Source organism: Faecalicatena orotica, from assembly GCF_905197545.1.
Lineage (GTDB): Bacteria > Bacillota > Clostridia > Lachnospirales > Lachnospiraceae > Faecalicatena_A > Faecalicatena_A orotica.
This window is the reverse complement of the sequence record NZ_CAJJZH010000008.1, coordinates 230,686-277,873: the sequence shown is the minus strand read 5'-3', so window position 1 is coordinate 277,873 and position 47,188 is coordinate 230,686. Positions and strand designations below refer to the sequence as shown.

The window sequence follows — 47,188 nt, the reverse complement described above, 5'->3', positions numbered from 1 at the left end:
CTGTAGACTTTTGTTTCAAGGAACTGATGCAGAACCCCAAAGTCAGGAAGGGCTTTATTTCAGCATTATTGAACCTGTCTCCGGACGAAGTGGAAGACACAGTTCTTCTGCCCACGCTGCTTCCGAGGGACTCAGCCGATGACAAACTGGGAATTATGGATGTACGAGTACTGCTAAAAGACGGGACGCAGATGAATATGGAAATGCAGGTCAAATACTTTGAATACTGGGATGAACGCGCCATGTTCTATCTCAGTAAGATGTTTGACAGCCAGATCCGTAAAGGCGAGTCTTATGAAAGCCTGCAAAAGTGTATTCATGTAAGTATTTTAGACTTCATCCATTTTCCGAATGACAAAGAATGTTACCGCAGGATTCATTTCCGGGATGACAGCAGCTATGATCTATATTCCGATAAAATGGAGCTTCAGATACTGGAGTTAAAAAAACTGCCTCATGAAGTTAAGACCAGTCAGGATGTGCTTACATGGATGAAGTTCTTCAGTGGAAAAAGCAGAAAGGAGTTTCAGAATATGGCTAAGACAAACGAATATCTCGATGAAGCATACAATACACTGCTCAATCTGAGCGCTGATGAGAAGAAGCGGTTGGAATATGAAGCCCGGGAAAAGGCATTAAAAGATTATAATACCCAGATCAGCAGTGCTGAAAAGAGAGGACTTAAGGCCGGAGAAGAAGTTGGCCGTAAGGCTGGGGAAGAAATTGGCCGTAAAGCTGGTGTAGAAATCGGGAAAAAATTAGGAGAGCAGGAAGCTGAACACCGCACCCGTCAGGTCTTCAAACTATTCATGCAGGGTAAATCACCAGAAGAAATTGCGGACCTCTGTGATATCAGTATAGAAAAAGTCAGGCAAATATTAGAGTAGCCTGTACTATTTCAATTGCAAATATCCCCGAAATCGAAAAATACAAAAAAGGGAACAGACATCATCCGTCTGCTCCCTTTCACTTTATTCATATTCTTCCTGATTCCGTCTTAAAAATCCGGCCACGCCATGTAATAGTACTGACAATATAATCAATGATACCGCCGCAATCTTTCCCGGTGCAGATGCAACCGCTGCCAGAATCTGCCCCATAAATGGTACGGACAGTTCTACCTTTCCCAAAAGGTTACTATACTCGGTCGGCATGGCATCTTCCTTCGCATTCGCGTCACCCTTCGTTACGAACTTACCTTCTACAACCTGGTTCTTCACTACACGATGGGTAATAATCGCTCCGTTGTCCGTGGAACTATAAAACGCGATGACGTCGTCTTTCTTCACGTCCTCCGGTGCAATACTCTTCGTATATACAAGGCTTCCCGTAGGTATCGCCGGTTCCATACTTCCGCTGATAACTGTATATACCTCGTAACCGAACAGCCTCGGTACCGTAAGTGGCACACAAAGTACGATCACGATGATCAGTAAAATGGTTCCCGTTACGCTTAATACAGTGGCAAAGGTGCCTTTATGATTTTTACTTTGTCTATGGCGTTTTTTTCTACTCATTATTTAAGGTCTGTCTTTCCGCGCTTTTTTAAATAAATAATTGTTGATGCGATTGCAGCCAGGGCCAGTACTCCTACTACAATACCTACGACAATCGGTGCACGGCTTGTTTTTCTCTCTGCGTCGATGTTGGCTTTTGGAACTTCCTCATCGTCCAGATCCTGTAATGCCTGCGGTGTCTCTTCATCCGGTACTTCTACAGTTTCATCAGCCGGTGGTGTTGTCTCAGCAGTTCCACCTGTTGTACCGCCAGCGGCTCCTGCCGTGCCACCCGCTGCAGCTCCTGCTCCTGCGGCTGCTGTTCCGGCTGCCGGTGTAGCTGGTATCACTGTAACTGTTCCTGCCTGCGTAATTGTCGTTACTGTTCCTGTATCTGCCGGAACATAGATAAATGGAAATACATTCTCGGCTTCATTACTGCTTAGTGTCTTAGTAAGATTATAAGCCTGTGGCTGGTATCCGTCAATAAACTGATAAGCAACTACCGGCTTATCTCCTATATTACCATAAAAAGTACGGCTTGGCAAAAGTTCATTTCCATTTTCATCCTGATAATTTACAGTATAGGCTACCTGATTCCCTTTGATACCATATGCAATAACATAATCTGCATCACCTGTAACATCTACCCATAATGATTGTTCAGAACCGCCGCCATCTGTACCGCTCTGCCTGATTCCTTTTGCATAATATTTATCATCTAAAATCTGGGGCTTCATGTCAGCAAGATTAAGATCAAGATTTACCTGATCCCCATAACTAAGGTCCGATATAACCAGTTTATCCTGCCCGTTACTGAATACCCCGTGGTTACCTGCATACAATGTAATGGTATAAGTATAATCTTCTGCTGCTTTTACCTCTGAACCAAACATTATCTGGAGGGTCACTGCAAATAATATTGCGAGTCCAAGAAGGCCTTTACGTATTTTCTTTCCCGATTTCATACTTATCTGGACCTCCTTTTCTTATATTCAGCTCTTTCCTTATCTCTGTTCTTAATCTTCAGTAATACAATGATCAGAATGATCAGTCCTGCTGCAAATGCCGCTATTGACAGATAAAGGATCATGTTGGAACTGTCACCAGTTTTAATAATTGTGCTGTTCGTTCCCGGTTTTGTTACTGTTGTATCACCAGCCACAACCTCTGCTGCGAACGTCATCCGGAGCTGAGCCAGTGTATTCTGGTAATCATTTCCCTGCGTCTCGCCATCCAGTGTGACCCGAAGTTCGATGCTTCCTGTTTCTCCCGGTGACAGACGGTCCAGATAGAAGTACTCATCCAGTGAATCCGTTGCGCTATGAAGACCATCTGCATCATCTCCACCGACAGTATCACTGTTATAGATCTCTGTCGTCGTCTTTCCGTCCGGATGATTATAGTTTAAAATGTAAGTGTAGGCTCCGCCGTTTGCCGGACTGCCATCTTCCAAACTCTTAATGATTTCGTTGGACATATACCAGTTTGTATCTTTATTTGCCTTATTGACCAGTGAAAGCTGAATCAATGCTGTATCTCCCGGCAAAATCTGGTAAACACTGGCATCCAGATCAGAACTCTTAAAATTACTGCTCAACTTGTTACCGTCAAAACTGACCTGCCAGTCTGAACTTCCCGGAATTACCTCCGCGGCTGCTTCTATCGGGATGGCAGCGATCATGACCATAGCCAGAATAAAACCTAATATTCTTTTTCTCATGTCTCTCTCCTCCCTATTACAGACTCAAAGTTCCATCCGGAGATACCTTAACATCGACTCCCCAGGCACTCTTAATCGCATCCTGCGCGTTATGCGTCTGAACTGCGTCTACCTGTGCCTCAAGATTAAATGTTACCCCGTCATATTTATACGTTGTTGTAATTGTTGTGTATCCATTCTCAGACTTCACAGTCTCTTTCGTTGCCTGCGTTGCCACTGATCCGTCGATGCGGATGGTATCTGCAAAGATCGGCGCCTCTGCCCCGCCTGCAAGAATCCCTGAATAGTATAATACGGTACGCTCCTCAGTTGAAGCATTCTTATCTTCGATCCAGCCGTTGCCTGTAAGATTTAAATCAATCAGGTCCGGTGAAAGAGAAGTAACTTTCTTTCCGTCTTTCATCCAGCTCTTTACGATGCTGACACGGACATACTGGTCAATCTCACCCGTATTTCTTACCGTCAGCTCTTCCGGATATTTCTTTCCGAGCTGAATCTTTTCGTTCTCTCCAACCATATTGGCAAGGAGCTTTTCTGAAGTCTCATTACCATTTTCAACAAGTGCTACGCCAATCTCTGAAACTGCCAGATTCGCCGTATAGTTATCACTGTAATAAGAAAGTGCCGCGCTGGTGCTTCCCAGTGCACTGCCGACTAACAAAATGACTGCAAGCGCCAGTAAAATAATAATTGATTTCTGTCCATTCGTTGTTTTCTTTCTGCTTTTCATTATTTACCAGCCTCCTCTCCGCCAGATCCTGACCCTTGGTCGATCTTCTGTGACCAGTCTGCGTAAGGATTGCCGTCTGCATCGTACAGAACAGCTGCACACTCCTGAATAACTACTACATTAAAATTATCCTTAAACTCTTCCGGTACTGTAATCTTTGCATCAAGTACGGAAGTCTGGCCTCCTGCCGGTACGATATCACTGTAATACCAGTACTCGCCTTCGCCCTGGCTCCATGCAGTGCCATCCGGCTGGGAATAGTCAATAGTAAACTGACTTCCACAATACGCCTTCACACGTACATAGCAATCATTTGTTCCGGTATTTCCAATCACAATATGCTTCGTCCAGTCAGAAAAATCTTCTGTTATCTCTGTCTGTTCCCCGAGAGAAATATCATGACCGCCGGATGCCGACGCATTCGCTGTAAAATATGCCATGGCCCCGTGTATTGTCATACTCCCCGCCAAAATCACAGCTACTGCTGTCAGCCAGACTGTTTTGTTCTTCATCATTGTTTTCATAGCTTCCAGCCTCCTTTACTGCGCCGTCTATTCGACCGGCTTCTGGTTCCACTGCCATTCACCGTCTTCATATGTGAACTGGTTCTCTACTCCATAGCCGCCGTTGTTGCCATCATTATAAGTATTTGCAAATGCTACGCTGGCAATTGTAACATCTACTCCATTTGCTACGATTGTAGCTGTCTGGCTCTGTGCTGTTGTTAATTCATAGCTTGAGCCTGGATACACTTCTGTAACTGTAACTGTCATGCCTGCCGGAATATTCTCGACTATTAATGACTGCCGGCCTGCCTCTGTAAAAGTCATGGATACTACATTGCTGTATGTGTCTGTACCTTTTTCCCCTTCAATCGTAAATACGAAGGTTGCAGGTCCGAGTGAACTGTTGTATTCCGTAAGGTCCTTTATAATCTCCAGATTTCCCAGCCTTGGTTCTGCACCTATCTTGACAAGACTCTCTGCATCATATAACCACTCGTCATCTTCCGGCCTCTGTGATGAATAGTAGAGGTTATTCGGAAGAGAAATTAAATACGGGGTAAAACTGTATTCATACTGGGTACTTGATACGGTATCCATCATAACCAGATACATTCCTGTTTCAAGTCCTGAAGCAACTCCTTCTCCAGTAGTCCGGTCAATTACGGCCTCCTTTGCCGGAATCTTTCCATCTGTATTCGATGCTGCTGTGGCAGCCGCTGCTTCCCAGTCTGCATTATCATCCTGTGAAAGCGCCTCTATGTCTACTCCATAGCTGTTGTCAAGCATTGTAAAATGTCTTGACTCCGATACAGATGCGATTCGGTAAAGCTTAGCCGTAATATCCGGTGCATTGGAATCTGTCCGGTATACACTATCCGACGGTACTGTCAGTGTCAAAGAACACTGCTTTGTGATGTCGATCGCATCTGCCGCATTGATATCTGTCAGTGACAATATCGGTACAACTAAAGCGCAAATGAGAACGAATACCTTACTCTTTTTCATAAATTCTCTTATCTTCACTTCTTACCCTCCTCCAAGTCTTCTTCGGCCAGCTTCCTGCGCGGCCTGAATAAATGTTTCATAAGAACTATTATTAATGCAGTGACTGCCAGACCAAGTAATAAGAACAGCATATAATAATTCTGGATTGCCTGCACCATGGTGTCTACCGGGGTGCTCACCAGCTCTCCCTCATAAGGTACCCGGTGTCCCCGCACCAGAAGGCGGTGCGTATTCACCCCATAAGGTGTACAAGTAAATAATGTGACGTAATCCTGACCATCCTCGATCTGCAGTGCCTTATCGAGTGTTTCATGGTCATCTTTATCAACCATCGGAAGTATCTGGTCTACTTCATATGCCAGGTCTTCATCCAGTATGTGGAGATAAAATCTGTCTCCCTTTTTCATCTGGTCGATATCGGTAAACAACTTAGCTGCCGGAAGTCCCCTGTGTGCCGACAAAACACTGTGTGTGCTCTCCCCGCCAATCGGGAGCTTCGTCCCGTTCATGTGTCCGACCCCGGTCTGTAAAACCTCGTCTGACGTCCCGTGGTAGATGGAAAGCTTTATGTTAATCTTCGGGATGGAGAGATATCCCATAATCCCGTTCCCTTCCACGTTCAGGACTTTCCAGTATTCCGTATCTTTAATATCAGTGAGTTTTGCATCTGTATTAAATATATCACCATAAATATTGTTACTGTCAAATGTGCTGTTGAAACTTCTGGCTGCTTCCCATGCCGCGTCAAAATCCTCCGGTTTCATCTGGCTGATCGCTTTGTCATAGGTCGAAATCAACTTTTGCTGCCTGTAAGTATTCCATTGATTAGATATTGTGGGATATACAAGAACTCCAAATCCAATCAGAAACAGCAATCCAAATAAAAATGTCGTTATCTTACGTTTCATCTTTTTTCCTGCGCTCTCTTACATACATTACTCCAATCAATACCCCTGTAATCAGAAGCCCTACAATTACCCACAGAATATAATTTGTCTCAAGACTGATGGATGACTGGGTCTCGTCTGTATATTTCTCTTCATATGGAACCCTGTGTCCACGGACTAACAGTCTTTCTGTGTTTACACCGTATGGGGTGCATGTGAGAAGAGTCATCAGGTCTTCCCCGTCTTCGACGTTCAAATCGGAAGTATCTTCCGGCTTCACAACACTGATCTTATCAATCTCATAGCAAAGAGTATCATCCAGTACATGAACCATAAAATGATCGCCCTTTTTCAATTTATCTAGGTCTGTAAACAATGTCGCACTCGGCAGTCCTCTGTGGGCTGATATAACACTATGTGTATTCTCTCCGCCTATCGGAAGGGAACTTCCCTCCAAATGTCCTGCTGCATTTCTCAGGACCTCTTCTGATGTGGTATGGTATATTGGAAGTTTTACATCAATTTTCGGTATTTCTACCAGTCCCATTATACCATCATCCGTAATATTCAGACAAGCCTCATAAGCGGCATCCTCTTCGGACTGGGCATCTGCTATTGCAAAAGAGTCCGGAAGTATCATCGGAACAAGCGCTTTATTGTAAGCATCTGCCTTTTTCCACTCCTTCTCATAATCAATCTGTCCGGCCGCCTCCATTTTAGAAACCTTTTCATCATAGCTGCTGATTAATTTTGACTGTCTGTATGAATTCCATTGATTCGCTATAGTCGGATACAGCAGCAAGGACAACCCTATGACAAAGATGGCTACTATTATAATGTTATGATACTTTTTCTTCATATGAGCTCTCCTTAATGCTGTATATAAAATGCAGGGCGGGCGACTCCCCCGCCCTGCAACAAAATTAATTATTTGTTATTTTTGCGGCGTGATGCAAAAAACAGTGCTGCTGCAATTATCATGATCAGGCAGCCGCCAATTGTGAAGATAGTTGTACCGATACCACCTGTTGATGGAAGGGAGGAAAGTTTAGTATTCTTAATAGTAGTCTCGTTTTTATCAATCGTAACCGTTCCATCATTTGCTACATTGAATGTAGATGTAACTTTACCATCAATTGTAATTGTCCAAGATGCTAATTTACCAGAAATAGTATCAAATGTAGCTGCTATTTTAACTACAAATACATGTGTATTAATTGAATATCCATCTGGTGCATTAGTCTCTTTTAAGTAATAAGTTCCTGCTGCTAAGCCTTTCATGTAAATCTGGCCAGCTTTATCTGATAATGCTACACCGTCAAAAAGAACATTTCCGTCTTTATCAAAATTTTGATATACATTTTCGCACTCTGCATCTTTATAAAGTGTAAATTCTGCACCCTCTAAAGCTTTTGAATCAGTATCCTCTCCAATTTTAGTAAGAATCTTATCTGTTCCTGTTGCTGAACCATCAATATCAAATGTGTAAGTATATGTTTTGTCTTCTTTTTTACCAGTATTTCCATCTGTGTTAGAATCTCTTGTAAAGTCAAGTACTACATTGTTATTATTATCTTTTTCATTAAGTGCTGCATTTTCATTCAATATTGCACTATAAGAAATAACAATTTCTTTACCTACATAATCATTCAGTGTGTAACCACCGTTTACAACAAAGTCAACTGTAATTTCCTGCCCTTTTAAGAAGAATGAATAATCTTTTGTATCTTCTAATGTTTTAATTACTTTATTATTTTCTACAACATCAACCTTTAAATTACCAGCATAAGTCAGTCCAGCGGATAATGTATCAACTACATTTAATCTAGGATATAATCCACCATAGTTTGGAACTGGGGAAATTGATACATTATAATTAATAGTATCACCTATGTTAGCACTATTTCCTTTTCCATTCTCGTCATCAGCTATTGTCTTCTCAATTGTAGGTTCATCAGTTTTCTTAACCCATGCATTTCCTTCGGTAATTGTATCAGTTACTTCTACTTTTCCGTCTTTAATAACATTACCATTCTCATTTGCATAGTATACAGACGCAACTACTTCATTATAGACTGTTGCTGTTGATCCCTTGACAATAATAAGATACATACCTACCGGAACTTCAGCAGTATAATCATCTCCTGAAAGTTTCAACTGATAAGAATCAGTTGGTAATGTACCTGCTGCAATAGCTGCTAATTCACTTTGTGTTGGATTAGCAATATCTCCTAAATTATAAGGGTTACTGTAACCAGAGAAATTTTCATTAGTATCATATTGTGCTTTTACAATTGGATACGCTGTTACTGATACAGCCTTTTCATCAATTCCTTTTACAGTAATAATTCCTGTGTCATCAGATGTTCCAACAACACCATCATTACCTTCTGCTGCGAATGTCGTTACACCCATTCCCAATACCATAGCCAATGTCAAAAACACTGCTAGGACTTTCTTAATTTTACTCATACTTTTTTTCTCCTTTTTCTTTTTATTTTGTTGAGTTACTTTCTTTTCTGTGCTGGCAGCGCTTTTACGTGCTGCCAGACGAGACAAGAGTTCTTGTTAAATTATGAATTATTTCGATAATCCAACCCCCCTCTTGCGTTTGTTTTTATATAGGGTCAGTAGTCCTGCTAAGCACATTAGCAGCGTTCCACCAACGGTATACCAGAAGATTCCTGCGCCTCCGGCTGATGGAAGATCATATACAGGAGTATTTTCAAATTTGAAATATACTGTTGTATCATCCTGTACCATATTACCTTCTATCACTTTATCGCCGGATTTAATTGATTTTAAATCACCATTCTTTGTTATTTCAAGTGTCCATTTTTCTGTACTTACTGCATAACCGACCGGAGCTTTTGTTTCAGTAAGTGTATAGATACCTGCGGCCATTTTTCCTTCTAATGCTGTAGTATAATTCTCATCTGTATACCACTTAATAACTCCATTACTATCAGATTTTCCATAATAGGTTTTGGCATCAGATGCTAACTCAAACTCTGCATCTGGAAGTACTAAATTATTGTCGCTTGCACTTACTTTCTGAATATCCCAGTTATTATACACTTCTTCATTTGTATAAGTAACCTGGCCGAGAACTCCATTTTCGTAATCTTTCTGAGCAATAACATCTTCACCGTCTTTGTTGTTTCCAAGTTTAAATGCAACTGATTCAGATTCAGAGTTTGTGCTGCTTTCGCAATTTGTTATATCATCTATTACAAATGCTTTAACTGAATAGCCATTAGATACAGACTCTATAACTTCATATTCACCACGTGGAAGTTTCTTCAGTTCTTCACCTTTATAAGATGCACTTGTTTTACCAGCTGGAATAGTTATTGTAACAGTTTTATAATCAGAACCATCTTTATTTATTTTAAATACAAAGCTCTGATCTTTATTAGATAACTTATCTAATATTTTTGTTATCCTGATCTCACCAGCGATTACATTTACAACATATTCACCGTCTGTAACCAGTTTGTTAGTTTTTGGATTCAGTTCTGTACCACCGTTTGCTGCTGGAGGATTGACTCCGTTAAGCTCACTCATCACCTTTCGTTCAGCTGTTGTGTACGGGATAAACTGAACTTCTAATTCGTATGCCTCAACCCGCTTACCATCTTTATCAACCGCGTGTTCATTCATGTTACCACCCGGATTGTCAGATAACTTGTAGGTATATACGAAATATCCAACTGCATCTTCTGTATTCGGATAAATATATTCTATAGATTTATCCACTCCTAAGGTGATTGTTTGCTTCTCTTGTAATTCCTTCTTTTGGCTTTCAGTTAACTCTGGAAATGATGGTTTGCCTGTATTTGTAGTTGTTCTATTGTCAAGTTCTACAATACTTAATGTATCGGCCAATTCTTTTGCAAAAGCTGCCGGATTGATTATATCGCCCTTATATATAGTGGTTTCTTTATTATCCATATCCAACTTAAGAAGTTTTACATTAACCGATGGCTGCGGAAACGTCTTTGTTGTAGTTTCATCAACATATATTCCTGATGAAGCCCCATTTGTCGGAACCATGTTACCGCCGATAAAGTCATCCTTTGCCTGAATTTTAAAGCTTGCTGACCAACCATTTGATGTAGGGTCTTCTGAATCTTTGTTTCCAATAATTGCAGAATCACCAGTCCACGTTATTGTTGTAGTACCATCCTCATTTTCCTTAATTGTTACATCTTTGTTTTTGCTAAGAGCCTCCTTTGATTCATCAGTAAGTTTAAATCTAGCATCGATTACATCAACAATTTTTTCAGCATTAACTTTGAACAACTCTCCAATATTTCCTGCAATATCATTAAAAATATCATTTAGACCATCTGTATTATCAGTAGTATAGGAATATATCCTACCATCTTTTGGTGGAGTTGCAATATAATCACTTAAGAAATTCTTTGCATACGTCCCATTCCAACTATGGTCTTTATGACCATATTGGAAATCTGACGGGTCTCCTTCGTTCCAGTTAAAATAGGAGTTTCCTAAATTATAACCAACCGTATATAATGTAGCTATTTCTTTGACATTTTTAGCTTCATTCACTGCATGATTAGCTACCATACAATTGAAACTACTACTAGAGGAGCTGTATCCTGGCATTCCATCTGTAAAGAATAGTACATATTTGTTATCATACTTAGCCTGAGTAGTCAGAATACTATTAGTAACTTCTAAAGCATCCCCCATTGGAGTACCGCCATAATGACTCTTATTGTTAATAAATCCAGTTAGCTTGGAGATATTATCATTACTATTTAATTGATAAAAATCACTTTGGCTAGTTGTTCCATAGTCTCCTTCATCTCCCTGATACCATACAACAGCTATTTCACTTATTGAGGAGGCATCTTTTGCTGATTGAATGAAACTTGTTGCAGCAGACTTAAGCTTTGTCATACCACTACTTCCCATTGAACTACTTGCATCCAATACAAGTACGATACTAGCCCCTTGCGCTGCTGTTCCTTCTTCTCTTCCACTGGTAGATGCCGTTAAATCAATCTGGAAAATTCTATTATTTTCATCAACTACTTTTACAGTTTTATCATTTGTCAAGTGTTTTACTGCTTCTTCATGTACTGTGTAATTGACTATTTTACTATCTTCTACTAATTCTCCTCCTGATGTATATAGCTTTGCTACTACCTTGTCTTTTCCTGATTTTTCAACCTTTACTTTCCATTCAGCATTTTCTTTAGCATAACCGCTAGCAGGTTCTGTCTCTGTTAATGTATATGTGCCTTCTGTTAAATTCTTAAACGTAACTGTTCCGCTTAAATCAGAGGTTGCTTCATATTTTTTTGAAGAATCCTTATCACTTACAAGTAAGAATTTTGCACCACCAAGTGGCTCACCTGATGTATTAACTTTCTTGAAAATAAAGTCACATTTAAGACTACTTACCTGTACTACTGGTTTTTTGTACTCAGCATTTTTTACCTGATCCTCTGTACTTACTTTGTAAGATACTGATGCACTATCATTTGAATAGAAACCTGGTTTTTCAGAACTGGTTGCATTTCCTACTGCATCTGTGTTTAAATCTCCTCGGTCTGGATATTTTCCATTTGCAAAATAATCGTCTTTTGCCGCTTCACTTGGAACAACATCAAAACTGATACTGTAAGTCACACCATCTGCTAACTCGGCATTTTTAAGTACATTTAATGTAACTGTTTTTTTATTTTTATCCAACGTATATGTGTAGCTGCTTGTTGGAAGATTACTAGTATTTCCATTTTTATCTGTCTTTTGTACTTTGACATTAGGTTCATCAGCAAAGTCTACCCATTGACTTAACTTATCAGTAATAACAACATTCGTATAAACAGCTTTTGTAATTTCGTCAGCAATCTTTTTGAATTCTGCTTTCATTGTATCGGCATTTGTTCCATGAAGAACTTTTCCATTAATGGCAGTTGAAAAATTAACACAATTCTTTGCACTATCGTTAGTAGTTGAACCGCTTGCATTAACGACATATGCTCCATTTGTCGATGTTAAAACTGGAGAAGAATTCCATGCATTTAATGCGTATTTATAATTATATCCTTGTTTGTCTGATGATCCTGTTCCCTCTACTGTTGTTGTGCCTGTTTTATATCGATATGTTGGAGAACCATCCGTTAAAAAGATCACATAACTCTTATTTCCGGGATTACTATTCTGTCGCGATTTCAGAAGATCAGCACCTTCTTGAATTCCTGCCTGCCAGTTCGTTCCGCCATCACAATCATTATAACTCAGTTGAAAATTAAAGTTTTTAACCGACTGCCATTTTCCATTGTTCCATACACTGCTATTCTTACCGAATGTAACTGCTGCAAGATTAATATCCGCATCTGCATTTCCTAGTGCACTTTTCAGTTCACTAATTGCATCATTTACATAATTATATCTATATATAGTCCTGCCATAACTAGATGACACCTCATCAGCCATACTTCCAGATCTATCTACAATCAATAAAATATCTATCGGTGTTGTTTTTCCTAATCCTCCTGTAACATCAAGTGTTAAAGTATAATCTTCATCTTTTTCATTATATTTGATGTACTTACTATGATCAGGTGCATCTAAAGTACTTGTTGAACCACCTCCGCCTGAACTGCCATCATTACTACTTTTGTAGTAGATCATATATATATTATTACTGCTAAAATCATCATATTTATTAAAATTTGCATTTTCACTATATTGCCAGCCACTTCTATACCTTATATAATAGTTGGTATAGTCAATGTCGCTATCACCATCCTTACCCTGACTATTTCCCAGCCTTGTCTTTAAAAAAGTATATCCTTCAATATCCTGCTTATAAGTTTTTAACTGAGTTGCACTACTTATTTGAGTTTTAGATGGATTCGTTGTCTTATCATCTGATATTTCATTACCATCTGTATCAATATAATATAGTGTCATTTTCTTTGCAGAAGAACTTCCGGTCCATGTAATGGTATACACTGAAAAACTATCTGTAACAAACTCGGCTTTTTTTACTTCTGCTGAATCTGTAGTTTCGACGGCTGCCTCTGTCTTACTATCAGCCACCATGTCAACAACATCTTTGACTTCACCCTTTTTATCTTCTTCCAAATGAAGTACTGTTACGTCTGCGTCCTTAGCTTTCTCTTCGTCTACCTCTTCCGGCAGGACTGCTTCTTTGTAATCCATGACAACTTTGACTTCACCATTTGGTTCTACCTTGTTGCCGTCCGCATCTACAAAGCTGATGTCATAAGCAAGGAATCCGGCGATATCGTATTCTTCTTTTTCTGCTTTTTCCTGAAGTTTTTCTTCTACTTCTTTATACTGATCTTTTGTGTCTTTCTCGTCTTTCTTGATCGGTACAACCTGAAGTGTTGAACCTGCAGGAATGATTCCTTCTTTTTCTGCTGTTACTGTAATTGCTACTTCGTCATCTTCATATTTAAGTGACTCAGGTTTATTAGTTTTCTCTTCTTCTTTATTTTCCTGATTCTGATCTGCTGCTTCTTCCTGAGGTTTCTGATCTTCTACATAACATCCGTAGATTGTAGAGCGTCTGCCTTCCATCATGATCTTGTCTGCCAGATTATCTTCTTTTAAACTGATTTCTGAAAGATCATAATCATCGATGTTGTCTATGCTTTCTCCAGCGTTCTGTAACTCTTCGATCTTATCTGACTTCTGAGTAATCTTTACGATCTCTGCTTCTGCATTTCCTGCAACTGAGTTTGCTTCATTGTAATAGAAGGTTGTTGCTTTCTTTGTATCTTTGATCTGGAAGTTGTTCTGTTCAAATGTGATCTTGATTTCTTTTCCCGGTTCAACCTGTTCGCCGTTTACTTTAAAGATTACATTATATAAGAAGTAATTTCCAAGAACGTTTCCTTCTGCTACTGCTTTGCTCATGAGCGCTTTGATCTGCTCTGTTGTGTCGGCTGCCGCGTAAGTGACTTCCATCGTTACGTCAGCTGTGTTGGCTTCAAATGTTCCTTCTTGAATATTAGCTGTTACTTTACAGACTGTTTCACCATTCTCACCTGTCATTACCTGGCTTAATTCCATCTCATCCTGATGAGGGGCTTCCGGTTCTGCCGGCTGTTCTGCCGGTGTCTCTTCCTGAACCTCTGGCTGTTCTGCGGTGGATGCATCCGGTGCAGGTTCACCTTGTTCTGTATTCTCTCCGGTATCACCTTCGGCCTGCTGGGTATCTTCTGCTGTCTGGCCGTCCAGTTCCCCGGTATTGTTCGTTGTTGTATTTTCTTCTCCTATATGACTAGCTCTAAGCGGGCCGCGGCTGTTGAATGCTACACTGATAACCAGTACCACTACCACGAAAAACGCGAGCCATCTTTTCAATAATTTCATAATGTATACTCCTCCACTTCTCAAATACACGTTTTTCTCATTCTATTTAGGGGTTACAAATTTAACCTATTCACCTAACGCTCCGTCTATCAGCTTGATCAGCTCTAACGCTGATCTGAAGGGAACTGTCTTATCTTCGTCCACCCATGTTACCAGTCCCTGCCAGCTGCTGTGCTGACGCTGCTGCACCCGGATAATAAAAGTTCCTTTATCGCCGTGCTGTTCCAATAGTTCTTCATCTTTCATAACTTTTATCATCCTCTCCTTCTTATTTTCATTCTTTTTAACTGCACGAAATGTTCTGTCTTCTGTCCCCGGAAAAGGGAAGCTGATACTATTAAAGAAGTCTTCCATATAAAATATCATTTCTTCCAGACTATTTAAGACTTCCGCATCTCTCTTGTATGCATGATACAAACGTCCCGATGTTTTACCTTCTTTATAATCATCCACACAAAATACAATTCCGTTGCGGGCCCCTATATAACTTTGACTCTTCTTCAATGTATATCATGCTCCTTTTCATGCCTTTAGTTTCTATACTATCTATATCATAAACACACTTTAACATTTTCAGAAACAAAGAAACAATCAAAAGAATTTACAAAAAGGGGTTTTTTACAAGTTTTTTATTGTTTTTTATTAATTTCAGAATGGACAGGTGGTTTTTAAAGGAACAGCTTGTATGGTGATGGCTATTCATCCTTACAGAACTGTTCCCCCTATATGCCATTCTTAACCCTGTTATTTAAAGAAGCTGTCCTGCTGTTTCTCCGTGAAATACTGAAGCGGGTCAACTGCGGTTCCGTGCTCTTCCACCTGGAAGTGAAGGTGGTTGCCTGTGGACTGTCCCGTTGTACCGGATAATCCGATCTGCTGTCCCTTCTCTACTTTCTGTCCTTCTTCTACGAATACTTTTTCATGATGCATGTATTTAGTTACGAGTCCGTTTCCGTGGTCAATGATAACCATGTTGCCGGCCGTTCCTGCTTCTCCGGCAAATGTGACGGTTCCGGATGCTGCTGCGTAAGTCGGTATGTTATACGTTCCTGTTCCAAGATCAATGCCTTTATGATAGGTTCCTGCTCCTGCAATAGGTTCCTCTCTTGAACCGAAGTCACTTGATAAGAGTGCTCCCGGACACGGGTTTACAAATGTTCCGAGCATATTGCTGAACTCGCCCAGTGTCATGTTATCAAGTCTGTACAAGTCATACTGCTCCATCTGTCTGATCAGTGACTGTCCGTATGTCAGGCTGGTTGCCCAGCGGCTTCCTATCTTCATTGCAAATGTGTTTGCATCAGTCACACCTAAGGTAAGGTCCAAATAGACTTCCTTCAAAAGATCGGTGCGGTCCTCAATACATTCCGTGTAAGTATCATATACCCGGAAACCGGATACGATCGTGTAGAGGGATCCGTCCTTTGACTGTTCCCCTGTGATCATATCGACACTTCCTGCCGGTCCTGTTCCTTTGATTCCGAAAAGGTTGTTGTACTGGTATGCCAGATAAGATAACCCTTTTCCGTCTTCTCCGCCCGGTCCGTACTGTCCGAAACCTGACTCCTGGATGATCTGTGCAATTGTTACAGATGCCGGATACCCTGTTTCATCCTGACACTTCAATGCTGCTACGATCATTTCCTGTGTAATAAAGGACGGGAGTCCTTCGATTGGAACTGATACGTTATACTTAATCTTCTCGCTGTCATCTAAGAAGCGGATAGAAGCTGAATAGCTGTTTACCGTACTCTCTTCATATGTACCGCCGCCTGCTGTTTCATAATAGGAATCATCAGAAGCCCCGCCGTTATCTGAAGGGGGTGTCTGGACCGGTTCGTTTGAACCGCCGTCATCAGGCTGTACGTCGTCTGTTACACCATTATCAGTATTCCCATCATCCGGTTTCTCAGTTTCGTTCTGGTCACCGTCCGTATTTCCATCATCAGGCTTCTCAACTTCATCCTGACTTCCATCTGTATTTCCGTCATCAGGCTTTTCCGTTCCATCCTGCTCTCCGTCAGGCTTTCCGTCATCAGGCTTTTCAGATTCTCCCTTGTCTTCGTCCGTCTTACCATCGTCAGGCTTTTCTGTTCCGCCCTGCTCTCCATCAGGCTTACCATCATCAGGTTTTTCCGTTCCGCCCTGTTCTTCGTCTGTCTTACCATCATCAGGTTTTTCCGTTCCGCCCTGTTCTTCGTCTGTCTTGCCATCATCGGGCTTTTCTGTTCCGCCCTGCTCTCCATCAGGCTTTCCGTCGCCAGGCTTTTCTCCCATACTTTCATCTTCTGGATTTGTCTGGTCAGTATTCTCTGTTTCAGTCTCCTGATTTTCGTCTTTCTTATCTTTATCCTTGTCTTTATCTTTTTCCTCATCTGACTGCCCGTCAGTATGTTCCGCCCCGTGCTGTTCAACTGCATTATCCTGCTCTAAACCGAAAGTCGTCTGTATCTGGCCTGCTACGATGCAGATACTAATTCCTAATATAAGTACTACTTTTTTTAACTTCATAAGATACATCCTCTCCTTAATTGTCTGTTACACTGCAACTACAATCTGAATTTGAAATTAACATTTCACCCAAATATATACGTATCCTCAATATAATAACATCTTAACAGACTCATAGTCAAAGGAGCAATCAAAAAAATGTTGTTTAAGCGGTATTATTAGGTTTATTTATTGACTGTATTATTAAAAAAATTTCCACAACTGTATTTAAACAGAAGTGGAAATTTGTATTCATATATTTACTTTACGTCTGCTTCCTTCTCAAAGACAACGCTGTTAACATAGTACTGCACGCCAGTTCTCTGCCTGCCTACGAGGAAATTGTAGTTAATACGTTTCTGGACGATTGCGCAGCTCTCGAGAGTTGTATTTACGAGAAGTACCAGATATTGCCCTCTCCCGTAGCGGTTCACAGCATCGCCCCTGCGTATGGACTTGCAGATAGCGTCTCCCAGTCTGCCCGCCAGCTGTTCTAACTGCTCTCCACTCTTCATCCGGTTACCCTTGCTGTCCACGATCGTACAAAGCATCAGATAAATCGACTGTCCGCTTCTCTCTGCCATGCGGTTCACCATCCGGTAGATTCCCTGAAATACCGGATAAGAACACATATATCCTCCCCGGATTTCATCCTTGTCTTCGATCAGTTCTTTCTGGATATTATCCAGCAGATCATACGGGTGCAGCATCTGGTCCCCCAGCCTGTCGAGAGAACTCATAAGCTTCTGTGAAGGGCGGATTCCCCGCTCCTTGAAATATCTCTCTACCGTCTCTGCATACAGGTCACTTGCTTCTTCATAACATCCCATACTGATCAGGGCATCCATCGTAATACTTTCCCAGTCTGAGAATGGTGAAATCGCTGTCGCATAGACTCCCAGTTCCTGGAGCTGAAGGTAATCTTCCTTTTCCTTCAGTATCCCGGCAGCCTCCTCTACGCAGGTACAGAACTGGGCACGGTATCTTCTGGCCTCGGATGCAGCCCAGAGTACCCCCGCATACATGATCAGAAATTCACCCGTGTAACAGTGGCATGCATCAAGTAAAAGCTGAAGCCTGCAGTCAATATCCTCCTCATTCAAGGCCTCCTGATATAAACGGTCAAACTCTGACGCATCTTCTATCACAGGAATTTCTTTTGTCCAGTAGAATGTCCCTTTTTCAAGATAAATATAATTTACCTCGGGAAGACCTGCGTTTTTTAACTTATTCTTAGCATTATAAATTACACTCTGCATTGTGTGGTGAATATTCTTGATGTCCCTGTCCCCAAAAAGCATCTCCTCCAGCTGTTCCCTCGGCACACCTTCCTTGCGGTTATGCAGAAGAATCTGCATAAGGTATGCAAATTGTGTCTCACTTACTTTCTTGCCGAGCAGAGAATTTCCTTTGTACGTAATCGAAAAATTACCGAACATCTTTACATGTAATGCGTTGTCTTCCAGATCTTTTGCCATCTTAGTCATATGCCTTTCTCCCTTAAAAATACTAAGAAGTCCTATCCAGAAATAAACTACGCTATTTCCAGCGGTACGGCCGTCCTGCAGGAATTTTGCCTGAACTTTTATGCCGCCCTTCTCGATGATTGTTACCGGTTTATATTATATTACCAGTTTTATACATTATATCTTTTACTCTTTGGTGAGTCAATAACAAATCTGCACTTTACGTAAATGCAAAAATATGAGCGCAATCAAAACACATTTTGTATTTAAATTTGTTTTATATTTTTCCAATATAATATAGAATTCTTCCTGCGATATCATTCATACTGACAGGCCCGAAACTTCTGGAATCTTCTGATATCTCCCGGTTATCTCCCACTACAAATACTTCAGAAGCCCCAACCTGTACCGGGAACTGTATATCTGCCGACATCCAGTCAGTTTCACCTAAAGCTTCCTCGAACTCTGCTTCTTTCCCGTTCACATATAGTTTTCCTGCCTGTATATTCACGGTATCCCCGGCAACTGCAACAATCCTCTTCACATATTCTTCTCCGCCCGGGCGGTTCACAACCACGATATCTCCAACCTTGTACTCCGGCACACTGCGCATATATACGACTTTATCCTGATCATGCAGTGTCGGGTACATCGAATCTCCGTCAACTGTTGAGATTCCCATTAATATATAAAAGACAACAAGCATGATAATAATCAGCGCCAGAAACTGCACTGTCGTAACCAGTCTTGTCTTGCGTTCTTCTTTTCTCTTTATCTCTTTTATTCTGGGATCTACATCCTCCAGAACCTTTTTCTTGATTGCATCTATCTCCATGACACCATCTCCTGTCCTGTGTGTAAACGGTAACATTTCTTTTATTATAGTTTATTTATAAAATGAATACAAGCTGACAAATATAGGGATTTATATGTTATAATATTACTATTTATAGGAACAGCATATAACTGTTAGCCCTATATAATAATTTCAGATAAGGAGCATTTGTATGAAACGGTTCAGTATTTTTAAAGTCATACAGCTATCTGTCTTGGTCATCATGAGTCTTATCAGTATATTTCTGCTGTTAAAACCCGGTGTCAAGCAATATGTGTTTTCATCCGTTGAGGCAACTACCTTGTTTATCATGATCTGGCTGGTCCTGATTATCAGCTTCATCTTTATTCTGGTAGACTTAAGGCTGATTTCCTCAATGAAATCAAACTACCACAGTCTGTACGGTGTGGCCTATTCAGACCCTCTTTCCGGTATTCCGAACCGCTTCAGCTGTGACATTCTGATTGAAAAGTATGTAGATTCAAAGCTGCCGTCCGATATCGGCTGTATTATGATTGATATTACAAATCTTCCTGATATTAATAATTCTTACAGCCACGCAATCGGCAACAGGACGATCAAGGAGTTTTCAGACATTCTTTTTTCATGCTCCCTGTCACTTTGTTTTGTAGGAAGAAACGGGGGCAATAAGTTCCTCGCTATTTTTGAAGACTGTACGCAGGATAAACTGAATTCATTTCTTAAGAAAGTAAAGGACCGCGTGGCATTCCGTAACAAACGTGCCGATGCGATCCCGATTGAATACAGGGCAGGCTGTGCACTGAACAGTCAGGAGCACCTCACAAATATTACAGAATTGATTGCGCTTGCTAACAAACGGATTTATGAAACCTCAGAGACCGGGAGGTAATCTTTTATTATGGCAAAACTGGATTATGAATACCTTGCCGGGATCCTTGAAAAGGCCCGGGCAGGGGACGGCAATGCTTTTGCCGAGATTTACACAGCAACTTATTATACGCAGTATCAGGTGATCTGCCAGGATACGCAGGATAAAGATCTGGCTCTGGATCTCCTGCTTCGGCTGTATACTTCCGCTTTTATGGATATTCATTCCTTAAGCTCACCGAAGTATCTCTTATCATGGCTGGATCAGATCCGGTGTAATATCTGTGCCGAATTCTGCAAAACTGTACAGAAAACTTCATCAAGGAACATCCCGATTTCACACAAAGAGGCTGCCCTGGATGCGTTTACGGCCAACCGGATTCTTACCAATGCACTTGCAGTATGCGGCATTGCACCTAGTGATGTTCCGGTAGATGTATTGGAAACGTGGATGAATTACACGAAGCCGGGAATATACAGGGTCAGATACCTTATTTATTCTATGCTGGCAATACTCGTTCTTCTGCCCCTTTTATTTGTAAAACCTTCTGTCAAAGCAGAGTGGACAGGTTCGGGAGACGGGGGCGCAGAGTATTCACTATTGATTCATTCACTTCTTCCTGTGAGCAGCGTCAGTGCCGAGCTGAACGGGTCTCCTGCAGACCTTGAAAAGGCAGGGTACAGAGAATACAGGGCAGTGGCTGGTGAGAATGGTACGCTGGATATTACCGTGAGGAGTGTGAATGGACAGACATATACAAGAAGCTATGACCTGACCCCATTTGATACCGAACCTCCTGTACTGATTGCTTCTGACAGGCGAAGCGGGAAGTTTTACCTGACAGTCCGGGAGACCTATTCCGGGATAGATTATGAAGGAATCACTGGGTTAACTCCTGAATCTTATGACCCACAAAGCGGACTGCTTGTCTTTCCTGTACCAGATGCAGAAGTTACCGTAACGATTCCGGATAACGCAGGAAATACGCTGACTGTCAGCCTGACTCCTTAAGTTTCTGATATTCAGATCATATAATGAATATTAATGAAATAAAAAAGACGCTTTAGATATGTTTTTACTGCTGATTTAATGCAGTTCCATATCTAAAACGTCTTTTTTTCATTACTGGATTTTATAGACTGTGCTCTGTAACTTTAGTCTTCAGATGACTCATCACTCTTCTTCATCCTCTGATATTTCAACTTCTTCTCCATCGATTTCCGCTGAAGCCTTCCTAACCTTCGCAACACTTGCAACTTTTTCGTTATCCGGCAGGTTGATCAGTTTCACACCGGAGGTTACACGTCCAAGCACTGAGATATCAGAACACTTCATTCTTATAATGATACCTTCTGTATTGATAATCATAATTTCATTATCTTCATCTACAGCCTTCATTCCAACTACATTGCCGGTCTTTTCGGTGATCTTATAGCATTTCACACCCTTACCGCCTCTGTTCTGTACAGTAAACTCATCCATATTGGTACGTTTACCCATACCTTTTTCAGATACGATCAGAAGATCGCTGCCCTGAATACTGATCTGCATTGCAATCACTTCATCACGGTCGCTTAAATTCATTCCGCGCACACCCATGGATGTTCTTCCCGTCGCCCTTACGTCCTGTTCGTTGAACCGGATGCACTGTCCATACTTTGTGACAAGAATTACATCTTCCTGATTATCGGTAATCTTTACTTCAATCAGTTTATCGTCTTCACGCAGCGTAATCGCTGCAAGTCCTGTCTTTCTGACGTTAGCATAGTCCTTGATCGGAGTCTTCTTAACAAGACCCTTTTCCGTTGCCATGAACAGATATTTGCCGTCCTCATATTCCTGTATCGGAATCATTGCCGTAATCTTTTCATCCGGCATCAGCTGGAGCAGATTGATAATGGCTGTTCCTCTGGCCGTTCTGCTTGCCTCAGGAATCTCATATGCTTTCAGACGGTATACCCGGCCTGTATTTGTAAAGAACATAATATAGTGGTGGGTCGATGTAATAAACAGCTCCTCGATGTAATCGTCATCCAGAGTCTGCATACCCTTGATTCCCTTACCGCCCCTGTTCTGGCTCTTGAATGTATCTACCGTCATACGTTTGATATATCCGAGCTTTGTCTTCGTTACCACGACATTTTCCCGAGGTATTAAGTCTTCCATGGAAATATCAAACTCATCGAATCCAATAGAGGTTCTTCTGTCGTCACCGTACTTATCAGAGATTATCAGGATTTCTTCCCTGATGACGCCGAGGAGAATCTTCCTGTCTGCGAGGATCGCCTTTAATTCTTCGATCCTTTTCATCAGTTCTGCGTATTCGCTCTCCAGCTTCTCTCTCTCCAGACCTGTCAGTGCACGCAGACGCATGTCCACGATCGCCTGGGACTGAACCTCTGACAGATCGAACCTTGCCATCAATTCTTCTTTGGCAACCTGTACATTCTTGGAACCGCGGATAATCTTAATAACCTCATCGATATTATCAAGGGCAATCAGTAATCCCTGTAAGATATGGGCGCGTTCCTCTGCCTTATTCAGCTCATACTTTGTCCTTCTGGTTACGACCTCTTCCTGATGCTTCAGGTAGTATGTCAGCATATCCAGAATGTTCATGACTCTCGGCTCGTTATTCACGAGTGCAAGCATGATAACGCCAAATGTATCCTGAAGCTGTGTGTGTTTATACAGCTGGTTTAAGATGACATTCGGATTCACGTCACGGCGCAGCTCAATACAAATCCTCATGCCTTCACGGCTGGACTGGTCTGCGAGGTCCGTAATACCGTCGATTTTCTTGTCTCTTACAAGCTCTGCGATCTTCTCGATCAGCCTTGCTTTATTTACCATGTATGGAAGTTCCGTTACAATGATACGGTTCTTACCGTTAGCCATGGGTTCTATATTAGTGATTGCACGGACTCTGATCTTGCCCCGTCCTGTGCGGTATGCTTCTTCAATCCCTCTTGTTCCGAGTATCTCCGCGCCTGTTGGGAAATCGGGTCCTTTGACTACCTTTAATATTTCCTCAATTGTTGTCTCCCCGTTCTCTTCGATCTGGTCATCAATGATCTTCACGACTGCGTTGATGACTTCCCGCAGATTGTGCGGCGGAATATTTGTAGCCATACCTACGGCAATACCGGACGTCCCGTTTACAAGCAGATTCGGGAATCTGGATGGGAGTACCACCGGTTCTTTCTCTGTCTCATCAAAGTTGGGCGCAAAATCAACGGTATCCTTGTTGATGTCTGCCGTCATCTCCATGGATATCTTGCTTAAACGCGCCTCTGTATATCGCATGGCTGCCGCACCGTCCCCATCGACGGAACCGAAGTTTCCATGACCGTCTACCAGAGGGTATCTGGTGGACCATTCCTGTGCCAGATTAACGAGTGCCCCGTAGATAGAACTGTCTCCGTGAGGGTGGTATTTACCCATTGTATCACCGACGATACGGGCACACTTACGGTGTGGCTTATCGGGTCCGTTGTTCAGTTCGATCATAGAGTAGAGGATTCTTCTCTGCACCGGCTTTAAACCGTCCCTGACATCCGGAAGCGCTCTGGATGCAATAACGCTCATGGCGTAATCAATGTAGGAAGTTTCCATGGTCTTTTTCAGGTCTACTTCATGGACTTTATCAAAAATATTATCTTCCATTTTTATATCCTTTCCTGTTTCGTGAAATTGTGTAACTGTTCAAAAACCACGAAATTATTATATATCAAGGTTTTTCACATATTTTGCATTCTCTTCGATGAATTCACGTCTCGGCTCTACCTTGTCTCCCATCAGGGTTGTAAAGGTCAGATCCAGCTCAGAAGATGTCTCTTCATCCATGACAACCCGCAGGAGAACCCGGTGCTCCGGATCCATGGTGGTATCCCACAGCTGTTCCGCATCCATCTCTCCAAGACCTTTATAACGCTGGATCTTGTTATTCCCGTCTCTTCCGACTTCTGTCAGGATCTGGGCCAGTTCTTCATCACTGTATGCATACCATGCCTTCTTGTTCTTCTCCAGTTTGTACAGCGGCGGCTGTGCCAGATAAACATAGCCGTCTTTGATCAGGTCAGGCATAAACCGGTATAAAAATGTTAATAATAGTGTACTGATATGAGCCCCGTCAACGTCGGCATCAGTCATGATGATAATCTTATGGTATCTCAGTTTGGAGATATCGAAATCATCATGAATCCCTGTTCCGAATGCAGTGATCATAGCTTTTATCTCTGCATTCCCATAGATTCTGTCCAGTCTTGCCTTCTCGACATTCAGAATCTTACCACGAAGAGGAAGGATTGCCTGTGTCGCACGGTCTCTGGCTGTCTTAGCTGAACCGCCGGCGGAATCTCCCTCAACGATATAGATTTCACAGTTTTTCGGGTCCTTGTCAGAACAGTCTGCGAGCTTGCCCGGAAGTGACATTCCTTCCAGTGCAGACTTTCTTCTTGTCAGGTCCCTTGCTTTTCTTGCCGCTTCTCTTGCACGCTGCGCCATGACAGACTTCTCTACCGTCATCTTTGCAACGTTCGGGTTCTGCTCCAGAAAAATCTCAAGCTGGCTGCTGACGATACTGTCTACTGCCCCTCTTGCTTCGCTGTTTCCAAGTTTCTGCTTTGTCTGTCCCTCGAACTGTGGGTCCTCGATCTTCACACTGATGATCGCAGTCAGCCCCTCCCTGATATCTTCACCGGAAAGGTTTGGCTCACTGTCCTTGAGCAGTTTATTTTTTCTTGCATAGTCATTAAACGTCTTTGTCAGGGCGTTTCTGAAACCGACTATATGTGTTCCGCCTTCAGGAGTCGTAATATTATTTACAAATCCATAAGTATTATCGCTGTAGGAATCATTGTGCTGCATGGCAACCTCGACAGCCACGCCGTCTTTCATGCCTTCACAGTAAATAATCTGCTCATAGAGCGGCGTCTTGCTCTTGTTCAGATAGGCAACAAATTCCTTGATTCCGCCCTCGTAGTGGAAGGTCCTTTCCCTTGGCTCCTCCTCGCGTTCGTCCCGGATCATGATCTTAAGGCCCCTTGTCAGGAATGCCATCTCACGAAAGCGCTGTTTCAGAACATCATAATCAAAAATTGTTTCTTCAAATATTTCATCATCTGGCAGGAATGTGACTTTTGTCCCAGTTTTGTCAGGCTCACATTCTCCGATCACGTTTAATTTCAAAACAACCTTGCCACGCTCGTAGCGCTGCATATAGATTTTTCCCTCGTTGTAAATCTCAACTTCCAGCCACTGGGAAAGCGCATTAACAACAGAAGCACCTACACCATGTAAGCCTCCTGAAACCTTGTATCCCCCGCCGCCGAACTTGCCGCCCGCATGCAGAATCGTAAATACGACTTCAACCGCCGGAAGCCCGGCTTTGTGGTTCAGCCCTACCGGGATACCACGTCCGTTATCAATGACTGTTACTGAATTATCAGGATTTATACTAACTGAGATTGTATCACAATAACCGGCCAATGCCTCATCTACAGCATTGTCCACAATCTCATATACCAGATGGTGGAGTCCTCTTGAAGAAGTGCTGCCGATGTACATTCCCGGCCGTTTCCTGACCGCTTCCAGTCCTTCTAATATTTGGATTTGATCTGCTCCATACTCGGCGTCAAATTCTGTACCTGTTGCACCCATTTAAAAACCTCCTAATTTTCTTTTGCTACCTGCCCATTTTTTACATGGAAAATTTTATTAATAGAAAACCGATGATTTACAAACTCATCTAATCCAGTACATGTGATTACTGTCTGTATATCATGAATACTGTCCAGTAAGTAGTTTTGCCTGTGTTTGTCCAGTTCAGACAAAACATCGTCCAATAATAATACCGGTGTGTCATTAATCATTGACCTCACCAGCTCAATCTCTGAAAGTTTCAGCGAAAGAGCCGCCGTGCGCTGCTGTCCCTGGGAACCAAATTTCCTGATATCAAGGGAGCCTGCCGTAAAGCACAGATCATCCCTGTGCGGCCCAACGGAAGTACTCTTCATCCTGATATCACGCTCTCTGTTTTTCCTCAGAGCCTGTTCAAGCCCCATACTGCCGGTACTTGACTCATAGGTAATCGTAATCTTCTCCTTACCGCCTGTCAGCTTATCATGGATTTTCGAAATGATTTTATTTACATCTTTCACGAACTGTTCTCTTCTCTCAGTCACTTTTGTCCCGTACTCAACTAATTGCATATCCCAGATATCCAATGTCTCTACAAGATTCTCCTGCCTGTATATATCTTTGAGTAAGGAATTCCTTTGATTAATAATTCGATTATAGTTAGAAAGATTGCTGAGATATACTTTATCCAGCTGAGATAATTCCAGATCAATAAATCTTCTTCTGCCGGACGGTCCCTCTTTGATAATATTCAAATCCTCCGGCGAAAAAAATACAAAATGGATAATCCCAAATAATTCGCTTGCTCTTCGTATCGGAATCTTATTGATTGCGATTCCTTTCGGACTGTTTTTCTTCAGATGCATGTCGATCTGGAATTCGGTGCCCCTTTTCTCGATCACCGTTTCCAGATGCGCCTCGTCACTCCCAAACTGTATCAAATCCCTGTCTTTCGTGCCTCTGTGAGATTTGGTCGTTCCTGACAAATACAATGCCTCCAGAATATTCGTCTTTCCCTGAGCATTATCACCGTACAAAATGTTAGTCTTGGGGTCAAATTTCAAATCTAACAATTCGTAATTCCTGTAATTCTTTAGCTTTAGAGATTTGATTACCATTGATGTTTCCTCAAGTATGTCACTATTCTACACTTTTTCAGACTATTTTTCAATTTTTATTTCCTGTCCGTCAAATTGAACGACATCTCCGTCATATAATTTACGTCCTCTTCTAGTGTCAGTCTCGCCGTTTACTTTTGCTTCGCCGTCCTGTATTACCTCTTTTGCTTCGACCCCTGACTCGACCAGTCCTGCTGCTTTCAGTGCCTGTCCCAGCTTAATAAATTCATCTCCGTCACGCAACTTAATGATTTCCATACTGCTCCTCTTTTCTGACTATTTATCTGTACTATGCAACTGCATTAAAGTTTACCGGAAGAATCAGGTAAATATAGCTCTGATTTTCGTCCTTGATAAAACATGGGGCCTTTGCATTCATGAAATACAGGTCCACTTCCTCGTCATCAATGACTCTGAGGGCATCGATCAGGAACTTCGGATTAAATCCGATCAATAAATCTTTTCCTTCTTTCACGATAAAAATCTCCTCATCCATGGATCCGATCTGGGATTTGATCTTCAGCTCCATGGATCCCTCACGGATATCAATGATGATCGGCTTCTTGTCTCCCTCTTTGATCAGGAGTGTCGCTCTGTCGATACAGTTCAGGAGTTCTCTTTTATTGATTCTGACTTTTGTCTCATAATCGCTGGAAAGCATCTGGTCAATCTTGAAGTACTCGCCTTCGATCAGACGTGATACAACGACTGTCCTGTCAAACTCAAACACAATATGATTCTTGGTAAATGATATATCAACGTCCGCCTCTGCCTCTCCGCCGATGATCTTACTGATCTCCTGCAGGGTCTTTCCAGGTACGATTACCTTTTTCGGGGCATAGGATTCTTTTAATTCGATCTTACGGATAGAGATTCTGTGTCCGTCCAGAGAGACTACTTTCAGGACGTTATCTTCGATCTCAAACAGTTCTCCTGTCATCATCTTGTTTGTATCATTGTCGGCAATCGAGAAGATGGTCTGACGGATCACTTCTTTGAGCGTGAACTCAGAAACGGTAATATAATCATCCTTCTCGATAATCGGGAGATAAGAGAAATCCTCCCCTGACTGTGCTGCAATATTGAACTTTGCCTTTTCACAGGTAATCAATGTCTGATTGTCTGCCGTTGTCTCTATCGTTACTTCACTGTCCGGAAGCTTCCGGACGATCTCAGAAAAGATCTTTGCGTTTAATGCAATGATACCTCTCTCAACAATGTCTCCGTCAATCCTTGTTTCGATTCCAAGTTCCATGTCATTCGCTGTAAGCTTTATAACATCCATGGATGCGTCAACCAGAATACATTCCAGAATAGGCATAGTTGTTTTTGAAGGTACAGCTTTTGATACAATGCTGACTCCTTTTACGAGATTTGATTTTGAACAAATGATTTTCATATGTCAGTAACTCCTTTCGATGGGTGTGGTGAATATCTTTTCGACCGCGCATTTTTAAAAATATTTATATAAATCAGCTCCGCCTTCTTAGCCTTAGGGGCTGTGGATAAGTTAATAAGTGGTTCCAGGCCTTGATTTTAAAGGGTTTGTCCATACTGAAAACTCTGTAGACATCCACTGTATGACCTCGGGATAATGTGGGGATAATCTGAACCTCAAAAAGTCCTTAATCCGTTATCAACCTCTTAATCCACATGGTTTGAACAGGGTTATCCCAAGCTTATCCACATTAGCCCTGCAAAGTAATGTAAGCTTCATAAAGCCTTGAAACCATGGGCTTCCCTTAAAGTTGAGCCTGCTGTTAAGGGAGCCTTATTTCAGGCAAATGTGGATAAACAGCCTATGTTACTTTTATCATCAGACCGGATTTATCTTCTTCTTTATAATATTAACCGTATTGTTAAGAGCTTCATCTACGGTAATCTCATGTTCAATCTTCTTGACACCATGGCTGACAGAGGCATGATCCTTGCCGCCTAAGATGATACCGACTGACTTCAGAGGGGTATCGGTCATGGCACGGCATAAATACATGACAATCTGGCGGGGAAGTACAATCTCTGCATTCCTTTTCTTGCCTTTCAGCTCAGCTACGGGTACATTAAAATGTTCAGAAACAACATCAATAATTAATTCCGGGGTAACGACCCGGTTCTTATCTGGAGAAATCATATCCTTTAAGGCCTCCGCTGCGAGCGGAATATCAATCGGCTTTTTCTCCAGATTTGACAGTGCTATCAATTTATTAAGAGAGCCTTCGAGTTCTCTGATGTTGGACTTGATATTATTCGCTATATATTGAAGGACTTCGTCCGGTATATGGTAGCGTTCAAGCCCGTCCAATTCTTCTTTCTTACGAAGGATTGCCATCCTTGTCTCATAATCGGGGGAAGAAATGTCTGCAATCAGCCCCCATTCAAAACGTGTACGAAGCCTTGCCTCAAGTGTCTCGATATCTTTCGGCGGCTTATCACTGGATATGATAATCTGCTTTCCTGAAACATGCAGGTGGTTGAACGTATGGAAGAATTCTTCCTGCGTACTTTCCTTGCCTATAATAAACTGAATATCATCAATCAGGAGAACATCGTTATTCCTGTACTTTTCACGGAATGTGGTCATGGCCAGTTCATTCCCGTTCTTACCAATCTTCAAAGCATCGATCAGTTCATTCGTGAACGTCTCGCTTGTGACATAAAGAACTTTTTTTTCAGGATCATTCTCTAATATGAAGTGTGCGATGGAATGCATAAGGTGAGTCTTACCGAGTCCTACACCTCCGTATATAAACAGCGGGTTATAAATCTCACCCGGAGATTCCGCAACTGCAAGGGATGCGGCATGGGCGAAATTGTTATTGCTGCCCACGACAAAAGTATCAAATGTATACTTTCCATTGAGATTTGCATTCTCAAAGATCGCATTTGACTTCTGCTTCTTAACTACATTCTCCTTTTTCTCCTGGATAGTTACATTATCTTCTGTAACAAAGGATATATCATATTCCTTTCCTGTTACTTCAGCAATGCACACTTTAAAAGGAAGCATATATTTTTCTTCTATATGCTCCAGACTTGCTTTCAACCTCACAAGAATATAAACAGTGTCATCGGTCACTTCATATACGGTAAGTGGTGCAATCCACGTATTGTATGAAATATTTGATGAGCAATATTCTAACTTCATTTTATTTAGGATCTGCTCCCAATTTTCTTCTACAATGTTCATCGATAAGTACTCCTAATCAATATAATAGAGAGATATCTAGGCAAAATCTCTCTATTACATTTTACATCAAAACGGTATTAGAAGCAATGAGAAATGCTGTGTATAACTTTATGAACAAAATTAACGCAGATAAAATATGGGGCCGTAATAGGAAAAAAAATTTAATCTACACATTATACAGTAGTTATAAAGTAGTTATCCACATTTTATCCACAGAAATTCACACCAAAGAAGCAAATTGTGGAAAAGTGTCAGATTAGGGAAGTGGATATGTTGATTTCCGAGAACGGGGGTGCTAATGGAAAGATGCGAAAAGGCCCTGTAGTGGGAGCATATACCTGTTTTCCACCCGGGCCGTTTGCTAAGAATATGTAGTTGATAAAGTGTGGAAAATGAAGGGATATGCCCACCGCAGGGCCTTTTACACATTAAAAGCGTGAAAAATATTCTTCTGATTGTTCTCTGATAAGGGAAAAGCGGGTTTGCAGTTTTGTAAGGATTTTTTCTTTAATCAAAGAAAGCATACCAGAGCTGATATGATACCTAGTAATTAAGATAGAACTTGATACACAGAAAGATGTTGCCACAATTTAAGAAAAATGCAGGGAATGGCTTGACTTACCGGCATTTTTTGAATATAATTAAGAGCAGTGTCTTTCTGCCTATTATAATAGTAGAAAGAAATAAAATTTGAGAATCATTGTAAATACTTTATAATAAGTATCTCAACTAAAGGAGGTGTATTGGTAATGAAAATGACATTTCAGCCTAAAAACAGACAGAGATCAAAAGTTCATGGCTTTAGAGCAAGAATGAGTACTCCGGGCGGAAGAAAAGTTTTAGCTGCCAGAAGAGCAAAAGGAAGAAAACAGTTATCAGCTTAGGCCGCATCTATGTGGCCTTTTCTTCTATTTATAAAAGGAAAAGCGCGGTATAAAGAATGAAGTTTTCGGAATCTTTGAAGAAGAATAAAGATTTTCAGATCGTTTATAAAAACAGTAAATCGTATGCAAACAAGTATCTTGTTATGTATGTGAGGGAGAATGGTACGGAAAAGAACAGACTTGGGATTTCCGTGAGCAAGAAAGTTGGAAATAGTGTTGTAAGACATCATCTTACACGTTTAATCAGAGAAAGTTATCGACTTCAAGAGGCACATTTCAAAGGTGGATTAGATATAATTGTGATTGCGAGAGTGAGTGCAAAAGATAAGGGTTATCATGACATTGAGAGTGCACTCATCCACTTGGGAAGGCTTCATGAAATATATAATCAGTAAAATAATCAGTAGAAGCGCTGAGATGTACTTAAAAGCCCATGAGCAGCATGGCAGGCGCTAAAGAAAGGGAGCGACGCAGATGAAGCGTGTTTTAATAGGACTTATCCGGTTCTATCAAAAATATCTGTCCGGATTAAAGACAAGGTATCACTGCATCTATACACCGACCTGTTCACAGTACGGTATTGAAGCGATTCAGAAGTATGGTGCGATCAAAGGCGGTGCCTTAACAATCTGGAGAATTCTGCGGTGCAATCCATTTGCAAAAGGCGGATATGATCCGGTACCTTAAGGAGGATAAGAGATGTATGGAATTTTAGCTGCAGGATATGCAGACTGGCCGGTTATTCATCAGATTTCCTGGCTGCTTGGAAAAGTGATGAACGGAATTTATAATGTGATGGATGGTTTGTTCGGGATACAGAACATTGGTGTTTGTATCATCATCTTTACAATCATCGTATATACATTAATGATTCCATTGACAATTAAACAACAGAAATGGTCTAAGATGTCTTCTGTTATGAATCCTGAGATTCAGAAGATTCAGAAAAAGTATGCAGGTAAAAAAGACCAGGCGTCCATGTTAAAGCAACAAGAAGAGATGCAGACCGTATATGAAAAATATGGTACGTCGCCAACAGGTGGATGTCTGCCAATGCTGATCCAGATGCCCGTACTTTTTGCGCTGTATCCGGTAATTCAGAATATTCCGAATTATGTACAGGGTGTAAAAGATGTCTATATGCCGGTTGTAAATCAGATCATGGCTGCAGATGGTTTCCAGAAGATTATGGAGAAGATCGGAGAAGCCAAACCTGTACTTATGAGCCCAAAGGCTTATGACTATTCACAGGCAGATACACTTGTGAATGCACTGTATAAATTTCAGGATTCCACATGGAATACACTGGTGGACAAGATTCCGTCCCTGAATGATATTGTAGAAACAACAACACAGGCTGTTGGACACTTAAACAGTTTCCTTGGAATTAATATTGGTGAAGCACCATTTACAATGCTGACAGCTGCAATTAAAGATTTTTCAATTTTAGGAATTATCATGGCGGCTATCATTCCTGTAATGGCAGGTCTGACACAGTTTATCAGTGTAAAGCTACAGCCGCAGCCAGAAGTTGACCCGAGCAACCAGATGGCAAACTCAATGAAGACAATGACATACACCATGCCTCTGTTTTCAGTATTTATGGGATTTACGCTCCCGGCAGGTCTTGGTCTGTACTGGGCAATCAGTGCGGTAGTAAGATGTGTGCAGCAGCTTGCAATTAATAAATACCTCAGCAAAAAGTCAACAGACGAGATGATTCAGGAGAATCAGAAAAAAGCTGCAAAGAAACGTGAGAAAAAGGGTACGTCTGCACAGTCTATTAACAGAATGGCAACTACAAGTACCAGAAACGTTGAAGAAAAGAAAAAGACAAATATATCTGATAAGGAAAGAGAAGAGCGTCTTCAGAAAGCTGCACAATATACGAAGAATGCGAAGTCAGGAAGCCTTGCATCTAAGGCAAACCTTGTCAGCAGATTTAACAGCGGACAGAGTACATCGGACAAAACGGAAGATGATAAATAGTTAGAATCACAGAAAGGAAGGATTCAGGATGAACGGTAGTATCAGAGTATCTGCAAAAACAGTGGATGATGCAATTACAGAAGCGTTGATTCAGTTAGGTGTGACCAGTGACCGGTTAGATTATGAAGTCATTGAAAAGGGAAGTGCCGGATTCCTTGGAATAGGTGTAAAACAGGCAGTTATTGAAGCAAGAAGAAAACCTGAACCTGTCATAGAAGAGCCTGAGATTAAGCAAGAAGTAAAAGCTGAAGTTAAGACAGAAGTAAAATCAGAAATGAAGCCGGAAGCAAAACCTGAAGTTAAAAAAGCTCCGGTAAAGGAAGCTAAGAAGAAAGATTACGCAAAAAAAGAAGAGCGTTCCAGAAAAGAATTCAGGGAAGAGACGCACCGCGAAGAAGTAAAGCCGGCTGTGAAACGCGAATCTGAACTTGCAGAAGTAAAAGATGAGACGAAAAAAGCCGTTGAATCCTTTTTATGTGATACACTGAAGGCCATGGGAATGACCGTGGAACTGGTTTCAGAAATTGATGCTGACGGAGCCTTAAGTATTGAGATGAAGGGTGACAATATGGGAATCCTTATCGGAAAGCGCGGACAGACACTGGATTCTCTCCAGTACCTTGCTAACAGGGTTGCCAACAAGCATCAGGACGGATATGTACGTGTGAAGCTGGATACAGAGAATTACCGTGCAAGAAGAGAAGAGACACTTAAGAATCTTGCAAAGAATATTGCATATAAGGTAAAACGTTCAAGAAGATCAGTATCTTTAGAGCCGATGAATCCTTATGAAAGAAGAATTATCCACGCAGCACTTCAGTCTGATCCATACGTAACGACCCATAGTGAGGGAGATGAGCCTTACAGAAAAGTAGTTGTTACATTGAAGAAGTAACAAAAAGTAGTAATAGAATCGAAGCGAAAGAGGACGTTTCCGCTTCACGGATGCTTTCGTGAAGCCGAAACGTCTTTTTATTTCATAGGAAAGTACTCCTATGAAATAAAAAGCCCTCCGGGGGATGCGCACTGCGGCGTATAAGGTAGATGTCGCGATGCGATCGCCGCAGGCGCGAGTTTCGCAAGCGAAACTCTATTTTATTATCCTAAACAACAATTCAAAGCTGCCTGATCTTGGCAGCCTGGAGTGTGTTTGATAATTGGCAGGAGGCAGGTATGAAGAAGGATACAATTGCCGCAATTTCCACAGGTATGACGAATTCAGGAATTGGAATCGTGCGTATCAGCGGGGATGAGGCATTTCATGTGATAGATAGGATTTACCATGGGAAAGAAAGGCTTTCTGAGGCTGAAAGTCATACGATCCATTATGGATACATCAAAGATAAAGACGAGACAATTGATGAAGTACTGGTTATGCTGATGCGCTCACCCAGAACGTTTACAGGTGAAGATACCGTGGAAATTAACTGCCACGGGGGAAACTATGTAGTAAAAAGAGTGCTGGAGACGGTCATCAAAAATGGTGCAAGACCCGCAGAGCCGGGGGAATTTACAAAGCGTGCGTTTTTAAATGGGAAGTTAGATTTGTCACAGGCGGAGGCCGTGATAGATGTGATCACATCCCAAAGTGAGTATGCGCTTCAGAGTTCAATCAGCCAGCTGAAAGGCAGTGTCAGGAAGAAGATAGAGGATATCAGAAAACAGATTATTTATCATACTGCATTTATTGAGACTGCGCTGGACGATCCGGAACATATTGATATAGACGGTTATGGTGAGACTTTGAAGAAGGTTACAGAAGAACTGTTAGTTGAAATAAAGAAGCTGATCGATTCATCTGACAGTGGGAGAATTATGAAAGAAGGAATCCAGACAGTTATCGTGGGAAAACCAAATGCAGGAAAATCGTCCCTTTTGAATGTGCTGGCGGGAAAGGAGAGAGCGATCGTAACGGATATAGAGGGGACGACACGCGATGCTCTGGAGGAACAGATTCAGCTGAAAGGACTTACACTGAACATGATCGACACAGCGGGTATCAGAAAAACGGATGATATTATTGAAAAAATAGGTGTTGATAAAGCAAAAGAGTATGTAAAAAAATCCGATCTGATCATTTATGTTGTAGATGCATCCAGACCGCTGGATAGTAATGACAGAGATATTATGGAGCTTTTGGACGGCCGGAAGGTTATTATTTTGTTGAATAAATCAGATTTAACTACCGTAATAACGAAAGAAAAAATGCAGGAAGAGATTAATCAGACAGTTTTAAACAGCAGAGGCAATACAGAAGCTGGAATAATTCCGATGATTGACATTTCAGCGAAGGAAGAACAGGGATTGAATGAGTTGGAAGAAACCTTAAAGGAGATGTTTTTACATGGAGAGGTTTCATTTAATGATGAAGTATATATTACGAATATCAGGCAGAAAGCCGCGCTAATGGATGCATGCGGGAGCCTGGAAAAGGTTATAGAAAGTATCGACAATCAGATGCCGGAAGACTTTTTTTCGATTGATCTGATAGATGCATATGAGTCACTCGGAAGTATAACAGGAGAAACGATAGGAGAAGATTTAGTCAATGAAATATTCAGCAAATTCTGTATGGGAAAATAAAGACGGTTATGATATCGCAGTTGTAGGCGCAGGACACGCAGGCTGTGAGGCGGCGCTTGCGGCGGCAAGGCTTGGGTTTCGTACGGTTATATTTACGGTTAGTGTCGACAGTATCGCGCTGATGCCGTGTAATCCGAATATTGGAGGCAGTTCGAAAGGACATCTGGTCAGGGAACTGGACGCACTTGGCGGGGAGATGGGAAAAGTTATTGATAAGACGTTTATACAGTCAAAGATGCTGAATAAGTCCAAGGGGCCAGCTGTACATTCACTGCGTGCACAGGCCGACAAAGCCAGCTACAGCCGCACGATGCGTCAGGTTCTTCAGGATCAGGAAAATCTGGATATCCGTCAGATGGAAGTAACAGATATCCTTGCGGACAATCATAAGGTTACAGGGGTACAGACGTATTCAGGGGCTATATATCCATGCAGGGCGGTAATTCTGTGTACAGGGACTTATTTGAAGGCAAGGTGTATTTACGGTGATGTGAGCACTCAGACAGGCCCTAACGGGCTTCAGGCGGCAAATTACCTGACAGAAAGCCTAAAATCTCTGGGAATACAGATGTACCGCTTCAAAACCGGTACTCCGGCAAGAATCGATAGAAATTCTATTGATTTCAGCAAGATGGAAGAGCAGAAGGGAGATGACAGGATCGTGCCGTTCTCCTTTACGACTGACCCGGAGGATGTACAGATCGATCAGGCTTCCTGCTGGCTGACATATACGAATGAGAATACACATGATATTATAAGAAAAAATCTGGACCGTTCACCACTGTTTTCGGGGATGATTGAAGGCACGGGGCCGCGATACTGTCCGTCTATCGAAGATAAGGTAGTAAAATTTGCAGATAAGAACCGTCATCAGGTATTTATCGAGCCCGAAGGTCTTGATACAACGGAAATGTATGTGGGCGGAATGTCAAGTTCATTACCTGAGGACGTGCAGTTTTCGATGTACAGGACTGTTCCGGGTCTGGAAAATGCTAAAATTGTCAGAAATGCATATGCAATTGAATATGACTGTATCGATGCAAGGCAGCTGAAAAGTACGCTTGAGTTTAAAAATGTGGAAGGATTATTCAGCGGCGGGCAGTTCAACGGAAGTTCAGGTTACGAAGAAGCGGCCGCCCAGGGACTTGTAGCCGGAATTAACGCGGCAAGAAAGCTTCAGGGAAAAGAAGGAATTATAATTGACCGTTCAGAAGGATATATCGGCGTTTTGATTGATGATCTGGTGACAAAAGAGAGCCATGAACCGTATCGTATGATGACTTCCCGGGCAGAATACCGCCTTCTCCTCCGTCAGGACAATGCAGATATGAGGCTGACAAAGCTTGGATATGAAGTGGGACTCATCAGCGGGGAGAGATACCAGAAACTTCTGGAAAAGGAAAAATTGATCAATGATGAGATTAAACGGGCGGAGCACACCAATATAGGCACGTCTGCTGAGGTGCAGGAACTTCTTGCGTCCCATGGCAGTACACCGCTTACATCAGGGACTACACTCGGGGAACTGATCAGACGGCCAGAGCTATCTTATGAAGCATTGGCTCCAATTGACAGACAGCGGAAACAACTGCCGGACGATGTGATTGAGCAGGTCAATATCAATATCAAGTACGAAGGTTATATAAAAAGACAGCAGCGTCAGGTAGAACAATTTAAAAAATTAGAGAAAAAGATGATTCCGGAAGATATAGATTACAACAGTATCCAGAGTCTGCGTATTGAGGCAAAACAAAAACTTACGGAAATCCGTCCAGCATCCATCGGACAGGCTTCCAGAATATCAGGAGTCTCACCGGCCGATATATCCGTACTTCTCGTTTATTTGGAAAGCAGGTAGGACTTTGGTTTACTGGCAATAAAATTTGAAATGGGGGCATATATGTCAAATAAGTTTGAAAACCAGTTAAAAGAGCTGGATATAGAATTAACGGAAACACAGAAACAGCAGTTTAATAAGTACTATGAATTACTGACAGAGTGGAATAAAGTCATGAACCTGACAGGAATTACTGAGTATGATGAGGTTAATGAGAAACATTTTGTTGACAGCCTTGCAATTGTAAAAGCTGTTGATATGAATGGAGTAAGCTCGGTGATTGATATAGGGACAGGAGCAGGGTTTCCCGGGATCCCACTGAAAATTGCATTTCCCCAGCTCCATGTGGTGCTTTTGGATTCCTTAAATAAAAGGATCAAGTTTTTGGATGCAGTAATAGAAGAATTGGGGCTAGAGGATATTATAACACTGCACGGAAGGGCAGAAGACTATGCCCGAAAAGAGGAATATAGGGAAAAATTTGATTTGTGTGTATCCAGGGCAGTTGCAAATCTCGCAACACTCAGTGAGTACTGCATACCATATATACGGGTAGGGGGTATATTTATTTCATATAAATCTGGAAATATTGAGGATGAATTAAATGCTTCAAAAAAAGCAGTAAATGTGTTAGGAGGCAGTTTAGAAGATACAGTTAAATTTCAGCTTCCGGGAACAGAAATAGGCAGATCATTTGTGAAAGTAAAAAAGAATAAGAATACAGCTAAAAAGTATCCGAGAAAGGCAGGACTGCCCGGAAAGGAACCGATAGTATAATGAAAGCGACGGTATCAGCCATACCGTCGCTTTCATTATTGTACATTTATGAGGGACTATCTCATTTGAGGTGTTGGTATTATTCGTCGGCACCATCAATATCAAAAAGTACTTTAACCTGATCGATAAATTCATCTGGTGATTCCAGCTGCGGAAGGTGCTTTGTCTTATCAATTCCAATGACTTCTATAGATGGGAGATGATTCTGGTACTGGTTTGCTATCAGAGCATTCTCCGGATTAGCATTTCCTACTATAATAAAGATACTGTTATTAATATCTTTGAGACAGTGGATGACATTTGCATTTGTAAATCTTGATTTAATACTTGCATAGAGATATTTTGAATGTGTGCTGCATTTATGTGAAGCTTCAAAATATGTCATAATTGTTCTTTCTTCCAGCTTATTCTGATCGTATAAATACTGGCTTCTGAAATCCTCTTCAATTGTACGTTTGTTAATACGCATATTATAGATAAAGGTACCTAATACAGGGGTATTAATAATATGTTGTATCAGTTTGGTACGCTTAGTCGGTATCTTTGCAAGGGACACAAGATCTCCGGGATTTACAAGCATAATCTTATTGATAACTGTATTGTCATTTGCACATGCCATTAATACAAAGGTACCGGATTCTCCGGTGGCTATGACATCTGTCTTTTCTCCAATTACATGGTGAATAAAATCGGTGATCATCTGAACATACAAGTAATTAGTATAAGTAAGATTAGGCTTCTGTGAACGTCCGCATCCCAGCAGATCTATGGTATAGACTGTATTTGTTCTGGAAAGTCCGGCAACAATCTTATTCCATTCATATGCTGAACTGCTGACATCTAAATCATGTATCAGTAAGATTGGAGAACCTTTCCCCTGCTTAGTATAATATATACTGCCGAATCTCCAGTCATAGTACTTTTCATCTTTATTATATAATAGATTATCTATCGTAGAAATGTAGTAAACCAATCTATTAACAACATGCATAATACCTACGGTGGTACCTGCTAAAACAGTACATGTTGTGAGTTTCTTTTTCCAAGTCAAAGAATCACCTCTTTCAAAATTTATATTTATTAAACGAATGGGCTTAACAAGATATATTTATTATTATACTACAACGGCGGCTCCAAATAAAGAAAAACTTTAAGTGGAGAGAAAGAATTAAGAATTTAGAAAAATAAAAAAATTAAGACAGTAAAAAAATCTAAATGTTTCACGTGAAACATTAAAAAATAAGTGATTATAAATAAAGTATGCTTAGTATAGATAATGGTAGCAGGAGAGTATCAATTACTTTTAGTGTCCCTTGCTATAAATTATATAACACGATTTAATAATAAACCATATGCAAAATTTAAATACAGTAGTTTCACTAAAATAAAGTCTAAATGTTTCACGTGAAACATTTATTTACATAACCAAAAAGTCAAAGCTGAATCTGTTTTTTTGACCGTTCCCTTTCAGTGTAAAACTTCCTAATAAATTTACAAATGTTTATATAAAATTCTATGTTTCACGTGAAACATTAGGTAGATATACGCTTTAAAAGGTGATATAATAATGAGGTGTTCAATGAAAGGAGTATTAAAATGGGAAGAATTATAGCAATAGCAAACCAAAAGGGCGGTGTAGGGAAGACTACTACAGCTATTAATTTATCAGCCTCACTGGCCAGCTGCGGTAAGAAGGTTCTGGCTCTGGACATGGATCCTCAGGGAAATATGACCAGTGGACTTAGTGTGAATAAAAATGAGGTTGAAAATAGTGTATATGACCTGATTATAGGAAATGCCGGCATTGAAGAATGCATTTGCAAAGACGTTTTTGAAAATTTGGACGTTCTCCCATCTAATATTGATTTATCAGCAGCAGAGATCGAATTGATCGGCGTTGATAATAAAGAATACATCATAAAAAATGAGATAAATAAGGTAAAGGACAACTATGATTTTGTTATTATTGATTGTCCTCCTGCATTGAGCATGCTTACTATAAATGCGATGACAACAGCTGATTCGGTTCTTGTTCCGATTCAATGTGAATATTACGCATTGGAAGGTTTGAGTCAGCTCATCCATACGATTGAACTGGTTCAGGAAAGACTGAATCCCACACTAGAGATAGAGGGTGTTGTCTTTACAATGTATGATGCCAGGACAAATTTATCACTGCAAGTTGTAGAAAATGTTAAGGACAACCTGGAACAGAATATATATAAGACAATTATACCGAGAAATATTCGTTTAGCAGAGGCTCCAAGTTATGGTATGCCTATTAATTTATATGATCCTAAATCTGCAGGGGCAGAGAGTTATATGTTGTTAGCAGACGAAGTAATACATAAAGGAGAAGAATAATATGGCAGTAAAAAGAAATGGTCTCGGAAAAGGTCTGGATAGTCTGATTCCTGATAGAAGTGATAAAGCGGCTAAGAAGCCGGGTAATACTTTAAACAAGGCGGATGCAGAGAAAAATAGCAATGAAAAAGTAAGTGAATCCGGTGAAATACTGGTGAAGATTAATCAGGTTGAGCCAAACAGGGACCAGCCGCGTAAAGAATTTGATGAAGATGCATTGCTTGAACTGGCTGATTCTATCAAGCAATTTGGCATACTTCAGCCGCTTTTAGTCCAGAAAAAAAAGGATTATTATGAAATTATCGCCGGTGAGAGACGGTGGAGAGCGGCAAAGCTGGCTGGAATAAAAGAAGTGCCTGTAGTGATTAAAACATATACAGATCAGGAAATCGTAGAGATATCCCTGATTGAAAACATACAGAGAGAAAACCTTAACCCGATAGAAGAAGCCATGGCATATAAGCGGCTGCTGGAAGAATTCAGCCTAAAGCAGGATGAAGTTGCAGAAAGAGTATCTAAAAGCAGAACTGCAGTTACAAACTCTATGCGACTTTTAAAACTTAGTGCAAGAGTACAGCAGATGATCGTAGATGACATGATTACAACCGGACATGCCCGTGCACTCCTTGCAATTGATGAGGAAGAACAGCAGTATGCAATAGCAAATAAAATATTTGATGAAAAGCTTAGCGTAAGAGAGACTGAAAAGCTTGTAAAGGCATTGAAAAATCCTAAAAAGGTACAAAAGCCGGAAAAACCAGAGCATACATTTATCTATGATAATCTGGAAGAGAAAATGAAAAGCATAATCGGTACAAAGGTAAATGTCAGTCCGAAGACGAACGGAAAAGGGAAAATAGAGATTGAATATTACTCAGAAGATGAACTCGAACGTATATTCGATCTGATTATGTCTATCAAAGATAATTAGTAAATTCAAATCGGATCAAAATAAGGCACTGCAAAATGGGGAGAATATGAGTAGAGGAGAGTCAGCGTGAATAATTAAGAAGGAGATATAATAATGGAAAATAGTTTATTAACCAGCCTTGGAATAGATCCGGCATATTTTATAATATTACTATTTTTGATTCAGGTTCTGCTGTTTATACTGCTTATCAGTGTAAATATGAAATATAACCGCCTGAAAGTAAGCTATAATTCGTTTATGAAAGGGAAAGATGGGAAGAATTTAGAGGAAAGCATACTGGCAAGGTTTGCCGAACTCGACGAGGTTACTGAACTGGCCAAGAAAAACGAGCAGAATATTAGTGATATTTATAAGAAAATGAAATCTCATTACCAAAAGATTGGTATTGTAAAATACGATGCATTTCATGAAATGGGAGGAAATTTGAGTTTTGCCCTGACAATGCTGGATGAGGAAGATAACGGGTGGATTTTGAATGCAATGCACAGCAGAGAAGGCTGTTATACCTATATTAAAGAAATTGTAAAAGGGCAGAGTTATATAGAGCTTGCGGAAGAAGAAGTAGAATCTTTGGAAAGAGCAATCTATCAGGATGCCTATGGCTTGAAAACAGATCTGGAGCGTGGTCTGTAAAAAAGTTGTTTACAAACAGTTTTTCATGTATAGTTATTCATAAAAGATCAGTATAAAGGATATATAAAATTGAGGAGGATACTATGTTAGACATTAAATTTGTAAGAAACAATCCAGAAGAGGTAAAGCAGAACATCAGAAATAAGTTTCAGGATTCAAAGCTCCCATTAGTTGATGAAGTACTCGAGCTGGATAAGAGAAACCGGGAGATTAAACAGGAAGTAGAAGCACTGCGTGCAGAGAAGAATAAGATTTCCAAACAGATTGGCGCCCTCATGGGTCAGGGAAAAAAGGAAGAGGCAGAAGCTGTTAAAAAGCAGATTGCTGAAAATGCTGACAGAATAGAAACACTTTCTGCAGAGGAAAAAGAAGTAGAAGAAAACATCAAACAGAAGATGATGATTATACCTAATATCATTGATCCATCTGTTCCAATAGGAAAAGACGACAGTGAAAATGTAGAAATAGAAAGGTACGGCGAGCCTGTAGTACCGGACTTTGAGATTCCATATCATACTGAGATCATGGAGAAGTTTAACGGAATTGATCTGGACAGCGCGAGAAGAGTTGCCGGAAATGGATTCTACTATCTGATGGGGGATATAGCGCGCCTTCATTCCGCTGTAATCTCATATGCAAGAGACTTCATGATTAATAGAGGATTCACATATTGTGTACCACCTTTCATGATCAGAAGCAATGTCGTAACAGGCGTTATGAGTTTTGCAGAAATGGATGCCATGATGTATAAGATCGAGGGTGAAGACCTGTATCTGATCGGTACAAGTGAACATTCCATGATCGGTAAATTTATTGATACACAGCTGACTGAAGAGGAACTTCCCCAGACACTGACAAGCTATTCGCCATGTTTTAGAAAAGAAAAAGGTGCACACGGAATAGAAGAGAGAGGTGTATACCGCATCCATCAATTTGAAAAGCAGGAAATGATCGTTGTCTGCAAACCGGAAGAGAGTATGCAGTGGTATGATAAGTTGTGGCAGAACACGGTAGATCTGTTCCGTTCACTGGATATCCCTGTCCGTACGTTAGAGTGCTGCTCAGGAGATCTGGCAGACCTGAAAGTGAAATCAGTAGATGTTGAAGCATGGTCACCGAGACAGAAAAAATATTTTGAAGTAGGAAGCTGCTCTAACCTCGGGGATGCTCAGGCAAGAAGACTGGGAATCAGAGTAAAAGGTGCAGATGGCAAATATTTTGCGCATACACTAAATAATACAGTAGTGGCGCCGCCGAGAATGTTGATTGCTTTTCTTGAAAATAATCTCCAGGCAGATGGTTCTGTAAAGATACCGGAAGCACTTCAGCCATATATGGGCGGAAATACTGAAATTGCTGTAAAAAAGAAATAGATTTGGAGAACATTATGCATCAATACCTAAAAGCAATTGGTTTCAATAACTTGAAGACAAAGAATGATTTAAAAGAACTTCTGAAACAGGTAGAAACTAATTTTACGCATCAGACAATTGTGTCATATAAGGATTGGGCAGATTACTGTGAGTTCCAGAAGGAATACGGGCAGAATGTAGGTATTACAATCTGCGGGGAACTAGATGAAGAAGAGAATTTTGATGCAGATTATTACTTTCCATATTTTGAAGGAAGCGGAATCACTACTTATGCAGATGTAGCCGTAGACAAAAGAATTGAAAAGGAACAGTATGTAGGTATCTGTGAAGACCCGAAAGTCGGCATCAGCCTGATCTTCCATCTCCAGAATGGAATTGAGTATATGAGGGAGCGCCAGCTGGGACTCGTGAACGGCATGGCGACCTCAGTTACGTTTTCAGGGCTCGCATTGTCAGGAAAGATACTTTTTCCTGTGAGAAAGAGTGAGGAACAGGTTAAGACGGAGAGGGAGGCATCCGATAACAGAAAACTGCTGCTTGATGCAGCAAGAAGCGGTGACCCGACTGCAATCGAGACACTGACGCTTGATGATATCGATACATACTCAAAGGTATCGAGACGTCTTATGAAAGAGGATATCTTCACCATCGTTGATACATATTTTATGCCTTATGGTGTGGAATGTGACCTGTACTCAATCATGGGCGAGATACTGGCCGTAAGAAAGCGGGAGAATATCCTGACAAAAGAACCTTTATATCAGATGAAACTCGATGTGAATGAGCTGCAGTTTGATATCTGCGTTCCTGCAAACGAGGTAATGGGGGAACCAGAGATCGGCAGACGTTTTAAAGGTACTATATGGCTGCAGGGATATATTAATTTTTAAATAAAACGGGAAGAATGAAAGAAGTATAGGAAATATATAAAGTTTCATAACTATAAAATTTAAAATTCTTCTAAAATTCTTCCCGAAAAAAGTTGAGAAAATTTGAGTTTCATGTTATATTAATAGTTGTGTTCAGGAAATAAGTAAATAAAGTTTTATAAGTTTCTGTAGCTCAGCAGGATAGAGCGTCCGCCTCCTAAGCGGAAGGCCAGCGGTTCGAATCCGCTCAGGAACGCTAATGGAAAAAGTCGGAGATACCTTGGAAAACAAAGGGCTTCGGCTTTTTTGTTTGGGAATAATAGGGGGCAACCCCTAAAGAAAAAAAGTGTGGATGTGTGATATAATTAAAAAAACGACTTTCAATTTGATGAGGTATATAAAATGAAAATTATTGAAGTAACAGACAGAAATTCGCTGATAGAGCAGTTATTAAAAGTGTGGGAAAGTTCTGTAAAGGCAACACATCTCTTTCTATCGGTTAGTGAAATAGAAGACATTAAGAAGTATGTACCACAAGCACTCAATGAGATCCCCAAATTAATTATTGTTGAAAACGAAAATCAAGTTCCAGTTGGTTTTATGGGTATTGTAGAACAACACCTTGAAATGCTTTTTATTTCTCATGAGGAAAGAGGGAAAGGAATTGGTAAAGAACTGCTTAAATATGGAATAGATAAATATTCAGTTAATGATTTAGCCGTTAATGAACAAAATCCTCTTGCTAAAGGTTTCTATGAATACATGGGATTTGAAGTTTATAAAAGAACAGAATGTGATGAACAAGGTAATCCATATCCACTTTTATATATGAGGTTAGCCTGATAAATTTCAAAAGCAACAAAGACAACATTCCGTTCTTCATCTATATGTGTCACTACAAAATAGTCTGAAAGTATATCAGTCATGTAAAACTAAAGCAATTGTAATCATTTGAAAACCATGTATAATTAATATTAATATAGATTAGATTGTAAGGAGGTATATTTGTGAAGCGGGTTACGTTAGGTACAACAGGCATTACTGTGCCACAGAATGCTTTTGGCGCCTTGCCTGTTCAGAGGGTGGATATGGAGATGGCGTCTTTGATTTTGAGGAGGGCTTATGAGGGTGGTATGACTTTTTTTGATACCGCAAGGGCCTATAGTGATAGTGAGCAGAAGATTGGTAAGGCGCTGGGAGAGGTAAGAGATAAGATTTTTCTTGCCAGTAAGACAATGGCGAGGACGCCGGAGGCGTTTTGGTGTGATCTTGAGGAATCTCTCCGGATGCTTCAGACAGACTACATAGATATCTACCAGTTTCATTGTGTGGATACTTGTTACCGGCCAGGGGACGGGACTGGCATGTATGAATGTATGCAGAAGGCGAAGGAGCAGGGTAAAATACTCCATATTGGCGTAACTTCCCATAAGCTTGAAGTGGCAAGGGAGTGTGTAAAGTCGGGACTCTATGAGACAATGCAGTATCCGCTCAGCTATCTTTCTATTGACAAGGAGCTGGAGTTGGTTGATATGTGTAAAGAACAGAAAATGGGATTTATTGCCATGAAGGGTCTGGCAGGAGGGCTGATTAACAACTCCCGCGCGGCTTTTGCGTTTATGTCCCAGTTCGACCATGTACTGCCGATATGGGGGATTCAGAAGCTGGAAGAGTTGGAGGAGTGGCTTGGATATATGGAGCATCCTCCGGTTCTGGATGAGGAGATAACTGCATTTATTGAAAAGGAAAAACTGGAGCTGACAGGGGATTTCTGTCGTGGATGTGGATACTGTCTGCCGTGTCCGGCTGAGATTCCAATCAATAACTGCGCAAGGATGTCACAGATGATCCGAAGGGCGCCATCTGCTGACTGGTTAAGTCCCCAGTGGCAGGATAATATGAAGAAGATAGAGAATTGTCTGAATTGTGGCGAGTGTAAGAAGAGGTGTCCTTATGAGCTCAATACGCCGGAGCTGTTGAAAAAGAATTATGAGGATTATAAGAAAATTCTGGCGGGGGAAGTGGATGTCTAAAAGCAGTCCAGGATGTACTTCTTAATCCGGAGTGACTGATGGTGGAGAAAAAATTAGCGTGCAAAGTGCTGGAAATTTAATGTTTCCGGCACTTTTTCTTTTTTAGCATCACTTCATTTTGAAATTACCAGAAGGAGAAAATAAATATTGACAAAGATAAACATCATCAATATAATACACGTACATTAAGAGAAAAATGTACTAATTAACCGGTTAGTTAATTGGAGGAAATGTATTATGATACTGGATACGTTCTTTTATGAGGGGACTAAATTTATAATTTCTTATTCGGCGGTATGGGAACTGTTTTTTTCAATGCATGTATTGGCTAATCCAGAGCATCATATATCCCGAAAGAAATGGGCAAAATTGAAAGAGGAAGAATATCCGGATTTGGTAAAAGAAATAAGAGAATTGAGCTGTTTAACGGATTCATGGCTGTTAGTCATTGATTCGGAAAAATGGGAAGAGATATCTCAGTTAGAAATACCGGATATGCTTACCTTTTTTCGTAAAAAGAATATTTATCAATGGAATGCATGGGTTAAATGTTCTGAAACAGGAAAAGAAATGTGTATCAAAGAAAGAAATAAAATA

The 47,188-nt window shown here is 40.9% G+C and carries 40 protein-coding genes and 1 tRNA gene (1 of these 41 cut by a window edge); 20 read left to right on the top strand and 21 right to left on the bottom strand.

Going from position 1 to position 47,188, the window contains the following annotated elements; all coding sequences use genetic code 11:
• The coding region (locus ABIN22_RS17645; RefSeq protein ID WP_346910255.1) for an Rpn family recombination-promoting nuclease/putative transposase at window positions 1–887 on the top strand (887 nt) is incomplete at its 5' end.
• An 84-nt stretch (window positions 888–971) separates the two neighbouring features.
• On the opposite strand, the gene ABIN22_RS17640 is transcribed toward ABIN22_RS17645, so the two are convergent.
• The 14 genes from ABIN22_RS17640 to lepB form a co-directional block, all read right to left on the bottom strand.
• Entirely contained in the window at window positions 972–1,517 is a 546-nt protein-coding gene (locus ABIN22_RS17640; RefSeq protein ID WP_109733247.1) for a signal peptidase I, read from the bottom strand.
• Complete coding sequence (locus ABIN22_RS17635) at window positions 1,517–2,464, bottom strand: MucBP domain-containing protein (protein WP_346910253.1); 948 nt, start codon at window positions 2,462–2,464, stop codon at window positions 1,517–1,519. The genes ABIN22_RS17640 and ABIN22_RS17635 overlap by 1 nt, the downstream gene beginning before the upstream one ends.
• 2 nt (window positions 2,465–2,466) lie before the next feature.
• On the bottom strand, window positions 2,467–3,219 hold the full coding sequence (locus ABIN22_RS17630) for a hypothetical protein (protein ID WP_346910251.1): 753 nt from the start codon (window positions 3,217–3,219) through the stop codon (window positions 2,467–2,469).
• A gap of 16 nt (window positions 3,220–3,235) precedes the next feature.
• Complete coding sequence (locus ABIN22_RS17625; protein ID WP_109733250.1) at window positions 3,236–3,949, bottom strand: hypothetical protein; 714 nt, start codon at window positions 3,947–3,949, stop codon at window positions 3,236–3,238.
• Window positions 3,949–4,473: a hypothetical protein gene (locus ABIN22_RS17620; RefSeq protein ID WP_346910249.1), complete on the bottom strand. Its 525-nt coding sequence runs from the start codon at window positions 4,471–4,473 to the stop codon at window positions 3,949–3,951. The genes ABIN22_RS17625 and ABIN22_RS17620 overlap by 1 nt, the downstream gene beginning before the upstream one ends.
• A gap of 27 nt (window positions 4,474–4,500) precedes the next feature.
• Window positions 4,501–5,478 (bottom strand): DUF5979 domain-containing protein, encoded by a 978-nt coding sequence (locus ABIN22_RS17615; RefSeq protein ID WP_346910247.1) that lies wholly within the window; start codon window positions 5,476–5,478, stop codon window positions 4,501–4,503.
• Window positions 5,475–6,368: a class C sortase gene (locus ABIN22_RS17610; protein WP_346910245.1), complete on the bottom strand. Its 894-nt coding sequence runs from the start codon at window positions 6,366–6,368 to the stop codon at window positions 5,475–5,477. The genes ABIN22_RS17615 and ABIN22_RS17610 overlap by 4 nt, the downstream gene beginning before the upstream one ends.
• Window positions 6,358–7,206, bottom strand: a complete 849-nt coding sequence (locus ABIN22_RS17605; protein ID WP_346910243.1) for a class C sortase — start codon at window positions 7,204–7,206, stop codon at window positions 6,358–6,360. Before ABIN22_RS17605 ends, ABIN22_RS17610 begins: the two co-directional genes overlap by 11 nt.
• A gap of 68 nt (window positions 7,207–7,274) precedes the next feature.
• A complete protein-coding gene (locus tag ABIN22_RS17600) occupies window positions 7,275–8,819 on the bottom strand; it encodes a SpaH/EbpB family LPXTG-anchored major pilin (protein WP_346910241.1) in 1,545 nt (514 codons plus the stop codon).
• Window positions 8,820–8,927: 108 nt separating this feature from the next.
• Complete coding sequence (locus tag ABIN22_RS17595; RefSeq protein ID WP_346910239.1) at window positions 8,928–14,732, bottom strand: DUF7604 domain-containing protein; 5,805 nt, start codon at window positions 14,730–14,732, stop codon at window positions 8,928–8,930.
• Between the two features lie 66 nt (window positions 14,733–14,798).
• On the bottom strand, window positions 14,799–15,236 hold the full coding sequence (locus ABIN22_RS17590; RefSeq protein WP_242996221.1) for a hypothetical protein: 438 nt from the start codon (window positions 15,234–15,236) through the stop codon (window positions 14,799–14,801).
• A 240-nt stretch (window positions 15,237–15,476) separates the two neighbouring features.
• Complete coding sequence (locus tag ABIN22_RS17585; RefSeq protein WP_346910237.1) at window positions 15,477–17,243, bottom strand: peptidoglycan DD-metalloendopeptidase family protein; 1,767 nt, start codon at window positions 17,241–17,243, stop codon at window positions 15,477–15,479.
• A gap of 239 nt (window positions 17,244–17,482) precedes the next feature.
• Entirely contained in the window at window positions 17,483–18,709 is a 1,227-nt protein-coding gene (locus tag ABIN22_RS17580) for a BTAD domain-containing putative transcriptional regulator (RefSeq protein ID WP_242996223.1), read from the bottom strand.
• A 256-nt stretch (window positions 18,710–18,965) separates the two neighbouring features.
• A complete protein-coding gene (gene lepB, locus ABIN22_RS17575) occupies window positions 18,966–19,523 on the bottom strand; it encodes a signal peptidase I (RefSeq protein WP_109733257.1) in 558 nt (185 codons plus the stop codon).
• A gap of 172 nt (window positions 19,524–19,695) precedes the next feature.
• On the opposite strand from lepB, the gene ABIN22_RS17570 reads away from it, so the two are divergent.
• A complete protein-coding gene (locus tag ABIN22_RS17570; protein WP_109733258.1) occupies window positions 19,696–20,394 on the top strand; it encodes a GGDEF domain-containing protein in 699 nt (232 codons plus the stop codon).
• A 9-nt stretch (window positions 20,395–20,403) separates the two neighbouring features.
• Window positions 20,404–21,384, top strand: coding sequence for a hypothetical protein (locus ABIN22_RS17565; protein WP_346910234.1), 981 nt, complete (start codon window positions 20,404–20,406; stop codon window positions 21,382–21,384).
• 162 nt (window positions 21,385–21,546) lie between these two features.
• On the opposite strand, the gene gyrA is transcribed toward ABIN22_RS17565, so the two are convergent.
• The 6 genes from gyrA to dnaA form a co-directional block, all read right to left on the bottom strand.
• A complete protein-coding gene (gene gyrA / locus ABIN22_RS17560) occupies window positions 21,547–24,039 on the bottom strand; it encodes a DNA gyrase subunit A (protein ID WP_109733260.1) in 2,493 nt (830 codons plus the stop codon).
• 57 nt (window positions 24,040–24,096) lie between these two features.
• A complete protein-coding gene (gene gyrB, locus ABIN22_RS17555) occupies window positions 24,097–26,034 on the bottom strand; it encodes a DNA topoisomerase (ATP-hydrolyzing) subunit B (protein ID WP_109733261.1) in 1,938 nt (645 codons plus the stop codon).
• Between the two features lie 11 nt (window positions 26,035–26,045).
• Window positions 26,046–27,131 (bottom strand): DNA replication/repair protein RecF, encoded by a 1,086-nt coding sequence (gene recF / locus ABIN22_RS17550; RefSeq protein ID WP_109733262.1) that lies wholly within the window; start codon window positions 27,129–27,131, stop codon window positions 26,046–26,048.
• Window positions 27,132–27,173: 42 nt separating this feature from the next.
• Window positions 27,174–27,389, bottom strand: coding sequence for an RNA-binding S4 domain-containing protein (locus ABIN22_RS17545; protein ID WP_109733263.1), 216 nt, complete (start codon window positions 27,387–27,389; stop codon window positions 27,174–27,176).
• 31 nt (window positions 27,390–27,420) lie between these two features.
• Window positions 27,421–28,530: a DNA polymerase III subunit beta gene (gene dnaN / locus ABIN22_RS17540; RefSeq protein WP_109733264.1), complete on the bottom strand. Its 1,110-nt coding sequence runs from the start codon at window positions 28,528–28,530 to the stop codon at window positions 27,421–27,423.
• A 417-nt stretch (window positions 28,531–28,947) separates the two neighbouring features.
• Complete coding sequence (dnaA, locus tag ABIN22_RS17535) at window positions 28,948–30,318, bottom strand: chromosomal replication initiator protein DnaA (RefSeq protein WP_109733265.1); 1,371 nt, start codon at window positions 30,316–30,318, stop codon at window positions 28,948–28,950.
• A gap of 749 nt (window positions 30,319–31,067) precedes the next feature.
• Here dnaA and rpmH point away from each other — a divergent pair.
• The 8 genes from rpmH to rsmG all read left to right on the top strand — a co-directional run bounded on the left by rpmH (window position 31,068) and on the right by rsmG (window position 38,388).
• Window positions 31,068–31,202: a 50S ribosomal protein L34 gene (gene rpmH, locus ABIN22_RS17530; protein WP_109733266.1), complete on the top strand. Its 135-nt coding sequence runs from the start codon at window positions 31,068–31,070 to the stop codon at window positions 31,200–31,202.
• Between the two features lie 56 nt (window positions 31,203–31,258).
• Window positions 31,259–31,597: a ribonuclease P protein component gene (gene rnpA / locus ABIN22_RS17525; RefSeq protein WP_346910231.1), complete on the top strand. Its 339-nt coding sequence runs from the start codon at window positions 31,259–31,261 to the stop codon at window positions 31,595–31,597.
• A gap of 79 nt (window positions 31,598–31,676) precedes the next feature.
• Window positions 31,677–31,889, top strand: a complete 213-nt coding sequence (yidD, locus tag ABIN22_RS17520; RefSeq protein WP_109733268.1) for a membrane protein insertion efficiency factor YidD — start codon at window positions 31,677–31,679, stop codon at window positions 31,887–31,889.
• Between the two features lie 12 nt (window positions 31,890–31,901).
• Window positions 31,902–33,191, top strand: a complete 1,290-nt coding sequence (locus ABIN22_RS17515) for a YidC/Oxa1 family membrane protein insertase (RefSeq protein ID WP_118621900.1) — start codon at window positions 31,902–31,904, stop codon at window positions 33,189–33,191.
• Between the two features lie 28 nt (window positions 33,192–33,219).
• Window positions 33,220–34,086 (top strand): RNA-binding cell elongation regulator Jag/EloR, encoded by an 867-nt coding sequence (jag, locus tag ABIN22_RS17510; RefSeq protein WP_118621899.1) that lies wholly within the window; start codon window positions 33,220–33,222, stop codon window positions 34,084–34,086.
• Between the two features lie 278 nt (window positions 34,087–34,364).
• Window positions 34,365–35,774 carry a tRNA uridine-5-carboxymethylaminomethyl(34) synthesis GTPase MnmE gene (gene mnmE, locus ABIN22_RS17505; RefSeq protein ID WP_346910228.1) on the top strand — a complete coding sequence of 470 codons (1,410 nt, stop codon included), beginning with the start codon at window positions 34,365–34,367 and terminating at the stop codon, window positions 35,772–35,774.
• Window positions 35,740–37,632 carry a tRNA uridine-5-carboxymethylaminomethyl(34) synthesis enzyme MnmG gene (mnmG, locus tag ABIN22_RS17500; protein ID WP_346910226.1) on the top strand — a complete coding sequence of 631 codons (1,893 nt, stop codon included), beginning with the start codon at window positions 35,740–35,742 and terminating at the stop codon, window positions 37,630–37,632. Before mnmE ends, mnmG begins: the two co-directional genes overlap by 35 nt.
• Window positions 37,633–37,674: 42 nt before the next feature.
• Complete coding sequence (gene rsmG, locus ABIN22_RS17495) at window positions 37,675–38,388, top strand: 16S rRNA (guanine(527)-N(7))-methyltransferase RsmG (RefSeq protein ID WP_109733356.1); 714 nt, start codon at window positions 37,675–37,677, stop codon at window positions 38,386–38,388.
• Between the two features lie 79 nt (window positions 38,389–38,467).
• On the opposite strand, the gene ABIN22_RS17490 is transcribed toward rsmG, so the two are convergent.
• The gene (locus ABIN22_RS17490; RefSeq protein WP_118621896.1) at window positions 38,468–39,439 is read right to left on the bottom strand and encodes an alpha/beta fold hydrolase; all 972 of its coding nucleotides are present in this window, start codon (window positions 39,437–39,439) and stop codon (window positions 38,468–38,470) included.
• 545 nt (window positions 39,440–39,984) lie between these two features.
• Here ABIN22_RS17490 and ABIN22_RS17485 point away from each other — a divergent pair.
• The 9 genes from ABIN22_RS17485 to ABIN22_RS17445 all read left to right on the top strand — a co-directional run.
• Entirely contained in the window at window positions 39,985–40,752 is a 768-nt protein-coding gene (locus ABIN22_RS17485; RefSeq protein WP_109733274.1) for a ParA family protein, read from the top strand.
• A gap of 1 nt (window position 40,753) precedes the next feature.
• Window positions 40,754–41,683 carry a ParB/RepB/Spo0J family partition protein gene (locus tag ABIN22_RS17480; RefSeq protein WP_109733275.1) on the top strand — a complete coding sequence of 310 codons (930 nt, stop codon included), beginning with the start codon at window positions 40,754–40,756 and terminating at the stop codon, window positions 41,681–41,683.
• Window positions 41,684–41,776: 93 nt separating this feature from the next.
• Window positions 41,777–42,316 carry a DUF4446 family protein gene (locus tag ABIN22_RS17475; protein ID WP_109733276.1) on the top strand — a complete coding sequence of 180 codons (540 nt, stop codon included), beginning with the start codon at window positions 41,777–41,779 and terminating at the stop codon, window positions 42,314–42,316.
• A gap of 83 nt (window positions 42,317–42,399) precedes the next feature.
• Window positions 42,400–43,689, top strand: a complete 1,290-nt coding sequence (gene serS / locus ABIN22_RS17470; RefSeq protein ID WP_109733277.1) for a serine--tRNA ligase — start codon at window positions 42,400–42,402, stop codon at window positions 43,687–43,689.
• Between the two features lie 14 nt (window positions 43,690–43,703).
• The gene (locus tag ABIN22_RS17465; RefSeq protein WP_109733278.1) at window positions 43,704–44,579 is read left to right on the top strand and encodes a DUF3881 family protein; all 876 of its coding nucleotides are present in this window, start codon (window positions 43,704–43,706) and stop codon (window positions 44,577–44,579) included.
• 161 nt (window positions 44,580–44,740) lie between these two features.
• Window positions 44,741–44,814: transfer RNA gene (locus tag ABIN22_RS17460), tRNA-Arg, on the top strand.
• 146 nt (window positions 44,815–44,960) lie between these two features.
• Entirely contained in the window at window positions 44,961–45,401 is a 441-nt protein-coding gene (locus ABIN22_RS17455; RefSeq protein WP_346910221.1) for a GNAT family N-acetyltransferase, read from the top strand.
• A 164-nt stretch (window positions 45,402–45,565) separates the two neighbouring features.
• Window positions 45,566–46,591 (top strand): aldo/keto reductase, encoded by a 1,026-nt coding sequence (locus tag ABIN22_RS17450; RefSeq protein ID WP_346910219.1) that lies wholly within the window; start codon window positions 45,566–45,568, stop codon window positions 46,589–46,591.
• Window positions 46,592–46,828: 237 nt separating this feature from the next.
• Window positions 46,829–47,188, top strand: the start of a protein-coding gene (locus ABIN22_RS17445) for an ArsR/SmtB family transcription factor (RefSeq protein ID WP_346910217.1). 600 nt of this gene lie beyond the right edge of the window; 360 of the gene's 960 nt are visible here — the first part of the coding sequence; it begins with the start codon at window positions 46,829–46,831; the stop codon falls past the right edge of the window.

Bases quoted from the DNA above. Each gene is read 5' to 3' on its own strand.
- ABIN22_RS17515 (WP_118621900.1), top strand. From the start codon at position 31,902: ATGTATGGAATTTTAGCTGCAGGATATGCAGACTGGCCGGTTATTCAT.
- ABIN22_RS17595 (WP_346910239.1), bottom strand. From the start codon at position 14,732: ATGAAATTATTGAAAAGATGGCTCGCGTTTTTCGTGGTAGTGGTACTG.
- ABIN22_RS17620 (WP_346910249.1), bottom strand. From the start codon at position 4,473: ATGAAAACAATGATGAAGAACAAAACAGTCTGGCTGACAGCAGTAGCT.
- mnmG (WP_346910226.1), top strand. From the start codon at position 35,740: ATGAAATATTCAGCAAATTCTGTATGGGAAAATAAAGACGGTTATGAT.
- dnaA (WP_109733265.1), bottom strand. From the start codon at position 30,318: ATGAACATTGTAGAAGAAAATTGGGAGCAGATCCTAAATAAAATGAAG.
- ABIN22_RS17480 (WP_109733275.1), top strand. From the start codon at position 40,754: ATGGCAGTAAAAAGAAATGGTCTCGGAAAAGGTCTGGATAGTCTGATT.
- ABIN22_RS17475 (WP_109733276.1), top strand. From the start codon at position 41,777: ATGGAAAATAGTTTATTAACCAGCCTTGGAATAGATCCGGCATATTTT.
- ABIN22_RS17600 (WP_346910241.1), bottom strand. From the start codon at position 8,819: ATGAGTAAAATTAAGAAAGTCCTAGCAGTGTTTTTGACATTGGCTATG.
- recF (WP_109733262.1), bottom strand. From the start codon at position 27,131: ATGGTAATCAAATCTCTAAAGCTAAAGAATTACAGGAATTACGAATTG.
- ABIN22_RS17635 (WP_346910253.1), bottom strand. From the start codon at position 2,464: ATGAAATCGGGAAAGAAAATACGTAAAGGCCTTCTTGGACTCGCAATA.
- ABIN22_RS17610 (WP_346910245.1), bottom strand. From the start codon at position 6,368: ATGAAACGTAAGATAACGACATTTTTATTTGGATTGCTGTTTCTGATT.
- ABIN22_RS17485 (WP_109733274.1), top strand. From the start codon at position 39,985: ATGGGAAGAATTATAGCAATAGCAAACCAAAAGGGCGGTGTAGGGAAG.
- ABIN22_RS17465 (WP_109733278.1), top strand. From the start codon at position 43,704: ATGCATCAATACCTAAAAGCAATTGGTTTCAATAACTTGAAGACAAAG.
- ABIN22_RS17605 (WP_346910243.1), bottom strand. From the start codon at position 7,206: ATGAAGAAAAAGTATCATAACATTATAATAGTAGCCATCTTTGTCATA.
- gyrA (WP_109733260.1), bottom strand. From the start codon at position 24,039: ATGGAAGATAATATTTTTGATAAAGTCCATGAAGTAGACCTGAAAAAG.
- ABIN22_RS17580 (WP_242996223.1), bottom strand. From the start codon at position 18,709: ATGACTAAGATGGCAAAAGATCTGGAAGACAACGCATTACATGTAAAG.
- ABIN22_RS17630 (WP_346910251.1), bottom strand. From the start codon at position 3,219: ATGAGAAAAAGAATATTAGGTTTTATTCTGGCTATGGTCATGATCGCT.
- rpmH (WP_109733266.1), top strand. From the start codon at position 31,068: ATGAAAATGACATTTCAGCCTAAAAACAGACAGAGATCAAAAGTTCAT.
- ABIN22_RS17570 (WP_109733258.1), top strand. From the start codon at position 19,696: ATGAAACGGTTCAGTATTTTTAAAGTCATACAGCTATCTGTCTTGGTC.
- jag (WP_118621899.1), top strand. From the start codon at position 33,220: ATGAACGGTAGTATCAGAGTATCTGCAAAAACAGTGGATGATGCAATT.
- lepB (WP_109733257.1), bottom strand. From the start codon at position 19,523: ATGGAGATAGATGCAATCAAGAAAAAGGTTCTGGAGGATGTAGATCCC.
- ABIN22_RS17625 (WP_109733250.1), bottom strand. From the start codon at position 3,949: ATGAAAAGCAGAAAGAAAACAACGAATGGACAGAAATCAATTATTATT.
- dnaN (WP_109733264.1), bottom strand. From the start codon at position 28,530: ATGAAAATCATTTGTTCAAAATCAAATCTCGTAAAAGGAGTCAGCATT.
- ABIN22_RS17640 (WP_109733247.1), bottom strand. From the start codon at position 1,517: ATGAGTAGAAAAAAACGCCATAGACAAAGTAAAAATCATAAAGGCACC.
- rsmG (WP_109733356.1), top strand. From the start codon at position 37,675: ATGTCAAATAAGTTTGAAAACCAGTTAAAAGAGCTGGATATAGAATTA.
- rnpA (WP_346910231.1), top strand. From the start codon at position 31,259: ATGAAGTTTTCGGAATCTTTGAAGAAGAATAAAGATTTTCAGATCGTT.
- gyrB (WP_109733261.1), bottom strand. From the start codon at position 26,034: ATGGGTGCAACAGGTACAGAATTTGACGCCGAGTATGGAGCAGATCAA.
- mnmE (WP_346910228.1), top strand. From the start codon at position 34,365: ATGAAGAAGGATACAATTGCCGCAATTTCCACAGGTATGACGAATTCA.
- ABIN22_RS17455 (WP_346910221.1), top strand. From the start codon at position 44,961: ATGAAAATTATTGAAGTAACAGACAGAAATTCGCTGATAGAGCAGTTA.
- ABIN22_RS17585 (WP_346910237.1), bottom strand. From the start codon at position 17,243: ATGAAGTTAAAAAAAGTAGTACTTATATTAGGAATTAGTATCTGCATC.
- ABIN22_RS17565 (WP_346910234.1), top strand. From the start codon at position 20,404: ATGGCAAAACTGGATTATGAATACCTTGCCGGGATCCTTGAAAAGGCC.
- ABIN22_RS17545 (WP_109733263.1), bottom strand. From the start codon at position 27,389: ATGGAAATCATTAAGTTGCGTGACGGAGATGAATTTATTAAGCTGGGA.
- yidD (WP_109733268.1), top strand. From the start codon at position 31,677: ATGAAGCGTGTTTTAATAGGACTTATCCGGTTCTATCAAAAATATCTG.
- serS (WP_109733277.1), top strand. From the start codon at position 42,400: ATGTTAGACATTAAATTTGTAAGAAACAATCCAGAAGAGGTAAAGCAG.